44 protein-coding genes (1 of these 44 running past the window's edge) are annotated in these 57,671 nt (G+C 32.0%); 37 read left to right on the forward strand and 7 right to left on the reverse strand.

Annotation, left to right across the window (positions count from 1 at the left end; translation table 11 throughout):
- The first annotated feature begins 39 nt into the window (after positions 1-39).
- A complete protein-coding gene (locus QJ521_RS03650) occupies positions 40-1,590 on the forward strand; it encodes a CotH kinase family protein (RefSeq protein WP_282839070.1) in 1,551 nt (516 codons plus the stop codon).
- Between the two features lie 19 nt (positions 1,591-1,609).
- Here QJ521_RS03650 and QJ521_RS03655 read toward each other — a convergent pair whose 3' ends face one another.
- Both QJ521_RS03655 and QJ521_RS03660 read right to left on the reverse strand, forming a co-directional pair.
- The gene (locus QJ521_RS03655) at positions 1,610-2,215 is read right to left on the reverse strand and encodes an IMPACT family protein (RefSeq protein ID WP_282839071.1); all 606 of its coding nucleotides are present in this window, start codon (positions 2,213-2,215) and stop codon (positions 1,610-1,612) included.
- Between the two features lie 34 nt (positions 2,216-2,249).
- Positions 2,250-2,771, reverse strand: a complete 522-nt coding sequence (locus QJ521_RS03660; protein ID WP_282839072.1) for a dihydrofolate reductase family protein — start codon at positions 2,769-2,771, stop codon at positions 2,250-2,252.
- 109 nt (positions 2,772-2,880) lie between these two features.
- Here QJ521_RS03660 and QJ521_RS03665 point away from each other — a divergent pair, with 109 nt between their 5' ends.
- Together QJ521_RS03665 and QJ521_RS03670 are read left to right on the forward strand one after the other, a co-directional pair.
- Positions 2,881-4,029 (forward strand): CCA tRNA nucleotidyltransferase, encoded by a 1,149-nt coding sequence (locus QJ521_RS03665; protein WP_282839073.1) that lies wholly within the window; start codon positions 2,881-2,883, stop codon positions 4,027-4,029.
- A 9-nt stretch (positions 4,030-4,038) separates the two neighbouring features.
- Complete coding sequence (locus QJ521_RS03670) at positions 4,039-4,965, forward strand: metal-dependent phosphohydrolase (protein ID WP_282839074.1); 927 nt, start codon at positions 4,039-4,041, stop codon at positions 4,963-4,965.
- 61 nt (positions 4,966-5,026) lie between these two features.
- Here QJ521_RS03670 and QJ521_RS03675 read toward each other — a convergent pair whose 3' ends face one another.
- The gene (locus tag QJ521_RS03675) at positions 5,027-7,969 is read right to left on the reverse strand and encodes a hypothetical protein (protein ID WP_282839075.1); all 2,943 of its coding nucleotides are present in this window, start codon (positions 7,967-7,969) and stop codon (positions 5,027-5,029) included.
- Between the two features lie 132 nt (positions 7,970-8,101).
- Between QJ521_RS03675 and QJ521_RS03680 the strand changes: the two genes are divergently transcribed.
- The 5 genes from QJ521_RS03680 (at position 8,102) to mscL (ending at position 11,411) form a co-directional block, all read left to right on the forward strand.
- Positions 8,102-8,872, forward strand: coding sequence for an MBL fold metallo-hydrolase (locus tag QJ521_RS03680; protein WP_282839076.1), 771 nt, complete (start codon positions 8,102-8,104; stop codon positions 8,870-8,872).
- Entirely contained in the window at positions 8,869-9,312 is a 444-nt protein-coding gene (rlmH, locus tag QJ521_RS03685) for a 23S rRNA (pseudouridine(1915)-N(3))-methyltransferase RlmH (protein ID WP_282839077.1), read from the forward strand. Before QJ521_RS03680 ends, rlmH begins: the two co-directional genes overlap by 4 nt.
- 7 nt (positions 9,313-9,319) lie before the next feature.
- Positions 9,320-9,940 (forward strand): HAD family hydrolase, encoded by a 621-nt coding sequence (locus QJ521_RS03690; protein ID WP_282839078.1) that lies wholly within the window; start codon positions 9,320-9,322, stop codon positions 9,938-9,940.
- A 39-nt stretch (positions 9,941-9,979) separates the two neighbouring features.
- Positions 9,980-10,831 (forward strand): DegV family protein, encoded by an 852-nt coding sequence (locus QJ521_RS03695; protein ID WP_282839079.1) that lies wholly within the window; start codon positions 9,980-9,982, stop codon positions 10,829-10,831.
- 94 nt (positions 10,832-10,925) lie between these two features.
- Positions 10,926-11,411 carry a large conductance mechanosensitive channel protein MscL gene (mscL, locus tag QJ521_RS03700; RefSeq protein ID WP_282839080.1) on the forward strand — a complete coding sequence of 162 codons (486 nt, stop codon included), beginning with the start codon at positions 10,926-10,928 and terminating at the stop codon, positions 11,409-11,411.
- An 86-nt stretch (positions 11,412-11,497) separates the two neighbouring features.
- On the opposite strand, the gene pdxT is transcribed toward mscL, so the two are convergent.
- On the reverse strand, positions 11,498-12,082 hold the full coding sequence (pdxT, locus tag QJ521_RS03705; protein ID WP_282839081.1) for a pyridoxal 5'-phosphate synthase glutaminase subunit PdxT: 585 nt from the start codon (positions 12,080-12,082) through the stop codon (positions 11,498-11,500).
- On the reverse strand, positions 12,082-12,957 hold the full coding sequence (gene pdxS / locus QJ521_RS03710) for a pyridoxal 5'-phosphate synthase lyase subunit PdxS (RefSeq protein ID WP_282839082.1): 876 nt from the start codon (positions 12,955-12,957) through the stop codon (positions 12,082-12,084). Before pdxS ends, pdxT begins: the two co-directional genes overlap by 1 nt.
- A gap of 111 nt (positions 12,958-13,068) precedes the next feature.
- Here pdxS and pdxR point away from each other — a divergent pair, with 111 nt between their 5' ends.
- The 6 genes from pdxR (at position 13,069) to QJ521_RS03740 (ending at position 21,857) form a co-directional block, all read left to right on the forward strand.
- Positions 13,069-14,451, forward strand: coding sequence for a MocR-like pyridoxine biosynthesis transcription factor PdxR (gene pdxR / locus QJ521_RS03715; protein WP_282839083.1), 1,383 nt, complete (start codon positions 13,069-13,071; stop codon positions 14,449-14,451).
- Positions 14,452-14,566: 115 nt separating this feature from the next.
- The gene (locus QJ521_RS03720; protein WP_282839084.1) at positions 14,567-16,741 is read left to right on the forward strand and encodes a hypothetical protein; all 2,175 of its coding nucleotides are present in this window, start codon (positions 14,567-14,569) and stop codon (positions 16,739-16,741) included.
- 1 nt (position 16,742) lies between these two features.
- Positions 16,743-17,495, forward strand: coding sequence for a sugar phosphate isomerase/epimerase family protein (locus tag QJ521_RS03725; protein WP_282839085.1), 753 nt, complete (start codon positions 16,743-16,745; stop codon positions 17,493-17,495).
- A 19-nt stretch (positions 17,496-17,514) separates the two neighbouring features.
- Positions 17,515-18,948, forward strand: coding sequence for an MFS transporter (locus QJ521_RS03730; RefSeq protein WP_282839086.1), 1,434 nt, complete (start codon positions 17,515-17,517; stop codon positions 18,946-18,948).
- A 10-nt stretch (positions 18,949-18,958) separates the two neighbouring features.
- Positions 18,959-20,812, forward strand: coding sequence for a hypothetical protein (locus QJ521_RS03735; protein ID WP_282839087.1), 1,854 nt, complete (start codon positions 18,959-18,961; stop codon positions 20,810-20,812).
- Positions 20,802-21,857 (forward strand): glycoside hydrolase family 88 protein, encoded by a 1,056-nt coding sequence (locus QJ521_RS03740; RefSeq protein ID WP_282839088.1) that lies wholly within the window; start codon positions 20,802-20,804, stop codon positions 21,855-21,857. The genes QJ521_RS03735 and QJ521_RS03740 overlap by 11 nt, the downstream gene beginning before the upstream one ends.
- A 25-nt stretch (positions 21,858-21,882) precedes the next feature.
- Here QJ521_RS03740 and QJ521_RS03745 read toward each other — a convergent pair whose 3' ends face one another.
- Positions 21,883-22,983, reverse strand: a complete 1,101-nt coding sequence (locus QJ521_RS03745) for an HAAS signaling domain-containing protein (protein WP_282839089.1) — start codon at positions 22,981-22,983, stop codon at positions 21,883-21,885.
- Positions 22,973-23,296 (reverse strand): PadR family transcriptional regulator, encoded by a 324-nt coding sequence (locus QJ521_RS03750; protein ID WP_282839090.1) that lies wholly within the window; start codon positions 23,294-23,296, stop codon positions 22,973-22,975. The genes QJ521_RS03745 and QJ521_RS03750 overlap by 11 nt, the downstream gene beginning before the upstream one ends.
- Before the next feature lie 340 nt (positions 23,297-23,636).
- Here QJ521_RS03750 and aroF point away from each other — a divergent pair, with 340 nt between their 5' ends.
- The 23 genes from aroF to QJ521_RS03865 all read left to right on the forward strand — a co-directional run.
- Complete coding sequence (gene aroF, locus QJ521_RS03755; RefSeq protein ID WP_282839091.1) at positions 23,637-24,656, forward strand: 3-deoxy-7-phosphoheptulonate synthase; 1,020 nt, start codon at positions 23,637-23,639, stop codon at positions 24,654-24,656.
- Positions 24,653-25,483, forward strand: coding sequence for a prephenate dehydrogenase (locus QJ521_RS03760; protein ID WP_282839092.1), 831 nt, complete (start codon positions 24,653-24,655; stop codon positions 25,481-25,483). The genes aroF and QJ521_RS03760 overlap by 4 nt, the downstream gene beginning before the upstream one ends.
- Positions 25,470-26,483, forward strand: a complete 1,014-nt coding sequence (gene aroB, locus QJ521_RS03765) for a 3-dehydroquinate synthase (RefSeq protein WP_282839093.1) — start codon at positions 25,470-25,472, stop codon at positions 26,481-26,483. Before QJ521_RS03760 ends, aroB begins: the two co-directional genes overlap by 14 nt.
- Positions 26,480-27,739, forward strand: coding sequence for a 3-phosphoshikimate 1-carboxyvinyltransferase (gene aroA / locus QJ521_RS03770; RefSeq protein ID WP_282839094.1), 1,260 nt, complete (start codon positions 26,480-26,482; stop codon positions 27,737-27,739). The genes aroB and aroA overlap by 4 nt, the downstream gene beginning before the upstream one ends.
- Positions 27,729-27,983 (forward strand): chorismate mutase, encoded by a 255-nt coding sequence (locus QJ521_RS03775; RefSeq protein ID WP_282839095.1) that lies wholly within the window; start codon positions 27,729-27,731, stop codon positions 27,981-27,983. Before aroA ends, QJ521_RS03775 begins: the two co-directional genes overlap by 11 nt.
- A gap of 2 nt (positions 27,984-27,985) precedes the next feature.
- Positions 27,986-28,768: a shikimate dehydrogenase family protein gene (locus QJ521_RS03780; protein WP_282839114.1), complete on the forward strand. Its 783-nt coding sequence runs from the start codon at positions 27,986-27,988 to the stop codon at positions 28,766-28,768.
- The gene (locus QJ521_RS03785) at positions 28,761-29,753 is read left to right on the forward strand and encodes a chorismate synthase (RefSeq protein WP_282839096.1); all 993 of its coding nucleotides are present in this window, start codon (positions 28,761-28,763) and stop codon (positions 29,751-29,753) included. The genes QJ521_RS03780 and QJ521_RS03785 overlap by 8 nt, the downstream gene beginning before the upstream one ends.
- Before the next feature lie 97 nt (positions 29,754-29,850).
- Complete coding sequence (locus tag QJ521_RS03790) at positions 29,851-30,210, forward strand: ArsR/SmtB family transcription factor (RefSeq protein ID WP_282839097.1); 360 nt, start codon at positions 29,851-29,853, stop codon at positions 30,208-30,210.
- 2 nt (positions 30,211-30,212) lie between these two features.
- A complete protein-coding gene (locus QJ521_RS03795) occupies positions 30,213-32,306 on the forward strand; it encodes a heavy metal translocating P-type ATPase (RefSeq protein ID WP_282839098.1) in 2,094 nt (697 codons plus the stop codon).
- Between the two features lie 74 nt (positions 32,307-32,380).
- Positions 32,381-34,345 carry an ATP-dependent DNA helicase RecG gene (locus tag QJ521_RS03800; protein WP_282839099.1) on the forward strand — a complete coding sequence of 655 codons (1,965 nt, stop codon included), beginning with the start codon at positions 32,381-32,383 and terminating at the stop codon, positions 34,343-34,345.
- Positions 34,346-34,376: 31 nt separating this feature from the next.
- Positions 34,377-35,384, forward strand: a complete 1,008-nt coding sequence (plsX, locus tag QJ521_RS03805; RefSeq protein ID WP_282839100.1) for a phosphate acyltransferase PlsX — start codon at positions 34,377-34,379, stop codon at positions 35,382-35,384.
- On the forward strand, positions 35,381-36,055 hold the full coding sequence (gene rnc, locus QJ521_RS03810) for a ribonuclease III (protein ID WP_282839101.1): 675 nt from the start codon (positions 35,381-35,383) through the stop codon (positions 36,053-36,055). The genes plsX and rnc overlap by 4 nt, the downstream gene beginning before the upstream one ends.
- On the forward strand, positions 36,033-36,647 hold the full coding sequence (locus tag QJ521_RS03815) for a DnaD domain protein (protein ID WP_282839102.1): 615 nt from the start codon (positions 36,033-36,035) through the stop codon (positions 36,645-36,647). The genes rnc and QJ521_RS03815 overlap by 23 nt, the downstream gene beginning before the upstream one ends.
- Complete coding sequence (nth, locus tag QJ521_RS03820; protein ID WP_282839103.1) at positions 36,644-37,285, forward strand: endonuclease III; 642 nt, start codon at positions 36,644-36,646, stop codon at positions 37,283-37,285. The genes QJ521_RS03815 and nth overlap by 4 nt, the downstream gene beginning before the upstream one ends.
- An 87-nt stretch (positions 37,286-37,372) precedes the next feature.
- Positions 37,373-38,635, forward strand: coding sequence for a helix-turn-helix domain-containing protein (locus QJ521_RS03825; protein ID WP_282839104.1), 1,263 nt, complete (start codon positions 37,373-37,375; stop codon positions 38,633-38,635).
- A 113-nt stretch (positions 38,636-38,748) separates the two neighbouring features.
- Positions 38,749-40,593: an ABC transporter ATP-binding protein gene (locus QJ521_RS03830; RefSeq protein ID WP_282839105.1), complete on the forward strand. Its 1,845-nt coding sequence runs from the start codon at positions 38,749-38,751 to the stop codon at positions 40,591-40,593.
- Complete coding sequence (locus QJ521_RS03835) at positions 40,583-42,412, forward strand: ABC transporter ATP-binding protein (protein ID WP_282839107.1); 1,830 nt, start codon at positions 40,583-40,585, stop codon at positions 42,410-42,412. Before QJ521_RS03830 ends, QJ521_RS03835 begins: the two co-directional genes overlap by 11 nt.
- Before the next feature lie 51 nt (positions 42,413-42,463).
- Positions 42,464-44,533, forward strand: a complete 2,070-nt coding sequence (locus QJ521_RS03840; RefSeq protein WP_282839108.1) for a DUF5011/hyalin repeat domain-containing protein — start codon at positions 42,464-42,466, stop codon at positions 44,531-44,533.
- Between the two features lie 87 nt (positions 44,534-44,620).
- Entirely contained in the window at positions 44,621-45,052 is a 432-nt protein-coding gene (locus tag QJ521_RS03845) for a flavodoxin (RefSeq protein ID WP_282839109.1), read from the forward strand.
- A gap of 84 nt (positions 45,053-45,136) precedes the next feature.
- Positions 45,137-48,100, forward strand: a complete 2,964-nt coding sequence (locus QJ521_RS03850; protein WP_282839110.1) for a DNA polymerase III subunit alpha — start codon at positions 45,137-45,139, stop codon at positions 48,098-48,100.
- Between the two features lie 19 nt (positions 48,101-48,119).
- Complete coding sequence (locus QJ521_RS03855) at positions 48,120-48,653, forward strand: hypothetical protein (RefSeq protein WP_282839111.1); 534 nt, start codon at positions 48,120-48,122, stop codon at positions 48,651-48,653.
- An 8-nt stretch (positions 48,654-48,661) separates the two neighbouring features.
- Entirely contained in the window at positions 48,662-49,546 is an 885-nt protein-coding gene (locus QJ521_RS03860; protein ID WP_282839112.1) for a cation diffusion facilitator family transporter, read from the forward strand.
- Between the two features lie 95 nt (positions 49,547-49,641).
- Positions 49,642-57,671 carry the 5' portion of a hypothetical protein gene (locus QJ521_RS03865; RefSeq protein ID WP_282839113.1) on the forward strand. Its footprint extends 739 nt past the window's final position, so the window shows 8,030 of its 8,769 coding nt (coding positions 1-8,030); its start codon is at positions 49,642-49,644; the stop codon falls past the right edge of the window.

Here is a 57,671-nt window from a genome sequence, read left to right on the forward strand (position 1 = left end):
TCCTAAATCTACACTACATATTATACGAGGAGAAGAAACATGAAAAAAATATCAATTATAATAACGCTTCTCATGGTTTCGATATTTCTAATTTCTTGTAATCAAGAGATGTTTCCTACGATTATAGACACAACAGATTACACAGAAGAAATAGAAAGCTTAGCTTTAGAAATCGAGCAATTGATTCCAAATACAATTAATGCTAATTTTGATCTACCAACATATGATCAGTATGATATTGTATATACACTAGGAGACCAATCATTTACCGATGAGTATGTATATAACTCACCGTTTTTTGACATTGATCAAGAGTTTAAATATCAAATCACACGTGGGCAAGCATCTCTTCAATTTTCTAAAGATGTTAGACATCTTTCTTATGAATCAGGGCAAAATTTTACAAAAATGTATATTGATTTAACAATACCTATCGGACATATATCAAAAGATCATTACACACCAGCTGATGTCACAGTCCGAACAACTAAAAATGGCGAAGAAGTTGTTGAACATTCTACAACAGAAGCACAACTTAGAGGTAGAGGAAATTCAACATGGTACTCATTCGATAAAAAACCTTATCGATTACGTTTTGATAAAAATACTTCTATTCTAGGAATGCCTGAAGCAAAAAGCTATGTTTTACTTACTGAGTATAGTGATAAATCATTAATGAGAAACGCGATTACACATAAAATGAGTACATTCTTTCAAAATATACCGTATCACCTTCAAATTAGATATGTAGAATTATACGTGAATCAAGAATATAGAGGTTTATACGTTTTGACAGAACAAGTTCAGGTACACCCAAATAAATATTTCATTGAGTCAGTGCCAGGAAGTTTTAACACAGGATATTTTCTTGAGATGGATTGGAGATTAATGGATTCTGGAACACAACCAGGTTTTGACTGGTTTAGAGTTAGCGGCATCCCTTATGAAATTAATGAACCTGATGCCAATGACCCCGCATATACAACTGCACACGTCACATACATATCACAATATATAGCTGATGTTGAAAATGCACTTATAGCAAAATCAGGATACGAAGCTTTAATTGATGTTGATAATTTTGTTGAACATTTCTTAATCCATGAATTTGTTAAAAATGTTGATGTTGGATGGAGTAGTGTCTTTATGGCTAAAGAAAGAGATGAGAAGTTATTATATCCAATGATTTGGGATTTTGATTTAGCAATTGGTAATGCAGATTATATCGATTATGGTCCTGAAAATTTTTATGGTTTCGCATCTAATAAGAATCGTTTGTTTCATCTCATGATGCAAGTACCTGAAATTCGCTTAAGATTTAGAGATCGCTTTAATGATTTCTATTTCGATGAGTTACCTATTTTATTGGAAATGATTCCTGTGTTATCAGCATCCTTAAATACACAGGTTCAAGCCAATTTTACTAAATGGAACATATTGAATCATTATGTATGGCCAAACCCACCAGAAATGCTTGTTGAAAATACTCATGATGGTCAAGTTCAATACGTGATTGGTTTCTTAAATGCTCGTGCAGCATGGATGTTGGAAGCCATGCTAACTGAGGATTATGAAAACGGAGTATTTTAAACAAAAAAAGCCTTTCGGCTTATTGATCAATATATAATATTTGTGGTTCTAATTTTTTATAACTAAGGAGCTGATATTCTATATCAGCGATTATATCAAATTGATTATCAAGATTTATAATCTTATAAGTGACATGTGTTAGAAATTCCTTTTCTAAGACTGTCGCTTTTTTTTCTAGATACGAGTCCATTTGATTAATAAGTGAGTAATCAAATGTAATCTCATATGAATCAACCATTTTCTTCTCATAGAATTTCGCTTTTTTTATAACATCAGCGGTTGCTTTTGTATATGCTCTCACTAATCCTCCAGATCCTAGCTTAACACCGCCAAAATAGCGTATAACAACACAGAGGATGTTTGTCACGTCATGATGCCTCAAAACCTCTAGAATAGGCACGCCAGCGGTTCTAGAAGGCTCACCATCATCACTAGCTGTTGCATGTTCAGCTGTTTGGCCAAAAAAAGACGCATTACAGTAATGATTGGCTTTTGGATATGCTTTTTTAGTTTCATCTAAATATAAAGGTATATCCTCTATATTTTGAAGTGGATATAAGATTGCAATAAATTTTGATTTGTTAATTTCAATTTGATGAGTAGTTTGATCTTTTAAATAGCGCATAGAATCACCAAGATTAGTATATCATAATTGATGTTTATTTTTTCGAGTAAGTTACCATTATAATCTCATCCATTTTTTCTATTTGCGTAAGTTTAAGTTTAGCTTTTATATCGGATAAAGTGAACAATCTTTTACCCCTACCGATAAGCTTTGGAATGATTGCGATTTGATATTCATCAATTAAGTCTTGTTTTAGAAATGATTCAATTAAGTTTCCACCTCCAACAAGCCAAATATCTTTCCCTTCTCTTTTTTTGAGATCTTCTACAAGAACATCAAGATGATCTCTAAAGATTACACGATGATCTGATGGTCTATCAGATTGTTTTGTCAGTACAAAACATTCATAACCTTCATATGGCCATACTGAATTTTTCTTGATGACCTCATAGGTCACCCTACCCATAATTAATGTGTCAACTCGAGTCATTAACTGCTGATAAGAGTTTTGAACTGATTTCAGATCATCATACTCATTTAAAAATGAGAAACCATCATTTTCGTCAGCAATAAAACCATCAAGTGTCACTGCAATGTATAATATAATTTTTCTCATAGGTTCACCTCATTTTTTATCTTATCACATAGCCACATTCTCATAAAGATTAACGCACAATCAGTTTTAAAAAAGACAATCTCTTGGTATAATGGTTATGGTGAATAAAATGAGTACACTTAATAGTGCAAAAAAAGTAATACATGAACTTAAAAAACAAGGATATGAAGCTTACATTGTTGGTGGTGCCGTTAGGGACCATCTTTTGAAGCAACCAACAACAGATATAGATATTACAACCAATGCAAAACCATATCAAGTATCAAAAATATTTAAAACAAAACCTACTGGTGTTAAATATGGTACCGTGACAGTCTTTATGGGTGAAGAAACTTTTGAAGTAACGACTTATCGCATAGATGGTGAGTATTTAGATGGTAGACATCCTGATATGGTAGTTTTTGCTGAATCGGTTGAAGAAGATGTTAAAAGAAGAGATTTTACAATTAATGGGTTATTAATGACTGAAGAGAATAAAATAATTGACTTTGTTAAGGGTCAAGAAGATCTTCGTATTAAACTTATTAGAACCATTGGAAATCCTGAAGATCGGTTTAATGAAGATGCTTTAAGAATGATGCGTGCTTTTTATTTTCAAGCAAAGCTTGGGTTTCAAATAGATCGTAGCACGAGAGAAGCGATTTCTTTGCTAAAAGATAAGTTAAAAGATATTGCTATGGAAAGAGTGCTACAAGAGCTTATTAAACTATTAAAAGGAAAACATGCTCAAAAAGCTATTCAATCCATGGTGACAACAGGTGTTCATGAAGTCTTACCAGGGTTGGAAAAAGGTATATTGCATATTCAGAACATGGAAGATATTCCATTTGTTGATGCGTTTTTCACGCTATGTTTTACGCTTCATGGATCGATTCCAAGTGAATGGTCATTTTCAAATAAACATAGACATCGATATGAAATAGCAAGTATGCTAGCAAATACATATAATGAATTTGATGCACATACCCTTTATACTTATGGATTAGATCTTTGTTTACTCGCTAACAAAGTAAATTATATGCTGAATCGTTCTAGAAATCTGAAATCAAAGATTGAAGAAGATTATAAAAATTTACCTATTCAAAGCGATCTAGATTTAAAACTAAGAGCATCAGACATGATTAAGCTTGTAAATAAAAAAGCTGGATCATGGGTAAAAACACTTCAAACTCAAATGGTTGAAGAAGTATTGAAAAATAAGCTAAAAAATGAAAAAAGTGCGCTAGAAGCTTATGTTCTAGAACACGTTAAAGAATAGGAGTATATAATGGAATTAAATGTAAATGAAAAATACACTGTTGTTGCAAAAGTTGAAAGCATTAATCATGGTGTCCACTTTTGTAACACAACGGTATTAACTCAAGAAGGAGAACATATTAATCTCAAACTTGAGTTTGAACAACTTGATCAATTAGCTATGGGTAAGGTCTATCAATTTGAAGCACAAGCGATCGTAAAGATTGAGGATGAATTAGTTTTAAAATGTACATCGATCAAACCTGTAGAAGATGCATTATCTAATGAAGAACTAGCACAAGTTTTAGAGTATTTTTATGTTTATGCACCAATACCTATGATGACAATCAAGAATGGTATTGAAGGATATCTTAATAAAATAGAAAATAAAATCCTAAAAGAGGTAACAAAAAAGATTTATAAACAAAATGAGAAATCATTTTACATGCATCCCGCAGCAACCAAATTCCATCATGCATATGTTGGAGGATTAAGTCACCACACATACACAATGTTAAATATGATCGATCCTTTTATAAAAATATACCCATATTTAAATGCTGATCTATTATATGCAGGAACGATTTTGCATGATATGTCAAAAATCGACGAAATTAGTGGAGTAGATGGAGAATATACAAAAGAAGGTTTGTTGGTTGGACATTTAGTCATGCAAACTGTTGATATTGATCATGTAGCCCATCAGTTAGGATATGAAGATTCAGAAGAGGTTCTTATGTTAAAACATATGATTATATCCCATCATGGACTTTTCAACTTTGGATCTCCTAAGAAACCTCAAACAGGTGAAGCTCTCTTACTATGGTATATCGATACTATTGATTCAAAGCTTACTGTTTTAGGGGAAACATTAAAAGATACAGCAGATGGATCTTTTACAACGATGATATCTGTACTTGACAAGATGCGTTTCTATAAGCATTCAATAAAAAAATAAATAGATATAATAAAAAAAGAGGTTACTCAATCGAGTAGCCTCTTTTATCGTTATTTATGAATTATAATCCACTTTCTAATATAGCAAACCATGTACCAAATAGGTCATCATAGTTTTGATCATAAACACCAATTGATGATAATAAATATTCATTCATTTGACGTCTATTGATTTCTCTTACAACTTCATATCTTGCTTCGCCTTGAGCACTTCCCCAAGTTGCATCTTCTAATAATTTGAAGATTAGTTCGCGTTGCATATATGTATTATTGTAACGGTTAAGAACTGGTGTTAAGTAACTGTTAACTGCTGTTTGAACGACTGTAGGTAAAACTACACCTTCGTCAGTTTTTTGTTCTTTTAAGAAGAACTCAATTTGTGAAGCAGTCAATGTTTCTGAATCTTCATTGTATACATTAAGAGTTCCATCAGCAGAAACGTACTTGCCATCTTCGTCTTCATCAGCACTAAAGATTGCGCTTGTTGTCATTCTTACATTAGTAGCAAGAATTAAATGCCAACCGAATGATGATTTAACTTCATCTAATGCACTTTCAGTTATTACTGTTCCATATAAATCTAAGTGTGGGAATTTAGATGCATCATCTTCAATTTCAGCAAGTTGTGCATGAAGTTCCATTGCACGGTTGTAGAAGACAGGATCTAATACTGATTGACCAGTAATTTTGTTAGATGTGTTTGTAATAGCAGAAGAAATGTTTTCAAACTTCAAGTAGAATCCTAATTGACGGTATTCTGCCCATAACAATTCGATTTGATAATCAAATGGAGGTGTTACACTTCCACGAAGAATACGACCTGAATTGTTAAATTCTGTTGCCATTGCTGTTAGACCTTCAGTAAAGCCTCTATAATCGCCAACTTTGTTATAAATTAGTTCAACTAAATTAACGAGTCCATCAAGAACTTGTTGAGCACCTGCTTCACCTAAACTTTCAAGATATTCAGTAGGATTATCAGGTGTGCCGTCGCCATTCTTATCAAAGTAAACAAGTAAGTGACTAACGGTTATTGATTTAAAGTTTTCATGATGTAATGCAGCTAAATCAGCTAATTTTTCATAAATTGAATAATCTTCAGAACCGAAATGCCCTTCCATATCTTGGAGATATTGTTCTCTTAGTGATGGGTAAACATAAAGTTGATTTACAGCTTCAGTGTTTGTTCTTGCTCCAAATGCCGTTAATAAGAACTTTTCTCTACCCATGCTAGCTGGGAATCCAGAAGTTGCAAAATTATTTGCAGAGAATTGGCTAATAATATCTTCGAATTGACTCTTATAGTCTTCGTATTCAGCATCAGTGATTGAATATTTTTCATCCGCCATCAAGATTTTGTTTGATGCGATATCTAATGCTAAGTTAATACCATAAGATTTTTCAAGACGTTGATAGAACTCATCAACTGTAATTTCAATATCTGAGATATCAGCTACTACATCGCCACTCTTCGTATTTTTAGTCCCATCATATCCGAATGATTGTTCGTAGAATGTGCGAAGTACTGAATCATAAATATTTAAGTTTAGATCTTCATATAATGCATTGACTTTTGATGAAATATAACTATTGTTTAATTTGCCGTTGAATATTCTTTCGTAAATTTCAGCTTTAATGTCTAATGCTTCTTGAGAATCCCCGAAAATCATAACATTTTCATTTTGTGTATCATCAATAAGGATATCATCTTCAGAATCACTATCATCATCAAGTTTAAATACTAAATAACGAGATGAACCAAATGTTTGTACACGTGCTGAGTAAGGTTTACCAGCTGATACATCTTCAGGGTCGTCCATTTTTGCTTCAGCAGTTAATGTTGTGTATACATGTATTCTTAAACTTGAATTTTGAACGTTTAAGTCATCATATGTAATGGTTGAGTCGAAAGTAGAACCACCGACACCAACAATATCACCATCAACATTTACTTCAACTTGTGAAGCTGGATTTAACATATTATAGATATTAACAAATTCTGCTTTAACTTGTGCTGTTGTTAAAGCTTCATCAGCTAAACCTGTATCTCTACTCGTACTGATTGAATATTGTTTGTAGTAATTTTCAAAATCAGCTACAGTAATTTGATCGCGATCTTCAAAATTAGCACCTAGTTTACCCAAGATATTTAAATTTTCTAATATAGATTTAACATGTCCAAAGCCAGTTTGACTTAAATCATTTAAATCAATATAACCAGGATCACCAGGTAAAATTCTAATATCAGGGATTTTATACCAAAGACCTCTAGAGTCTGATTTTATGCTTGCTTGATATAATGCTGCATTTGCTTCGTTTAAGTTAATGAAACGAACAACTAATGCGTTAACATCATAACGACCTTGCATCGAGTTTTTATAAGAGTTGACAAGATCAGCTTCTTTAATGTAATTTGTATGATCTGCATCAATAACTTCTTCCTCAAGGATTTGTTGTGCATAGTATCTTTGAGTTACTCTTAAACCATAACGTTCCACTAATACTGGAATACTTGAGTATCCTTCATATTTACCAGACAAACCTTGAATACTACTAATCACAGATGTAATATCAATGCTGTTATCCAATAGATATAATGAATCTGCAAATTGCTCGATATTTCTAACCCATCTTTCAGGATTTTCATTGTACATTTTTTCGAGAGACTCTAAATTTGTACCTCCATGAATGGCGTTATTAATCGTTTCATCTAAATATTTGTTTAGATTTTCATCTCCACTTGCTAGTAAACCTTTAACAGTTACTAACTCTTCAGCAAAGATTTTTTCATCTACCATAGTTGCTAAAACAGAAGCACCTTGCAAACGTAATTGATCATATAATTCTTTTTCCGTTACTACGATATCTCCGATGGTTAAATATGGGTCATCAGAAATACTTCCGTAAGGGGTTTTTTCACCGCTTTTGCAAGCAGCAAGTGTAAGTAAACCTGTCAATATTAGCACAATTATGGCAAGTTTTCTTATATTTCTTAGTTGATTCATAGTGTGTTCACTCCTTCAATGTATTTCATACAAGCAAATATAATATAGCATTTTTTAGGGGGTATTGCAACCACTTTCATTTTATTTGTTAATCTCACATATTTTTATGTTATCATGAAAGAAGGTGATACAGTGGAAATATTCGTTTTAGCCAGTGGCTCAAAAGGGAATATGACCTACTTAAAAGTAGGTGATATTAAACTCTTTATTGATGCAGGAATTAGCTATAAAAAAATCAAGGATAAAATGACAGTTTATCAAGAAAATATGTATGATGTTAAGTCGTTGTTAATTACGCATGAACATCATGATCATACAAATGGTTTGAAGATGTTGTTGAAACAAAGTTTCATTGAAGATGTTTATCTTACAAAGGGAACTTATGATGCACTTTCTGTTGATGTTGTCTGCTTGTTTCAAAACACACATATTATTACGGTTGATATTCCGTTTTCTATAAGTGATATTTTGGTCACGCCTTTTATGCTATCTCATGATGCTGCTGAACCAGTTGGTTTTGTAGTTCAACACGATGACAAAAAGGTTGTTGTTTTAACGGATTCTGGATATGTTGATCAATCGTATTATCAGCTATTGAGCAATGCTAGTTTATATATTTTGGAAGCAAATCACCATCCTACAAAATTAATGCATTCACCAAGACCATTTCTATTAAAAAAGAGGATCCTTAGCGAACTTGGACATTTGTCGAACGATGATGCTGCTTGGTTAATGAACCTTTTTGTTAAAGATGGTGTTAGTAAATGGGTTGTTGCGCATATATCAGAGGATTGTAATACGATTTTTGATATAGAAGAGTCGATTATTAAAGCTTTTGATGATCCGACAAAAATCGAAGTTTTTTATGCAACACAAGAAGGATTACCTGGTATAAAGATATGATAAAAATTATAGCCGTAGGAAAATTGAATCAAAAATATTTGAATCAGGGGATAGATTACTACGAAAAGCAAATACCATCAAAGGTTGAGTTTATCGAAGTGAGTGATGAGTCAACTGAACAAGGTATTGTTCTTGAAGGCGAACGCATTTTATCTAAGATAAAAGATTCAGATTTTGTAGTTGCTTTAGCCATCAAAGGTAAGATTATAGATAGTTATGATTTTTCAAAATTGTTAGACCAAAACTTAACCTATCATCAAGGTGATTTAGTCTTTATCATTGGTGGATCTTATGGGTTGAGTGAAGATGTTTTGAAACGAGCAAACCAGAAAATTTCATTTTCACAAATGACTTTTCCGCACCAGTTAATGAGATTAATTTTAATAGAGCAAATCTATAGGGGATTTATGATTTTAAAAAACCATCCCTACCATAAATGAGGTTTTTATGAAATATATATTCTGGGACTTTAATGGAACAATTTTAGACGATGCACGTCTTTGTTTTGACATTTTAAACGAAATGTTGAAAGAAGAAAAAAGACCATCAGTAACTTTTGAAGAATATTTAATGATTTTCACGTTTCCTGTAGAAGATTATTACGCAAAAGTATATGACTTCAGTCAAACTAGCTTTAAAATACTAGCCCACAGGTTTATTGAAAGATATCAACCAAGAAGTCTAGATTTATCGCTACATCAAGGTGCAATCGAAACAATCAAACATTTTGAAAAAGAAGGCAAAATCAATATTTTACTGTCTGCATCTGAAGAAAAAAACCTTTTAGAACAACTCAAGCATTTTAAGATTGATCATCTATTTACTCATATTTTAGGAACCTCGAATGTATATGCAAAGAGTAAAGTAGAAGTTGCGAAACAATTTATAAAAGAACACAATATAAATCCAAAAGAAGGCATCATGATTGGTGACACACTACATGATGTTGAAGTAGCTAAAACACTAGGGCTTGATATCATATTATTCACAAAAGGGCATCAACACCCCAATCGACTAAGAAAATATAAAAATATTGATACGTTTAGCGAATTAATTGGTAAAATATAGATACTAAATATATTTTTAATAAATATAAGGAGAAAATATATGAAAAAAACAGCGATTCTAACATGTAGTAATGCAGGACTTGACTATTTGGATTATCCAAAAGATATTCGTATCTTAAGATCAGTTATTCACTTTGGAACTGACGAGTCTTATGATGATTTTGTGCAAATGGATGCTAAAACATTTTATGAAAGAATTACAAAAAATCCAAATGATATTCCTAAAACATCTTATGTATCACCAGGTCGTATGATCGAGATATTTGAAGAGCTTGAAAAAGAAGGTTATGAAGAAGCTCTTGTAATTACAATATCATCACAACTCAGCGGTTTGTATGAGGCAGTAAAGAGGATTGCTAAAGATGTTAACATAAAAGTTACTGTTTTTGATTCTCTTACTTTAGCTTATGCTGAAGCATATATGGTGCTTGAAGCACATCGTCTAGTCGAAGAAGAAAAAACGGTAGAAGAGATCATTAAATACCTAGAAAAGATTAGAGATAATGATCGTATATATGTTGCAGTAGATACTTTATTGTATCTTGTAAAAAACGGTAGACTCTCTAAGTTACAAGGAACATTAGGCACAATGCTACAGTTAAAACCATTGCTCGTATTAGGTGATGATGGCAAAGTTGCTTCACTTGAAAAAATAAGAACAACTCATAAGGCACAACAACGTGTTTTAGAAAAATATATTGAAGACACAAAAGATTTAAATGTCCTAACATTTATTTCGCATGCTCATAACGAGGAAGCTGTACAATGGTTCAAAAATGAGCTAAAAAAAGTATTTCCAGAAAGAGAAGTTGTTAGTGCGTATTTAACCCCAGTTGTTGGTGCACATACAGGTCCTAAAGGTATTGGTCTTGGATATATCAAACTGGATTAGATCCAATAAACACAAAAGCTAAAGATGACCTCTTTAGCTTTTTTTAAAAGCATAACATAAGCGCTATAATAATAGTATAAAAGGAGATGTTAATTTGAAAAAATTCTTTAAAGACTTTAAGTCATTTATGATGAAAGGAAATGTTTTAAATTTAGCTGTCGCAGTGATCATTGGTGGAGCATTTGGAAAAATAATCGCGAGTATGGTCAAAGACATTTTAATGCCAGTTATCAGCATACTTATTGGAAAAAATGGATTTGAAAACTATAAATATATAATAACAGAAGCAAATCCTGATTTAGGTATTGTTGAAAATGCTATTAATTACGGACTATTTTTTCAAAATGTAATTGACTTTATTATTGTTGCGTTTGTCATTTATATTATTGTTCGACTTGTTACCAAAGCAACTATCTTAGCAAACCAAAAGCAACTTGAGGAAGAGAAAGCTAAAAAGGCTGAAGAAGAAAGAATTAAAAAAGAAAAAGATGCGCTAGAAGCAAAACAACCCAAGGTTCAAGATTTATTAATGGATATTAAAATATTACTAGAAAAAAATCTCAAAGCACAAAAAGAATAAGAAGCAAAAAACAAGGGCTGATCCCAATTGGAATCAGCCCTTTTACATACGTGAATACTAGATGACTTTTCACGTATTATGGATATTTATTGATTTTTACTTTTATGCGTTTTTACGATATCAAGAAAATATTCATGAACATATGTACTATCAGTCAACTCAGGATGAAATGCTGTAGAAATTTGATTACCCTGTTTAGCAGCAACCACATGATTATCAACTATAGAAAGAACTTCAACATTTGGACCATATGAAGGAATATATGGTGCACGAATAAAAGTCATTGGGATTTCTCTTCCACCAAACTTAGCATGAGTAAAGAAACTTCCTAATTGTCTTCCATAAGCATTTCTTTCAACAGCTATATCCATCGTTTTAAAATGCTCTTTTTCATCATTTGTTAACTGATTAGCAAGTAAAATCATACCAGCGCAAGTTCCCAGTACGGGAAGTCCTTTTTTTATTTGATCTTGTATGACATCAAAGATATCAAGATCTTTTAAGAGTTTCCCCATGGTTGTACTTTCACCACCTGGAAGTATCAAACCATCCATAGGTGTTTGCAGATCTCTTTTTTGTCTTATTTCAAATGACTTAACATTGAGTTTATCTAAAGCATGTTTATGTTCAATGAAAGCACCTTGAACCGCAAGGATGCCAATTTGGATCATTACTTACCTCGTTCTGCCATTAACAATTCAATTTCTTGCTCGTTGATGCCTACCATGGCTTCACCAAGATTCTCAGAAATTTCAGCTAAAATTTTTGGATCATTAAAATTAGTTACAGCCTTAACAATAGCCTCAGCTCGTTTTTTAGGATCACCAGATTTAAATATACCTGAACCAACAAATACACCTTCAGCACCAAGTTGCATCATCAATGCAGCATCTGCAGGCGTAGCTATACCACCAGCTGCAAAGTTAACAACTGGAAGTTTTCCATTGTCATGAACAAACTTAATCAAATCATAAGAGACACCCATTTGTTTTTGCAAAACGTATAGTTCGTCATCCCTTAAAGATTGAATACTTCGAATTTCTTTTTGAATTGCTCTCATATGTCTAACTGCTTGGATAATATCACCAGTACCAGGCTCACCCTTAGTACGAATCATTGCAGCACCTTCAGAAATTCTTCTAAGTGCTTCACCTAAATCTTTCGCGCCACAAACAAAAGGCACTTTGAAATCTTGTTTGTTAATATGATAAATATCATCAGCAGGTGATAGAACTTCGCTTTCATCGATATAATCGATTTCAATTGCTTCAAGAATTTGTGCTTCTGCAAAATGGCCGATGCGCACTTTAGCCATTACTGGAATTGAAACAGCCTTTTGAATTTCCTTAATCATTTTCGGATCACTCATACGTGAAACACCACCTATGGCTCTAATATCTGCTGGAATTCTTTCTAATGCCATAACAGCTACCGCTCCAGCAGCTTCAGCTATTTTCGCTTGCTCAGCATTTGAAACGTCCATAATAACGCCACCTTTAAGCATTTGCGCTAATTCTTTGTTTAATTTATATCTTTCATTGTTCATCGTTTTCATCCCTTTCTTGTTTTTTCTTCACTAATATTATAAAATAATAACTGGTATAGTTAAATACTCAGATTAAGAAAAACTAAACATACCAGATAGGTTGAGCAGAAAATGAACAAAAATAAGCGTGAAACGCCAATCTATGTGAATCTTTACGAACAAATTAAAAAGATGATTCAAGAAGGTAAATATAGCGAAAATGAAAAATTACCATCCAAAAGAAAACTTGCAGCATCTTTAAAAATTAGCCCATTAACTGTTGATGCAGCTTATCAACAGTTGATTGCTGAAGGATATGTGTATTCCATTGAAAAAAGTGGGTATTATGTCGCTAAACAAGTAGAGGTATTGGAAAACACTACTAAGCAGAAATATAAAATTGAATATGAAAATCAAATAGAAACTATAGATTATAAATTTGCATTTAGAACTAATGTTGTTGATACATCTTTATTTCCAAATGCAACTTGGGCAAAACTATCTAGAGAAGTTTTATCAGAAAACCATCATGAAATGCTTAATATAACGAATCCTAAAGGCATGGAACCTTTAAGGAAAGAAATAGCAAAATACCTAGAGTTATATAGAGGTATGAAAGTTCATGAGGAACAAATTATTATTGGTTCAGGGACCACCTCATTAATTAGTATTTTGATCGAAATATTTGGTAGAGATAAACACTATGCAATAGAAGATCCGGGATATTCCAAAATATATCATCTTTATAAAGGCAATGATGTTAAATTATCACTAATTAATGTTGATGACAATGGTTTAAGTTTAGAACATCTTATCAACGCACAAGCAAACATTGTCCATATTACCCCATCACACCAATTCCCAACAGGCATCGTTATGCCAATTCAAAGAAGAAATGAATTATTGAATTGGGCAATCGCTTCTACCGATCGCTACATTATTGAAGACGATTATGATTCAGAATTTCGTTTTCAAGGGAAACCTATACCAGCACTACAAGGACTCGATAATCATCAAAAAGTCATCTATATGAATACATTTACGAAAACATTAGCACCTTCATTTAGAATGAGTTATATGGTATTACCTTTAAAACTATTAACGAAATACAAGGAAATATCAGCACATCATAGTTGTACAGTACCAAACTTCGAACAGTATATTATGTACAAATTTATGAATGGTGGATATTTTGAACGCCATATTAACCGCATGAAAAATCAATATCGTCAGAAATTAGACATTATTTTAAAGATGATTCAAAAATATCCGAATATCGAAATTAAAGGTCATGAAACAGGACTTCATTTTTTGCTAGTCATTGACACCGGTGCATCTGAGCAAACCATTATTCAAAAAGCAAAAAAACAGAGAATAGAAATATCTGGCCTTAGTTCTTACTATAAAATACAGGGACATAAAAACAGCAAACCAACACTTGTCATAGGATATTCAGGTATAAAAACAGAAGAGATTGAAACCTATATGAACGCACTCATAAACATCATTTCATAAAATCTAATTTTGAAAGAAAATTTCATATTATTTTCATGTTCAAAGTATTTATTTTTTATAGTATAATAAAAACAATAGTAAACGTTTAGCCAACTTAAAAAAATTGAGGTATAACATGAAAAAAGTGGTCTTAGGTATTATAGTTTTCTTCGTCTTATTTCTTGCTAGTGTTGGTATCCAATTTGCCATCAATATGCAAATTAAACCTATTCCAATGAGGCCATTGGAATCTTTTAATGCTGGAGGAAGTGATCGCTTAATCTATTATTTTGATAAGCATCTTAAAAATGAAGATTTGCCAGAAGGTATTGAACTAACTGATGATTTTATTAATGAAGAATTAGAAGGTACTTTTAGATATATTAATGGACGTTATGATGTTGCTGATTTTAGAGTTAACTCATTAGTACGTCTATATTTAGGGTTTAAAGACCATCTACACCCAGACACTCAAGAAGATATAAAAACAGTTTTATTAAATTTTAAGTATTGGATGGATCAAGGTGGAGAAGACAGTATGTGTTATTGGTCTGAAAACCATCAGATTTTATTTGCAGTAGAAGAATATTTAGTAGGACAAGCTTTTCCTGATGATATTTTTACTGTAGATGGCAAAACAGGATTAGAACATATGGAAATGGCAAAAAACAGAATCAATATCTGGATGGAGCAACGTTTCCTATATGGATTCACCGAATGGTATTCAAACAATTATTACCCAGAAGATATATCACCGATGTCTAATTTTATCCAATATGCTAATGACCCTGTCATGGTTAACCGTATGAAAATGATTATGGATTTATTATGGTTTGATATGGCAAGTCAAAGTTTTAAATATGAAGGTATTGATTCTACAAGCGAACAACCAAGAACATATTATATTTTCAATTCTTCAATGGGCAGAGCATACTCAGATAATAGAGTAAGTGATGATACAGGGAATCGGATGAGAAATTATATTGATTTTGTCATGCAACCAGAAGAAACTAAAGGTTTTGAAAATAGTTGGTTTACTTCTAGTAACGGTTTTTTCAATTGCTTTAAGCAAATGATGGAAGCACTTGATGAGCATGATGAACCTTATTATAGAGTTCCAGATGTAATTAAAGAAATCTTTAATGACTCATCGGAAGAAAAGGTTATTAAATCAAGTCAATCTTTAAATGTTGAAGAGTTAGAAGGCGAAGGACTGCTAGGTCTTGAAGATCATCAAATTATGATGCAATGGAATATGGAAGCTTTTAGTAATCCAGAAGTCGTTGATAATACAATAAAGTATATGAGTAAACATAATATGTTTAGAAATGAATTTTTAAATGATTTTAAAATGGTAAATTTGTGGCCACTTAGAGCATTTAACCTTTTACATATGGTGAGCAATCAACTTAATCCATCAACGAATGGTGTCGCGATTGAAAGAGCGAATGTCTACACATACAAAACACCACATTATTCTATGCACACTGCACAAGCATACCAACCAGGAGAATATGCAGATCAACATGCTGTTTCTTCAATCAATTTAAGTAACACTGTGTCAGTGTTTTCAACACAACCCGCTAAAATACCTAGAAGAAGTGGGACGCCAACATACTGGACAGGTAACGGAAGACAACCTTATAGTGTACAGGAAAAGAATGTAAATATCAGCATATATCAACCACCTACTAAAGTAGGATTTATGGAACCAATGATACTTAAAGAAACAACACATGTATTTTTTCCTTATCAACTATTTGATGAAGTAGATGAAACGTATCTAAATCAAGGTTATATCTTTGGTCGTGTTGGCACAAGTATGATTGGTATTAAAGCAAGACATACTCTAGAGTTTGTACCATTTAGTGTGAGTAGTAACCCAGATGATATGGATGATATGCTCAAACGCGGAAGTGTAGGTAATGTTTTAACTGAGAAATATGATTTAGTTCAAAAGGGTAGTGGAGATCATTATTTTGTTACAGAACTATCTACTACAGATGATGAAAGTTTTTCAGCATTTATGAGTAGAATGATGAGTCAAACACTTACATATGATCAAACAACCCATACATTGTCCTATTCAACTATTCTAAACAATGAATCTACATTAACAGAACTAATTGCTATTTTTGACACAAGTTTTAGCGTTAATGGACATATTAGAAATTTAGAATATCAACGTTATGAAAGCAATTATGTAAACGATGGCATCATTAATCGAAAACCTGATGAAATTGAGTTTTTATTTAACGGGAAGTCATTATTTCTCGATTATTCAAATCATATACGAACCGTAGGTGACTAATATGAAGTTAGGTGTCCAAACATATACGATCAGAAAAATCTTTAAAAAAGATCTATTATTTGCATTTGACGAACTTGTTAAATTAGGCATTCATGATGTTGAACTAGCTAGAGTTGATTTGAACAATGATTTGATTGCAACGATGAACAAGAAGAAAATGAGCGTGCTATCCATTCAACTTAAATTAAAAGAAATTAATAAAAACTATGAAAAACTTGTTCATTTTTGTAAACAAGTCAACTGTAATATTGTTGTTGTATCTGTTTTATCATTAGATGCTATATTGTTTGGTAAAAAAGCGGTTATTAGATTTTGTAATAGGCTTAATGAACTTTCCAAAAAATATGAGAAACATGGCATTACCATTGCTTTTCATCATCATAATTTTGAATTTAAAATGATTACAAAGAAAACAAAACTTGATATCATTATGGCTCACACAAATGAACAAGTTAAACTTGTAACAGATACTTATTGGACAAAAAAAAGCGGAATTGAACCCCATGAGTTACTCCTTCAATATAAAGAACGAATTATAGGCATCCATTTAAGAGATTATATGAAAAATAGTTTTAGGTTTTCAACAGATTGTGAAGTTGGTTATGGTTTAATTGATTTTAATCTAGTATTTGAAAACATCCCAGAGTCACTTCGTTATATGGTTATTGAGCAAAACTCAAATTATCCGATACATAGTCTAACCAAGAGCATAAAGTATTTAAAAGAACATCATAGAGAAAAAATAAATTTATAATAAATAAAGGGAGAAGTACATGGAAAAGTTGCAAATGAAAAAAAGAGAAAAATTAATATTTGCTTGGGGAGACGTTTTTGGCGGTGGTGCACAAGCGATGATTGCAGTGCTTTACCTCATATTTTTAACTGACGTTATTGGATTAAATCCGGCAATTGCAGCAACCGCTATTTTAATTTCTAAAATATGGGATGCTGTAAGTGATCCTTTGATGGGAATAGCTAGTGATAATACTAGAACTAAAATGGGTAGAAGAAGACCGTATATTTTAGGTGGTGGATTTTTAGTTGTTATCGCTTTTGCTTTAATGTGGTTACCGATTGGTGGATGGCAATCAGAAACGGCTAAAGTTATTTTTGCAGTTTCGACATTCTTGTTTTATAGTACAATATCAACTGTTATTGCCGTTCCTTATAGTTCCTTATCAGCTGAAATTACGACCAATGTAAAAGAAAGAAACAACGTTAATGTCATTAGACTTGTTGTTTCTACAGTAGCATCTGCAGTTTGTACACTAGTACCAACAATGATTCTAGAGTCTTTTAAAGCAGGTAATATAGGTATTGAAACTTTTTACATAGTCGTTGCTTTAGGATTTGGCTTATTCTTTGCTCTACCTTTGATATTGATTGGTTTTTTCACAAAAGAACGCGTCCCTATGCCAGAAACTAAATCAATATTTGAAGTGAAATCATTCGTTAAGCCACTAAAGGTTAAAGCTTTTAGAGGATTAGTTTATATGTATTTATGTCAAAGTATTTCAATGGATATATTATCTGCGGGTATCATTTATTATTCACTATATGTTGTTAGTGGAAGTGCAACAGTATTTTTAGGGATATTTATTGGTGTACAACTTTTAATGTTCCCGGTGATTAATAAACTAGTTAATATTGTAGATAAAAAGAAAATATATTATTTTGGATTACCTATTGCGATTATTGGATTTATTTTTGTAGGACTTTATCCATCTGATTGGCCAATCATTGGTGCGTATGCTCTAACAGGTGTTACAGCTTTTGGATTTGCTGGAGCACAGTTTATGAGTTGGATCATATTCCCAGATGCCGTAGATGCTGGAGAATTAAAGTTAAGAGAAAGACCTACTGGAAGTTTTAGTGGTATTATGACATTTATTCGAAAAGCAAGTTCAGCAATCGCTATCCAGATTTTTGGGATTATGCTTTTTGTCTCTGGATATGTGAAGCCAACAAATGGAGAAGTATTACCTATACAACCTCCAAATGCACTGCTAGGCATTAGACTAGCAATGTCATTAAGTTTTGTTATATTAATGAGTGTCGGTTATATAGTGGCTAGAAGATTTGTGTTAACCAATGAAAGAAGTTTACTGGTAAGAAAATATTTGCATATATATCAAACTGAGAGTCTTGATCATTTATCTGAACAAGATCAAGTAGAATTAGATAAGCTACAATCAGAAATTTTTTAAGGAGAAAATGATGGCAGTCAAAGAAGATGTAGGTATGGACATCAAGATGAATATCAAGTGTTTTAAAGACATTGTACTTTTGGATCAAGGTCAGTCTATTGATGAATCACAGATTCTAGATCTAGTAGACTTTGTAAACAATCGATATGATTGTGCAGACTTTAGACTCATTTGCTTGATTCGTGCATACTTAGGTTATAAAGATTTATTATCAAATGAAACAATACATCAAATTGAACAGTCTATATTTAACTTCAAGTATTGGATGGATGAACCTGGTGAAGATGGAATGTGTTTTTGGTCTGAAAATCACCAACTACTTTTTCATGCATGTGAATATTTAGCAGGCATTACTTTTCCGAATCAGGTTTTTTTAAATGATGGAGAAACTGGAAAAGAACATGCTGATAAAGCAAGACCTAAAATTATGAGATGGCTAAAATATAAATTTCAATTTGGATTTATAGAGTGGCACTCCAACACGTATTATGAAGAAGACATTGCACCATTATCAGTGCTTGTTGATTTTGCAAAAGATGAAGAAATTATTGAGAAATCAAAAATCATTTTAGATCTTTTACTTCTTGACATGGCAATGCATAGTTATGAAGGGTACTTTGTTGCAACCAGTGGTCGCTGTTATGAAAATCAAAAAATGAACAGAGAGCTTGCTGATGTCAACGATATCCTAGCATATGCTTTTGGTCTTCAAAAAAGAGATTATGATTACCAAAGAATTTCAGCAATGTTTTTGCTATGTAAAAATTATAAAGTTCCCAAGATCATTAAGGAGATAGCCAAAACTAAGGGCACTCAGATTATAAAAGACTCGATGGGACTCAACTTAAAAGAAGTAAAAAAAGAAATACCAAATGATGAGATTGATGATCGAGGTATGTTCTTGTGGCAAATGGAAGCTTTCACAAATAAAGAGTCAATCAATATGACGATGGATATTTTTAATGCTTGGAAGTTACACGATAATAATTTCTTAAAAGATTTACAAAGCGTCAACATCCCAATATTAAGAAAACTAGGTTTATTACCATTAGTTGTTAAACTCCTAAACCCAGCAACTCAAGGTGTTGCCATTGAAAGAGCGAATACATATACATATAAAACAGATTATTACATGCTTTCAACCGCTCAAAAGTATCATCCAAAATCTTTTGGAGATCAACAACATATTTGGCAAGCAACGTTGCCAAATAATATTAGCGTTTTTTCTACACATCCAGGTAGTCCAATGTTTGATGATGCAGCAAGAAATTTCTCTCCATCTTTTTGGGTCGGAAATGGTATCAATCCACATGCTGTCCAAGATAAGAATTTCTTATTTTTAATGTATGACCTAACAGCAAGAAAAGGCTATTTAGAGCGATTTAGACAAACTCATATTCATTTCCATTTTCCGACCGATAAATTTGATAAAGTTATTGAAAAAGAAAAAAAAGTGTATGCAAAATCAGACAAATCGTACATTGGAATTGTATCCTCAAGTGGACACAAAATAATGAATAAAAATGAACTAGTTGTCGAAGGTAAAAAGAGTCAATTTGTGGTTGTTTTAGGTGATGAATATTCAGATGAATCATTCGATAAGTTCATTGAAAAAATAGAAAATTATGATTTTAAATTCACGAGTAAAAAAATAGTATTAAAAGCGGATCAACATTATCAACTGAGATTTAAAAAAGCATTTAAAATTAACGGAGTTGTTCAAAACACAGAGTATCAAAGATTTGAAACACCATATGTTGAGGCGAAAAGAAAACCGGAAGAGTTAACGATTAATTATCATAATAAAACACTCTATATTGATTTTGATCGGATGATAAGAAAGGAGATTTCTCATGTTGGATAAAATATATTTTGATAAGGTTGTAGAACTAGCAGACCATATAAAAAGCACGTGGAACCCTAAAATGAAATGGATGTGGGGTGAAGCGCTTTTCGGATATTCTTTAAGTTTGCTAGACACTCATTTGAAAGAAGATCGATACACTGAATTCTTAACGAAGTATTGTGACTACTATGTCCAAATTCCTCCACGTGTTGATCAAAGTGATACATCAGCTCCTGCATTAATCACATATGCAATGTATAAGAAAACAAAGAATGAAGATTATAAGAAATTGACTGATCGTGTTTTATACTATATAAAAAATGAACCACGTTTAATTGAAGATTCAGTTAATCATTTAGGCAACAGTTTAGAAGGAAAGTTTTATCCTAAATCGATTTGGGTCGATAGTTTAATGATGTTTTCTGTGTTTCCTTCTTTATATGCAAAAGAAAATAACGACCAAGCAATGATGGACATTGCTAGTCGTCAACCTAGAGTGATGGCAAAGTATATGCAAGACCCTGTTGATAAACTTTGGTATCATAGTTATTGGACCAAACAAAAAACCCATTACCCAAGAAGAAAACTTTATTGGGGTAGAGGTAATGGATGGGTAATTGCATCGTTACCGATGATTTTAGAAAACATAGGAAATCACGAAGAAAGAGAAAACATTATTCAAATCTTTAAAGAAACTGCTTATGCACTTCTACCTTATCAAAGAGCGGATGGAGCATTTGAAACTGTCTTTAATAAAGTTGGTAAAACTTATAGAGAATTATCGTTTACAGCATTGGTTGCTGCTGGATTTATGCATGGATATAATTTAGGGTTACTAAGTGAAGTTTATTTAGAAGCAGGTCTAAAAGCTTATCAATGTGTAGTTGATGCATTGATATATGAGAAAGATGATATCTATATGCCTGAGGTAAGTGGACCAACGATACCATTACCATTATTCCCATATATTGGATATAAGATTATACCAAGAGGAAAGAACTGGTCATTTGGTTTAGCAGCATTAATATTTGCAGCCATTCAGTTTGACAAAATTAAAAAATAAAAGCAGATTTCTCTGCTTTTTTTGTTTAAGCATTTTCAATAATGCCTGCCATTGGAATAATTAAGAATGCTAACCATGATATATGGAACAAATTAAAGAAGTATCCTAGTGAGAAAAACAGAATAACTGCAATAAATGGTGTAATTGCGACAAAATGGAACTTCTTTTCAAACAAAACAATAGCAGCAACCGGTACTAATAAGAAGACTTGCCATGCGTACGCCCAACCATTTAATAAAATACCTAGTAATAAGAAAGTCACAATACTAAGGATGATAATGGAAATAAATTTTAGCGATTTAGCACGATTTGCCTTGCTTAGTTTACTATCATAGAAGAAATGAATGTCACTAAAGATAATACCCATAATAACTGGTAGAGCAAACCCTAATGCACCCATTGACCACATATCATGAACATATCCCATGTATAAATAAAATCCTATAGCTAATAAGAATGACAACTCATAAGCTAATACAATCCACTTGTTTGGTTTATATAAAATACCAATCATTGGAACGATCAAGAAGACCAACCAACCAGGATTCCATAAGTCATAATATGTACCTAGAATCATAAATACAATAAGTGCAATAAATGGTGAGATAGCAACAAATGTATCTTTTTTCTTTGTTGTTAAAACGATTGAAGCTATAGGGATTAATAAAAATACTAACCAACCAGGGTGCCATAAATTATATTCAAATCCGATAAACAAAAATGTTAGCACACTTATAAAAGGTGAAAGTCCGATTAAGCCTTCTTTAATACTTGAATGAAATGCAATGGCAACCACAGGTGTTAGCAAGAATACAAGCCAACCCGGATGCCATAATTCAAAGGCGAAACCTAAAACCATATAAACAATTAAACTAATAAATGGAGATAAGGCAATTAACTTATTTCTAATATTTTTATGCTTTTTAATTCTTAGTGTATCTATTAAATCATAACTAACCTCTTTAGGATCCCCTAACATAGACCAAACTTCTTCATCAGATTTACCAGTACTTAATGCATCATCGTATAATTGGCCATAATCCATAAGAATCTCATGAATATCATCTTTACTTGCTTGAAATTTCATTAATTCAGCTTTTAACTTTTCTAAATATTTACTTTTCATTTTCCATACCTCCTAGTAATTTGAAGACACCTTTTAAGAATGTTCTCCATTCTGTTTCGTAGTCGTTTAATTTTTTAATACCTTCATTGGTGATTTTATAATATTTTCTTGGTGCACCAATATTGGTTTGTTCCATATAGGTGCTAAATAATCCTTGCCCTGTTAATCTTCTTAAAATAGGATAAACAGTATTTTCATTAACTTCAATTTCATTTGAAAGTTTTTCTATAACTTCAAAACCATACATATCTCTTTGGTTTATGATGCTTAGAATACACATTTCAAGAATACCTTTTTTAAATTGAGTATTCATCATGAACCTCCTTACTGTGTTTTGCACACTACTATAATATCACCTTACTGTGCAAAACACAATACCCAAAATAAAAAAAGTGAATTTTGTTGTTTTGATATTTGATTCTTGTCTTTTTAAAATTATTATGATACCATAACTACAAACAAAGAATAAAGGTTTAACAGGTGATTTCTATGTTTAATATCCAAAAAGCTGTTTATTATTACGCATATTGTTAAAAAAAGGATTGCAAGGCATTCCTTTTTAAGCGATTAAAGGAACAGCCAACACATGACAAACGTTCATCCTTGGGGTTCCTCAGGGATTTTTTTATACCCAAATCAAAGGAGAAGAAATTATGATTATTCAAATGAAGAAAAACTCTACACAAAAAGAGTACCAAAAGATTGTTGATTACTTAAAAGCAAAGAATCTTGAAATTATAGATGCAAGTAGCGATGAGGTTCGTGTTTTTGGTGTTATCGGAGATACGACAACAATTGAACCAAATGACTTGTATGCATTTGAAGGTGTTAGAGAAGTTACAAGAGTATCAACACCATTTAAGAAAGCCAGTCGGAGTTTTAAACGAAAAGATACTGTTGTTAAGATTAAAGAAGGTTTAGAGATTGGTGGCAATCATATTATTATGATGGCAGGACCTTGTTCAGTTGAATCGGAACAACAATTAAGAACTATTGCAAAAAGCGTTAAAAAATCTGGTGCTCATGTCTTAAGAGGTGGAGCATATAAACCAAGAACATCTCCATATGCTTTTCAAGGTTTAGAAATTGAAGGATTAAAGCTATTAAAACAAATTGGTGATGAGACAGGGTTAGCAATTGTTTCTGAAATTCCAAGTGCTGATTTATTACCAGAATTTGAAGCTTATGTTGATATAATCCAAGTTGGCGCAAGAAACATGCAAAACTTCCATCTTTTAAAAGCGTTAGGTAAAAGTACAAAACCAATTTTATTAAAAAGAGGGTTGGCATCTACGATTGAAGAATGGTTGATGTCAGCAGAATATATTATGGCTGGAGGAAATCCGAATGTGATTTTGTGCGAACGCGGCATTCGTACATTTGAAAAATATACAAGAAACACTTTAGACATTAGTGCAGTACTAGCTGTTAAAGAATTATCTCACTTACCAGTGATTATCGATCCATCACATGCAGCAGGTCGTTGGGATATGATTGAAAAATTATCTTTAGCTAGCGTAGCAGTTGGGGCACACGGTCTTATTGTTGAAGTTCATAATGATCCAGAACATGCTTTAAGCGATGGAGCACAATCGTTAAAACTAAATAAATTTAGTCAAATGATGGATGAACTCGATAAAATGGCAGTTGTCTTAGGACATAAATTAAAATGAAAATCTTTATTGTAGGACTAGGATTGATTGGTGCATCCTATGCCGAAGGATTGCATAAAAATGGTCATGTCGTCTATGGCTATGATCAAAAAATAGAAAATATTAAACAAGCGATTGAAATTGGATTTATTGAAAAGGAAAATCATATCGAACAAATAACCAAAGTTGATTTAATCATACTTGCTTTATATCCAAAAGATAATGTTATATTTATTAAAAATCACGTCAATCTTCTTAGACCAGGTCAAATGGTTACAGATGTTAGTGGAACTAAAGCATGGATGATGAACGAAATAGAACAAATCCTTCCAGAAAAAATATCTTATACTTCACATCATCCAATGGCTGGAAAAGAAACCAATGGTTTTGAATCAAGAGATTATCGAATGTTTCGTCAAGCAAACTTTTTAATCGTTACAGGAAAAAGAAGTGTTAAAAAAGATCAAGATATATTAAGACTTATCGCAAACAACCTAAAATTTGGTAAAATAACAGTAGTGGATGCGAAAACACACGATGAATTGATTGCTTTTACAAGTCAACTAACACATGTGTTGGCTATTTCACTTGTACAAAGTGATCATTTAGATGAAACCAAGCACGCAACAGGAGATTCATATCGTGATTTAACTAGAATTGCTAAAATCAATGAAACGATGTGGACAGAACTATTTTTCGAAAACAAAGATGCACTATTATTAAAAATAAACGATTTTATGAAAGAATTAAAACATGTTAAGGAATTATTATTAGTCGAGGATACAGAGAGTTTAACAACCTATTTAAAAGAAGCTAAAGAAAAGAGGAAATCTTTTGACATTCATTAAAATGCCTGATTATTCCATTTACATCGAAAATAACGGATTAAATAATCTATTTAAGTACATTGAAGAGATATACCCATATAAAGATGTGTTTGTTGTTACCGATCAAACGGTATTCAAACTATACCATCAAAGACTTTTAGATGTACTACCCGATTATAGAATCTCTTTTGTTATTGTCTCAGATGGAGAAAAATCAAAATCAATTGAAGTTTATCAATATGTTATTGAACAATTGATTGAACAAGGTATGAAAAGAACCCATTTATTGATATCACTTGGTGGAGGTGTTGTCGGAGATCTTGCTGGATTTGTTTCTGCCACATTATATCGTGGTGTATCTTATATTCAAATACCAACAACCTTACTTGCTCAAGTTGATAGTAGTATCGGCGGAAAAGTAGCAATCGACTTAAAAGAGGGAAAAAATTTGATAGGTGCTTTTTATAATCCTAAGCTTGTACTCATTGATCCTGTTTTCCTAAGAACTCTTTCAAAACGTGAGTACGCAAATGGACTAGCCGAAATGATTAAAGCAGGATTAATTGGTGATAAAAAACTCTATCATTTTTTACTAGAGAATGAAGAAGTTGGAGAACATGAAATCGCGATGGCGATTCATGTCAAAAGAGAAGTTGTTTTAACAGATCCTTACGACCATAAAGAAAGAATGTATTTAAACTTTGGCCATACATTTGGACACGCGATTGAGAAAAAGCATGGTTATGAACTATATAAACATGGTGAAGCTATTAGTTATGGTATGCTAATCGCGTTAGAAATTGGCGTTCATATGAATGAGACAAAGCCTGAGTTATACGATGAAGTTAAAGACCAATTGATTAAAAGAGGATTAGTTAAAGAACCTCTATTGTTATTAGAGAATTATAAAGATGAAATTTTAACTGACAAGAAAAATCTAGCTGATGGTTTAAGGTTTATTATTGTACCAAAGGTTGGTGAGGTTAAAATCGTTAAAGTGAAAGCAAGTGATTTAACATGAATATAACGATTACACCAAAAAAACTTTCTGGAGAAGTATCGGTTGTTTCATCTAAGTCATTATCACATAGATATTTAATTGCAGCAGGGTTATCAAAGGGAACAAGTGTGATTGAAAACATTCTTGACTCTGATGATTTGGATGCGACTAAAGAAGCATTGAAATCTTTAGGTGTAATAATAGATGGTAACCAAATTACTGGTGGTAACCTTAAAACTGTCAAAGATACGATTGATGCAAAAGAGTCTGGTTCTACATTAAGATTCATGATTCCAATCGCTATGCTTTTAAGAGATAAAATAACTTTTACTGGACAAGGAAGATTACCCAAAAGACCATTAGATGTCTATTTTGATATTTTTAAACAAAAACATTGTTACTATAATCAATTGACTACAGACTATCTACCATTAGAAGTCAAAGGTCAATTGAAGCCAGGATTCTATCAAGTGCAAGGAGATATAAGTTCTCAGTTTTTAACAGGACTTTTATTCGCATTACCACTATTAAAAAAAGATTCCGTTATAGAACTTATTACACCATTAGAATCTAAAGGTTATATTGATTTAACAATGGACGTTTTAAAATCTTTTGGTATTCAAATTGTACATATTGATGAGTTTATTTACATTAAAGGTAGCCAATCATACTTGCCACAAAGTGTAACCGTTGAAGGTGATTATTCTCAAGCTGCTTTTTGGATGGTTGCTGGATTAATTGGAAACCATATTGAACTATTTAATTTAGCACTTGACAGTAAACAAGGGGATAAAAAAATAATTGATATCATCAAAGAAATGAATGGGAATATTACCTATAAAAGTCTATCTAAATCTTATGTAGTAGAACCAAGCCTAACCAAAGGTGCAACAATTGATTTAATGCATGTCCCTGATCTTGGACCTATACTGATGGTGCTCGCTGCGCTTAGCGAAGGAACAACAAAATTCATTAATACTAGTCGTCTTAGAATTAAAGAATCTGATCGCCTACAAGCAATGTATGAAGTTTTAATTAAGTTTGATGTAGATATGGAGATATTGGGTGATGAAGCGATAATCCATGGTAAAAAAATTCTAAAAGGTCATCAAAGCTTTGATTCTTATGGAGATCATAGAATTACAATGGCAATCGCAATTGCGGCAATCAAAGCAGATGGACCTGTTACTATATTAAACGCTGGTGTAGTTAATAAATCATATCCAGAGTTTTTCAAAGTATATCAATCTTTAGGAGGTGCTATTCATGAGTCTTGAGAAATATAGAAAAATGATTGAAGATATCGATATTAAAATGATGGACTTATTCGAAAAAAGAATGCAAGTCTCTTTATTGATTGGTAAATATAAGAAAGATCATCAACTACCTATATTAGATAATAGTAGGGAAATAGAAATCCTAAACAAGAGAAAACAACAACTAAATAATGATGAACTTTGGCCACACTATGAATCATTTATAAAAGAAATTATGCGTCTATCTAAGGAGTATCAAAAGTGAAGATGCGTTATGGTTTAATAGGCAAAAATATTCAATACAGCAAATCTCCTACAATTCATGAGTTCATGGCTAAAAAACTAAACATTGATTTACGCTATGATTTGTTTGATATTGAGGAATCTGACATTCCGCATTTGTTTAAACACTTAAGAAATTACGTTTTCAAAGGTTTCAATGTAACCATACCATTTAAACAGATTGTGATGAAACATGTTGATGTTCTTACTTCCAAAGCAAAACGAATTAAGGCAGTAAATACCATCTATATTAAAGATGGAAAAATAGTTGGAGATAATACTGATTATGACGGTTTCTTAGGTTTACTTAAGATGAGTAAAATTAATGTTGAAAATCAAAGGATCTTTATTTTAGGAACTGGTGGTGCAGCAAAAGCTGCATATGTAGTTTTAACTGATCTTGGAGCAGATGTTACTGTTGTGACTAGGAATACAAACAATATAGATCCTATGTTTCAAAAGGTTATTACTTATAGTAAGTTATCATCTGATCAAGTTGATATTTATGTTCAAGCAACACCAATTGGAACGTATCCAAAAGTAACAGAGTCTGTTTTAAATCAATCATTGGTTGCAGGTAAAACAGTTATTGAATTGATTTATAATCCACCAATTACTCAAATGATGAAGTATGCTAGTAAAAGTTATGGTGGTGCAAACATGTTAATTTTACAAGCTTTAAGAAGTGAAGAGATATGGTTCAATCAAAAAATCAGTATAAACAATCAGTTAATAGAAGAATTAAAGGAAGTGATTTATAGTGAATAGTTATGGTCGTTTTTTTCAAGTAACATTATATGGCGAATCACACCAAGATGCTATTGGTGTTGTTATTGATGGAATGCCTTCAGGTATATTGATTGATGAATCAAAAATAAAAGCTGATTTAGTAAAAAGACAACCTGGAGCAATAGGAACTACACCTAGAAAAGAAGCTGATGAGTTTAGAATTACATCAGGTGTCTTTAATGGATATTCAACAGGATCACCCATTCATCTGATGATTGAAAATAAAAATATTCAATCTAAAGATTATGAGCATTTAAAAAAACATCCTAGACCAGGACATGCTGATTTTGCAGCAAATGTTAAGTATCGTGGATTCCAAGATTATCGAGGCGGGGGAAGGTTTTCAGGTAGACTTACAGCAGCATTGGTTGCTGCTGGAGCAATTGCTAAAATGATTATCCCTTTCGAATTATCTCACAAATTATTACAAGTTGGGAATTTAACTGATTTGACTTTGATTGATGAATATTTGGAAGAAGTTAGTAAATTAGGCGATTCAGTTGGAGGTTTGATCGAAGTAAAAGCAACCAACATGATTGTTGGATTAGGAGAACCTTTTTTCAACAAACTAGATTCTGAAATTGGAAAAATGATGTTTTCAATACCAGCTGTAAAAGGTGTTGAAATCGGAGTTGGCTTTGATTGTTTACTAATGAAGGGTAGCACTTATAATGATGAGATTATAGATGTACAAGGAAAAACAAAAACCAACCATAGTGGTGGGGTTACCGGTGGTTTAAGTAACGGTAACGATTTAGTTGTTAAAGTAGTAATTAAACCTACATCTAGTATTCAAAAAGAACAAGAAACATTTAATTTTGATACAGGTAAAATTGAATCTCTTGAAATAGGTGGACGTCACGATGTCTGTATTGCTAGAAGAGTTGGAATCGTTTTAGAAAATGCTTTAGCGATTGTTCTTGCAGATTTATACTTAATCCAAAAATCGTATATCACTAAATAGGAACTATGATTATAGTTCTTTTTTATTGAAGGTTGTATGATATTGTGATATTATATATATGAACATATGAGCAATCACTCATATGATGGAGATTAAAATGAAAGATTATTTGTGTGATGCAATATTCATTCACAAGAATGCAATCAAAGAAGTACAACAACATATATTAAAAGATAAAGAATTAGATACTGTTAGTCGTTTTTTTAAAGCTTTATCTGATCCGACCAGAATTAAAATCCTTTTCGCATTAGAAAAAAGAGAGTTATGTGTTTGTGATATTGCTGTTGTTCTTAAAATGACACAAAGTGCAATTTCTCATCAATTGAAAATTCTTAAAGATATTGATTTGGTAAGATCAAAAAGATCTGGGAAATCAATATTTTATACATTAGCTGATGAACATGTGCATGTAATATTCAATCAAGCAATAACCCATATCAAGGAAAGCATAAAATAATTATGAGAAAAAAGTATAACATCAAAAATATGGATTGTGCGAATTGTGCATTGAAAATAGAAAAAAAATATAGTGAACTTGATGGTGTCAAAACTGCTAGAGTCGATTTTGGACGTGAAAAAGTCTTTATTGAAGGTGATATTGAACAATATGATTCAAAATCATTGCAAAAAATAGCGCGAAAAATTGAGTCAAATATCATCGTCAAAGATGAAAATGAAAAGTTAAATGAAAAAACGACATGGATAAATAAAATAGAATTGCCAATAAACATCATGGGTGTTGTTTTAGTCGTTATTGCTTTAATTTTTAATTTTATTGATTCATTGGTTATTAGTCAAACATTGCTAGTGATAATTTACATTACCTCATATTTTTTTATAGGTGGCAAAGTCATCATCAGAGCTTTGACCAATCTGTTGAGAGGTAAAATTTTTGACGAAAACTTTTTAATGACGTTAGCAACCATTGGTGCATTAGCTATTAATGATTATTTAGAAGCAGTAGCAGTTATGTTGTTTTATAGAGTTGGTGAATATTTGCAAGACCGATCAATTGATAAATCTAGAAAAAATATTAAAGACTTAATGGATATAAAGCCATTAATTGCGCATTTACAAAAAGGTATGTATTTAACTGAAGTTCGTCCCGAAGATTTAGAGATTAATCAGATTATTATTGTTAAACCGGGAGAAAAAATCCCTGTCGATGGGATAGTTATTGAGGGCAATTCATCAGTTGATGCAAGCAGTTTAACGGGCGAATCGATGCCTAAGGATATTACTAAAGGACAAGAAGTGATTTCGGGCTCTCTAAATATCAATGCTCCATTAACTGTCAAAGTGTTGAAAAAATATCAAGATTCTACAGTTGCAAGAATTCTAGATTTTGTTGAAAACAATGCAAATAAAAAAGCGAAAACTGAAAAATTCATAACAAGATTTGCAAAATATTACACACCTATTGTTGTAGGCTTTGCGATAATATTAGCATTTGCTGTTCCTTTCATAATATCTAATATTACGGGGTCTACTTATCAAGATGAATTCGCTATTTATTTTAGAAGAGCATTAATATTTCTTGTAATTAGTTGTCCATGTGCACTTGTTTTATCAATTCCATTATCATTTTTCGCAGGTATTGGCGCATCCTCGAAGCAAGGCATATTATTTAAAAGCGGTAGTGATCTAGAGATGATGACTGAAATTAATCATTTTATCTTTGATAAAACAGGAACATTAACTAAGGGTAGATTTGAAGTATCCAAAATTGTATCAAATGATAAAGATAAATTATTGGAATACGCAGCTCATGTAGAGTCGCAATCAAATCATCCAATATCACAATCAATCCTATCTGCATATAATCAACAAATCAAAAATAAAGTTGACGATATCAAAGAAATATTTGGCAAAGGAATCCAAGCAATATATAATAACAAACAAATTTTTGTGGGAAACGCTATTTTTATGCAAGAAAATGGTCTTAATTATCAAAATCCAACTGATGTAGGAACGATCATTCATGTAGCAACACATCAGGAATATTTAGGATACTTAGTGATTAAAGATCAGATCAAAGAGTATTCAAAATCATTGGTAGAACAGTTGAATAAACAAGGCAAGAGTATATCAATGGTTACAGGTGATCAAGAATCATCAGCAAAAGATATAGGGAAACAATTAGGTATTGATTCCATCTATTTTAATTGTTTACCAGAGGATAAAGTTAGAATCGTTAGTGAACTTGTAAAAAAGGATAAAGTTGCATTCATTGGAGATGGAATTAACGATGCACCTGTGCTAACTGTGGCAAACCTAGGTATTGCCATGGGAGTTATAGGCAGTGATGCAGCTATTGAAGCATCAGATGCAGTTATCATGAATGATAATCCATCACAGATTCTGGTAGCTCAAAAAATAGCACAGAAAACAATGAAAATTGTTGTGCAGAATATTATTATGGCATTGGGAGTAAAAACGATAGTCCTAATATTAGGTGCATTGGGATTTGCTAATCTATGGTTAGCGATATTTGCTGATGTTGGTGTTTCTATTTTAGCGGTTTTTAATGCGATGAGAATTTTTAGGAAATAGAAAATGAAGCCAATAGATATGTTGGTTTCTTTATTTATATAGTGAATGAAGTATAATAGTTATAGGTGATTAAATTGGAAATAAAGCTTGATCAAATTAAAGGTGTAGGGCCAAGTTTATTACACGCATTTAGAAATCAAGGTATATGGTCAACATATGACCTTATTTTAAATTACCCCAAATCCTATGAAGATTTTTCAATTACGTCACTTGAACATGTAAAACATAAAGATATTATCACTGTACAAGGTATCATCACAACAGAACTTAAAATGTCTAGATATGCCAAATCTTCACCAGTTTCGTTTAAAGCCAAAGTTTTAAATGAAACGATTGATGTCATTGCATTTGGTCGTGGATATCTATTAAAAGCACTACAAAAAAATGATGAGGTAGTCATTAAAGGCACATATGATTTATTCAAAAATCAAATCAATGCATCTTCGGTTATAAAAGTCGATAAAAAAGTACCTATTAAACCACTATATAAAATAGAAGGTGTCCATGATAAAACGATATCAAATATCGTATCGACTATTTTTAATGAGAAACAAGTCAATATTTTCGAAACAATTCCACAGACTTTAATCAACCAATATAAGTTACTGCCAAGACTTGAAGCTTATCAAAAACTACATCTCCCGAACTCTTTTGATGATGTAGAAAAAGCAAGAAGAAGATTCAAATATGAAGAAGCATTCTATTTGCAACTAAAACTAGTATCCAATCAGCCTTCTAGTCACCAAAGACCTCCTAAATCATATGATATTCACAAGGTAAAAGATTTAATTCATCACCTGCCATATGAGTTAACTCAAGACCAAAAAGAGGCTGTAAACGATATATTTAGAGATTTTAAAAAGGATGTAGCGAGTTATCGTTTAATACAAGGTGATGTTGGTTCAGGTAAGACATTAGTTTCGTTATTAGCAATTTATGCAACGATTACTGCAGGTGAACAAGTATCTTTTATGGCACCTACAGAATTGCTTGCTAATCAGCACTTTCAATATTTTAGTAACTATTTAAAAGATGTAAAGATTGCGTTGTTAACAGGAAAAACTAAGAATAAAGATATTTTAAAAGAAAAAATCAAAAATCATGAATATGATCTTGTTATTGGAACACATGCATTAATAGAAAAAGATGTTGTTTTTGCTAACCTAGGATTAGTTGTTATTGATGAACAACATAAATTTGGTGTTCAAACACGAGAAGAACTTATAGAAAAATCAAATTCAAAAGATATTATTTATTTATCAGCAACACCAATTCCTAGAACTTTAGCAATGATTGCTTTTGGAAATTCTCATGTTAGTATTATTAAAGAGAAACCTAAACATCGAATCGCTATTGACACTAGATGTATAACTAAAAATCAAATTCAAAGAATGTATGATGATATGCATTCAGCTGTTATTCGAAAAGAACATATCTTTTTAGTTGTTCCAGCAATTACCTCAACGAAAGTTGATGATAATATCGAAACTGTATATGATGAAATTAGAAATGAGTTTACTGCACCAATCTTTGTCTTACATGGACGTCTTTCTTCAGATGAAAAAGAAAACATCATGGAGCAATTTATTTATACTCCTGGTAGTATTTTAATAGCAACAACAATGATTGAAGTTGGTATTGATATACCTACAGCTACTTTAATTGGCATTTATTCTGCAGAAAACTTTGGGCTCAGTCAACTCCATCAGTTAAGAGGTAGAGTTGGAAGAGGAACATTAGCTAGCGTTTGTTATCTAATATCAGAAAAAGATGATTTAGAAAGACTTACCTTGTTATCAAATACAAATGATGGATTCAGATTATCAGAATACGATCTAGTTTCAAGAGGTCCTGGTGATTTTCTTGGTGTTGAACAAAGTGGATATTTAAAATTTAATTTTTTAGAATTGTTAAAAGATTATCCGATCTTAATAGAAGCTCAAAAAAATGTAAGAGAACTGATTTCAAAACCAGACTTTAAAACAAATCCAGCATATAAATATTTGAACAAGTACATAACAGAGTCTTTGAAGATATGATATAATAAATTCAAATGAAAGAAGGTATTTTATGATACGTATTGCAGTAGATGGAATGGGCGGAGATTACGCTCCAGAACCAATCGTTAAGGGAACCTTAATGGCTTTAGAAAAATTTGATAATATTGAAATCACACTTTTTGGTGATGAAACTAAAATGGCTCCTTATTTAAAACAACATCCAAGACTACAAGTGATTCATACAACTCATTTTTTAGAAATGGGTGAAAAAGATCCTATTCGAGCTTATAGAAAAAATAAAGAGTTATCAATGTTTATGGCAATGCAACATGTTAAAGATGGACTATCTGATGCTGTTGTAAGTGCTGGTCCTACACAAGCTTTAGTTGTTGGTGGACATTTTATTATTAGAAGAATGGCGAGTATGCCACGTGTAGCAATCGCACCGATTGTTCCATCTTTAGACGGAAGAGGCAGAATTTTACTTGATTCTGGAGCAAACGTTGATTTTAAACCAGAACATTTATTATCATTTGCTATTTATGCTTCTATCGTTGCCAATAAAGTCTTGAAAAGAGAAAAACCTCAAGTTGCATTAATCAATATTGGAACTGAAGATAGTAAAGGTAGAGACTTTGATAAAGAAACATTTGCATTGCTTGAAGCGAGTAAAGATATTAATTTTTATGGGAATTTAGAACCTAAAGAAATATTGACTTCTGAAGCGGATATCTTTTTAAGCGATGGTTTTACATCAAATATCGTTATGAAGACTATGGAAGGCACTGCCAAAGGTATGGGAATGATTTTAAAAAGAGAAATTAAATCTTCAATTTTCGCAACCATTGGAGCTCTTTTTATGAGAAAAGCCTTGAAACGATTTAAAAAGTCACTAGATGCATCTGAAATAGGTGGAGCATTATTAATGGGTTTTGATGGTATCGTTATCAAAGCACAAGGTGCTTCTCAATCATATGGTTTTATGAATGGCATTCGACAAGCTAAAGAAATGGTTGACGCAAATGTTATTCAATTAGTATCAGAAGTATTAACAAAGAAAGAAGCGGTAGGAGAATGAAAGCATTATTAAAAATGCTGAATCTCCCTTATAAGGATGAATCTTTATATGAAATGGCACTTACACACAGTTCCTATGCTTATGAAAATCAAACTGAAAAGAATGAGAAGCTAGAGTTTTTAGGAGATGCAGTAATTGAACTTTTAATGAGTGATTATCTTTATAATGAAGATTTAGCTGATGAAGGCGCAATGACAAAAAAAAGAGCACAAGCAGTTTGTGAGGAAGCTCTTGTTAAATATGCGACACAAATTAAATTAAAAAAATATTTAAAATTAGGAAAAGGTGAAGAAGCTAAAGGTGCGAATAACTCAATGATTGCTGATGCATTTGAGGCATTATTTGGTGCTATTTATCTAGATTTAGGATTTGAAGCTGTTGTTCAAACATTTAATAAAGTAGTTGTTCCTAATTTGAACTTAGTTTGGAATATCAAAGACTATAAATCGACATTACAAGAACTTATTCAAAGTGGCGATAAAAGAAACATTAGTTATCATATAGTTAAAGAAACAGGACCATCACATGATAAAGAATTTGAGGCGGCTGTAAAACTAGATAATCATATTATCCTAGGTTTAGGTAAAGGTAAAACAAAAAAAGAAGCTGAACAAAATGCAGCGCATGATGCATTGAAGAAGGGGAATTATGATACTCAAGAGATTATATGAAGATTTCGATCTTTCGATTGAACGCATTTTAATCAAAGAATATAAACGTCTTAATTTAACAATGCAAGAGATGACAGTTTTGCTTGCATTGTTTTCGATATATAAAAAGAGAAAAACCTTTTCAATTGCATCTATTTCTAGACGTGTTGAATTAAGTAAAGATGAGATAGGAAGTGCTGTTGAATCGTTATTGAATAAGAATTTTGTAAACATTACACTAGAGGAAAAAGACGATAAAGAAAGAGAAGTTTTCGACCTTGATCGTACATTCAAGTTGATAGAAGAACTTTATCGCCAGGATGAAATTGAAAAAATAAAACAAGAAGAAGAATCTTCAGTCTATGAAACGATACGTTTATTTGAACAGGGGCTAGGCAGATCTTTACGTCCTTTTGAATTAGAAAATATTCGAAGATGGTATGAAGAAAGAAGTTATTCACACGAAACAATTAAACAAGCTATAGAAGCATCTGAAGATAGAATTAGTATTAAATATGTGGAAAAGATATTAAACCAAAATATTCCAGAACCAATTGAAATTGATCAAGATGTCGAAAGGGCACTTGATGAGATTTTCAAAAATATTAAATGACAAAAGCTGAACATATTTTATCAGTTCTTGACCACATGTTTCCGGATGCGCATGTTGAATTAAATCATCGAAATCATTTTGAATTACTGGTTGCTGTTGTTTTAAGTGCACAAACAACAGATGTTGGTGTCAATAAAGCAACACCGCTATTATTTATGAAATATCCTAGACCTAAGGATCTTGCTGAAGCTGATGTGCTAGACATAGAAAAACTTATTAAGACAATTGGCTTATATCGCAATAAAGCAAAAAATATAAAATTGCTTGCTCAAAATTTGGTCGATAAGCATCAAGGTGAAGTTCCAAATAGTCGTGAAGCTTTAGAAGCTCTTCCAGGTGTAGGTAGAAAAACTGCCAATGTTGTTTTAAGCAATGCATTTGGTATACCTGCACTTGCAGTCGACACTCATGTAGCTAGAGTCTCAGTTCGCCTAGGATTAGCAAAAGAGGGAGATTCCGTTTTCCAGATTGAGAAAAAGTTAATGAAAAAATTACCGAAAGATAAATGGCAGAAAGCACATCATCAACTCATTTTCTTTGGAAGATACCATTGTTTAGCGAAAAAACCTAAGTGCTATGCATGCCCAATTGTTAAAATATGTCAATATAAAAACAAAAATTTTGAAAAGGCTGAATAATCCGGTCTTTTCTTTTTCTAATTTTTTTGGATTTTTAAAAAACAAAATTTTATAATTAAACATAAAAAAACATTTCTGGGAGGGAATATGAACGCTAACATTTTACAAATCCACAAACAAATTAACAAAAGAAAGGAGCAGAAACTATATGAGATAAAACCAGTAGGATCCGCAATCAAGTTTAAAAGAAAGGAAATGAACATGACATTAGAAGAGGGTGCTGAAGGTATATGTAGTGTATCTTACTTATCAAAACTAGAGAATAATCTAATTCACCCGGGTATTCAATTTATTGATTTATTAATGGATCGATTTAATTTAACTGATACTTTCAACAACGATTATAATCTTTATGTATCACATATTGATCTAATTATTGATTCCATGATTTCCGTAACAGACTCATTAGATAACATCATTTTAGAATATGGTACAAGAAAAGATTATCAAGCATTCCTCATACGTTTAGGTGTATACACGATTAATATGGAATTTGAAAAAGCCGGTTTGCAATATAACGAACTAAGGACATCAATTCCAAATCTTAATGACAATGAATTATCGCTTTTACTCATATGCTTAAGCGAAATGCTATATCATCAGAATCAGTATAGTGATGCATACAAAGTTTTATTATGTGCACCACCAGCAGCAAAAATTGATTCAAGATTAGTCTTACTATTAATGAAGAATAGATTATTGAATGCTTTCCGCATGCATAAGGTTGCTGATATCTTGAGTTTATATTCGGAATACGTGAATCAATTGATTGATTATCAGTATTACCATTTTCTTCAAGACATAAAAAATAAATATGTGTTATTTCAATCCATATATCAAGAGCCTTATGAAATCAAACGAAAATTATCAAAAATGAAACAAATATCAAAATATGATAAATCTTATACTTTGGCACAAGCACATTTTAATCATCAACAATATGATGAAGTCATCAAGTATACAACTCAACATTACAAAAAGTGTTCTAGGTTTCTAATCTTGCATCTCATCTCTCTTGATTATTTGAGTCAAGAGAATCAAATTAATCAAGTGCTTGAAGAGACCAATCAAATGACAAATCTATGCCAAACCGTAAAACTTATTATTACTCATCTTAGGCATAAATATAGTAGGGATAAAACAAAGTTGCTTAATTACTTAAGGAGAGAGATCTTAGGTATCAAAGCATTAACAGATGATTATCAAGTTCTAGACTATCTAATGTTTGATACTCAACACTTGTTTTCAGAGTATCAACACTACAAAGAGGCAGTTCAAGTCACCAAAAAGTTTCTCCCAAAATTGAAGATGTTGAAGAGAACAGAACAAGGACGAAATAGTGAAGATTAAGGCATTTCTTAATCTTTTTTTCTTTTTACCCCCTTTTTTGTGCATTATACCTAAAAAAAATTGACTAAAATTGACAATTCTTATATACTTATATAGGCTAAGGAGGGAACATCATGCGAATCATAAAATTATTCGGCTTAGCAAAGGGCTTTTTAGTACTATTCATGGTAGCTGCATTCTTAACAGCCTTTCACCAATGGACTTACTCGAACGTTCCCTTGTTTACACAATACTTAATCAAGGCACTTTTAGCGCAACCAGGAATCGCGCCAGGAAGTGTATCTGTAGGTGAAGTCAACTTACCTTCTTTTCTAATTGCATATTTTGAAAAGAGTAGTGTTTTCATAGAAGTTGTCTTCAGAATTGCATTATCTTTAATGGTACTTCAAATATTTAGATTTACGCTTAGATTTTTTGAAATGTGGCTTAAAGGATCAATCCAAGAGCGCATGGCAGAAAAAATGAGAATTAATTTATATGGACACATTCAAGATTTAAATTACGAGTTTCATAATAATGCAGATAGTGGAGATTTAATCCAACGCGTAACAACCGATGTTGAAGCAACCACAGGTTTCTTAACTGGCAGAATGTTAGATGTTGTTCATTTATCAGCTACCTTGTTTTTTGGTGCTTATCAACTGATTCGTATCAATCCAACAATGGTTTGGATAACACTTGCGATTGTTCCGTTGGTTGCAGTATCATCCACGATTTATTTCGTTAAAATTGACAAAATATTTAAAAACATTGAAGAAACCGAATCTAAAATGATGACTGTGGTCCAAGAGAATTTATCAGGAGCTCGCGTTGTTAGAGCGTTTGCAAATGAAGTATTCGAGATTGAAAAAATGGATACTAAAAATAGAGAATATGCAGATGCACTTAAAAAGGCAAATAAAATTGTTGCCGTATATTGGGGAGCAATGGACTTTGTTGGTATCAGCCAGTATTTAGTTATTATCGCAATCGGTGTATATGCTGTACAAAGAGGTACAATGGATGCTTCTGGTGTCGTGGCATCGTTATCGCTGGTTGGTATGTTAATTTGGCCAGTTAGAGGTCTAGGTAGAATCATTAATGACTTTGGAAAAGCATTGGTTGCATCAGATCGTATTAATGAAATCTTGGATAAACCAAGTGAATACGAAAACGATGGAACACAAAAGCCAGAAGTTCAAGGTTCAATAGAATTTAGGGATGTATCCTTCAAATTTTCTGATACCAATGATCATTTACTTAAAAAAGTTAGTTTTAATATTAAAGCAGGACAAACAGTTGCTATCATAGGACGTACAGGTAGTGGTAAATCAACAATTATTAATCTACTTTTAAGAATGTACGAATATGATCAAGGCGATATCTTAATTGATGGTATTTCATTAAAAGACATTAGTAAAAAACACATTCGCAACCAAATTGGTGTCGTTTTACAAGACCCATTCCTATACTCTAAAACAGTATTTGAAAATATTGCGATTGCACAAAAGAACGCGCAAAGAGAACGTGTTTACCGCGCTGCAGAAACAGCAGCACTTGCGAAGGACATTAGAACGTTCAAACAAGGTTATGAAACCATTGTTGGTGAAAAAGGAACAACTTTATCTGGTGGACAAAAACAAAGAGTTGCGATTGCTCGCGTCTTAGTTTCTGACAAACCGATATTGATATTTGACGATGCACTTAGTGCAGTTGACAATAAAACGGATATGATGATACGAGAAGCTTTATTAAACAAAGATTACAAGCATACAACAGTCATTATTACTCACCGTATTACAACTGCTAAAGAAGCAGATCAAATTATTGTCCTTGACCAAGGACATATTGAAGCAATCGGTACTCATGAAGCCTTATCTAAACAAGAAGGTTTATACAAGAAACTTTGGGATATCCAAGGTAAGCTTGAAAAAGAGTTCCAAGCTTTGTTAAAGGCAGGTGAAGACGATGCAACGTGAAGATGAACATGATGTTCAGTATAAAATCCAGTTAAGTACATGGAAAAAGATTTTAAGCATCGTATTTAAATCGAAAAAAAATCTTATATTATTAGCCCTGTTTTCAGGGATGTTAGCCATATTAGATGGAGCATTTCCTTTGATTAACCGTTATGCAATAGACGTGTTTTTCGTTGAAGGAGATTATTCTACATGGCCGTATTTTGTTGCTGCCAATTTATTAGTTGCAGCTGGGTTTGGGTTATGTGTATGGGGATTTATTCATCAAGCTGGTGTTATTGAAGCAGATACAAGTTATGAACTACGCAGACAAGCATTTAAAAACTTACAAACGTTATCGTACTCATATTTTGATCAAACCCCACAAGGTTGGGTTATGGCACGTATGACTTCAGATGCAAGAAGACTTTCACTTATTATTTCATGGGGTTTAGTCGATTTTGTGTGGGCAGGGTTATCCATGATTATCATTATGATTATTTTATATGCAACTTTTGCTAAACTTGCATTAATTATTACAATCATTTTACCAATCATGCTCGCAGTTGCTTATGTATTTAGAAAACTCATTTTAAAACAACATAGAAAAGCAAGAAAATACAACTCACAACTTACTGCACAATATAGCGAAGGTTTCCTAGGAGCAAAAACAACAAAGAGTTTAAGTATTGAAGAAAGCAACTATGACGAATTTGCATATACAGCACAGTTATTAAAAAAATCAAGTATTAAAGCGGTTATTTCATCAGCTGTATTCTCATCTATTATCTTAGTTTTAGCATATATTGCTGTAGCAACCACCATGATTCAAGGATCAGTTTATGTACTAGAAGTTGTCATTACAGTAGGTACATTATCAATGTTTATTGCTTATACAGTCAATTTCTTTGAACCAGTTATGGCAATTTCAAGAATTTTATCGGATTTTCAAAATGCACAAGCATCAGCTGAACGCATTGTTGGATTAATTGAAATCAAATCAGATTTAGTTGACACAAAAGAAGTTGAAGAAAAATATGGTTCATTATTTAATGACAAAAAAGAAAACTGGGAAGATCTTAAAGGTGATGTTGAATTTAAAGATTTAACATTTTACTACAATGAGAATGAAGTCATTTTAGACCATTTCAATTTAAAAGTAAAAGCAGGACAAAGTGTTGCGTTAGTTGGACACACTGGATCTGGTAAAACAACCTTGATCAACCTATTATCGAGATTTTATGAACCAAAAGAAGGATTGATTCTAATCGATGGTAAAGATTATCGCGAAAGAAGTATCCATTGGCTACATAGTCGCCTAGGTTATGTTCTTCAAAGTCCACATCTATTTAGTACAACCGTGATGGAAAACATTCGTTATGGTAAATTGGATGCTACAGACGAAGAAGTTATTTATGCAGCTAAAATGGTTGGTGTTGATAGTTTTGTTTCAAAACTAGACTTAGGATATCAAACATTCGTTGGTGAAGGTGGTAACTTATTATCTGTAGGTCAAAAACAATTAATATCATTTGCTAGAGCAGTATTAGCGAACCCTAGAATACTTATTCTAGATGAAGCAACCTCTTCAATCGATTCAGAATCTGAAGTGGTCATCCAAAATGCTACTGAAAAATTGTTAAGCGATCGTACAAGTTTTATAGTTGCTCACCGCTTATCAACAATTGTGAATTCAGATTTAATTGTTATGTTAGATATGGGGCAAATTGTTGAAATGGGTACCCATGAAGAGCTTCTACAAAAAAGAGGGGCATACTTCGAGTTATACAAAAACCAATTTTTTAAAGAAAAAGGTCAAGAGCTCGAAGCGGTATTATAATATTAAAGTAAAAGGATATGATAACTACTATCATAAGATAGAGGTGAAATCATGTCCTTTTTATTATCCCTTTTTAGTTTTTTTACGGTCTTAAGTTATCGAATCGATTGGATTAATGATTTTTTAACTTTGCAGTTGCATGAAAATGTTGATGACTACGTAGAATTACCGGAAGCAAGACTATACATCAATGAAAAACGTGTCTATGATCCAGATATGTATTATATTAGAAATGGTGTTGAGTGGACATTTATTTCAACTGTCAACACAAATGTGGTGAAAACTTATTCAATCAAGTATCGTGTCTATTTCCCAACTTACTCAATCACTCAAGTCAAAACAATAACATTTGATGTTGTTGATTCAATATCACCAACATTTCATCATATCCCACAATATAAAATACCTTTAAATCAAAAATTACCTGATCTAAAAGCAAATTTGATCTATAGCGACAATTATTATTCAGTAGAACAACTAAACTTGAATATTGATTCAACCAAAGTTGTTTTAAATCGTATTGGTAGCTATCCCATTGTATATCAAATTTCTGACCCATCAGGAAATGTAACGATTCAGACGGGATATCTTGAGGTTTATGATCACTTACCACCAGAGATTACACTTAAAAAAGAGTTGATACTACCCTACAATGCTCTTTTCGTTTGGCAAGACTATTTTACGATTAAAGATAATTATGATTTAGTTTTAAATATTAATATAGATGATTCACATGTTGATTATACGAAATTAGGTGTATATCCAATTTCTATTACTGCATCCGATCAAAGTGGCCTAAGTACAACCATTATTCAAGATATAACAATTGTTGACCTTGTAAAACCAGTAATCATTTTAAAAAGTCAACCACCACCTATAGAAGTCTTTTCAAATTTAAATGAAAATGAATTGAAATCATATATTATCGATGTTTATGATAATTATGACCAATTGTCAATCGATGATGTTATAGTGACGCACGATATAGAATATGATGTATTGGGTTATTACTATATCTATTATCGTATATCTGATTACTCCAACAACACACTAGATGTCAAAGTAAAAGTTCAAGTCGTTGATCAAACAAAACCTGAAATATGGGTGCTTGAACCTCTTGTTTTTAACGTTTTTGATCCTATTCCTTTTTTAGATACTTATATTGATTATTCGGATAACTATACACATAAAGATCAGTTAACTTTAAAAATAACATCTTCATTCAAGATGAATACTATTGGTAAATCAGCAGTTTCCTTTGAAGTTACAGACGGTTCCAAAAATAAAACAACGCTTCAAACATATATTGAAATCATAGATAGCATACCACCAGTAATCAATCAAATGAATGATATTATTATTACAGATTTTCAAAAGAAGTTACTCAACCATTTTTTTGAATATGAAGATAATTACGATATAAAATCTAACTTAAAACTTGAAATTGATGATCAATTTGTGGACTATGAAAAAATAGGAAGTTACCCGCTTTATGCTTATGTAACTGATACATCAGGCAATACAACGCAGCTAGATTCAGAAGTTATCGTTCTTGATATTGTTGAACCTGTTTTATTGCTAAAACATAGTATTGCTCATATTCAAATAGGAAGTGAGCCACTTAACTTAAAGTCATTTATTTATGAAGCGTATGATAATTATGATGAGTTGACGATTGATGATGTTATTATTTATCATCAAATTGATTACGAAGAAATTGGTGTTTATGATGTCCTATACGTTTTAGTTGATCAGTCACAAAACATGAGTCAACAGATTCTATATGTCTCAATAGATGATTGGATTCCTCCTTGGATATCCGGGAAACCATTATCGATAGCAACAAACGATTTTTTTGATCCCCTAGAGGGTATTGAAGCAGGGGATAATCTGAACGACTATGAAATCACCTATTTCCCAAAAATGATTGATACATCGACACCAGGAGATAAAACAATAACATATATCATTACAGATTCAAGGGGCAACTATACTACATTTGATCGCATAATTACTGTGTATCCAATAAAGGGAAAAAGAGAGATTACGGCATATGTTCCCGTTATGATTGTTACAGTTCTAGGGATAGCGTCTTGTTTATACATTTGGAAAAAAATGTAACAGTATACTTTTTGACAAACCCAAACAATTACACTATAATGATTGAGTAGATAACTTTATAAAAATGAGTAAAAGGAGAATATAAACATGGCAAATGTATTATTAGTATATTGGAGTGGAACAGGCAACACAGAAATTATGGCCGAAAAAATAAAAGAAGGTCTAGAAAACGCTGGTGAGACTGTTGATTTTCGAACAGTAGATGCAGTTGAGCCAAGTGAAGTTGCTGATTTTGATAAACTTATATTTGGATGCCCATCAATGGGTGTTGAAGTATTAGAAGAAGACGAGTTTGAACCATTTTTCGAAGAAGTAGAAAGCAGTCTTTCAGGTAAAAAAGTTGCACTATTCGGATCTTATGGATGGGGCGAAGGAGAATGGATGGATGCTTGGCAAGAGCGTGTTGTTGGAGCTGGAGCTACACTATTCAAAGATGAGGGATTAAAAATCAATTCAACACCAAGTAGTGAAGAAGAAGAAACATGTGTTGAATTTGGAGCAGAATTTGCTAAGTTCTAAAACATAGAAAAAAATGCTGACCCAAAAGCATTTTTTTTTAATTATATAACCATTAACTTGTTATAATAAGACTAGGTGATGAATGTGTTCGGTGTATTATACTTACAAAGTTCATACAGTATGCTTAAAAATGCAATTCCACTTCCTTCTTTAGTTAAAGAAGCGAAACGCAAGGGATATGACTTCATTGCTTTAAGCGATGAAAACTTGCATGGCATGCTTACGCTTTTTAAAGAAGCGAAACAAGAGCAAATAAAACCGGTGTTGGGTTTAAAGATCAATGTATCTATAGAACTCGAAGAAACGGGTTTTTTAGTGTATGTTAAAACCAATGAAGGTTTCCAAAACCTATTAAAAATATTACTATTAAAAAGCGAAACCGAATTAACTATTGAGCATTTAGTTCAACATCAAAAAGGACTTATTTTTGTTACATCTGGTCCAGATTCTATCATTGATAAATCTATTATGAATGGTAATGAAGATATTGCATTTAGATATATTCAAGATTTTAAGCAAGTCTTTAATCATTTCTATTTAGGTATGTCTTTAGATACCTTTGATCATGAGATGAAAATTGCTCCTACTTTATATGAGTTATCTGAAAAGACTAAAGTAAAATTATTACCGATACATCAAACATCATATTTAACGAAAGATGATCGTGAAGCATATGAAGCATTAGTGAAAATCGATGATGAAAAGAATGAAATGCCTAAAGAAGCAAACTATGCTTTCTTGAATAAAAAAGAACTCATCAAATTATACTCCGATTATCCGTTTATTTTTGACACACTAGAAAAAGTTATTCAATCAATTAGCTATCAGTGGGAACAACCAAAGTTTGAAATGCCGATATACAAAGTAGATAACGGAACACCTTATGAATACCTAAAATCTTTAGCTACAGTCGGACTAAAAAAGCGTTTAAAAAAAATAATAAATGCAAATTTAAAAGAGTATCAAGAACGCTTATATTATGAGCTATCTATTATTCATAAAATGGGTTTTGATAACTATTTTTTAATCGTATATGATTTTGTAAAATATGCAAAAACCCATGATATATTGGTTGGTCCAGGACGCGGATCTTCAGCTGGATCACTTGTTGCTTATTGCTTAGGAATTACAGATGTAGATCCAATTACTTATGATCTATTATTCGAAAGATTTTTAAATCCTGAGCGAATATCAATGCCAGATATTGATATGGATTTTCCCGATAATAAAAGAGATGAAGTCTTACAATATGTTAAAGAAAAATATGGCGATAAACATATCATTTCGATTGTAACATTTGGAACCTTTGCACTACGCTCATCCATTCGTGATATTGCACGTGTCATGAAAATCGATACTTCAAGAGTTACAGGGATTATACAAAGTGTTATCAATGATAAAATTGATACTACAGATGAAGAAATGACACGTCTTCTAAAGGTTGCAAAATCAATTGAAGGACTGCCCAGACACACAGGAACACATGCTGCTGGCATGATTATGGCAGAGCAAGATCTTTCTCAATATATTCCTTTACAAAAAGGATTATATGACTTTTATCAAAGTCAGTTAGAGGCATCAGATTTAGAGTCATTGGGATTACTTAAAGTTGATTTTTTAGGCATTAGAAACCTTACAATCATTGATGATGTCATCAAAACGATACATCGCCTTGGAAAGCCTTTTTCACTTGTTGATATCCCTTTAGATGATTCGAAAACATATGAGTTATTATCACGTGCTGAGACAAGTGGGATATTTCAACTTGAATCAAATGGAATGCGTGCTGTTTTAAGAAAGTTGAAGCCAAATACATTTGAAGATATTATTGCTATCTTAGCACTATTTAGACCAGGCCCTATGGACCATATTGATGAGTACATAGATCGAAGAAATGGAAAGAAGTTTTCATATATCCATCCTAAACTTGAAACCATACTTAATCAAACTTATGGAATCATTGTTTATCAAGAACAAATTATGAGAATTGCTAACGAATTCGCAGGATATACTTTAGCTGAAGCTGATCTTTTAAGACGAGGTATTTCAAAAAAAGATTTAACCATTTTGGAAGAAGAACGCAAACGGTTTGTTGATAAATGTCAATCACAAAATTATAGTAAAGAAATCGCAGAACAAATTTATGATTTAATTGTAAAATTCGCTGATTATGGATTTAATCGAAGTCATAGTGTGGCATATTCTATGATCGCTTATCAGATGGCATATTTGAAAGCTAATTATTATCCTGAGTTTATGACAATTTTACTTTCAAGTATTACAGGCAATGAAGGATTAACAAATGATTATCTTAATGAAATCAGAAAACATCAGATTCAAATTCTACCACCTGATATCAACACAAGCACTGATCAATATATCCATACTGATCAATCCATATTTTTACCATTACTTTCAGTTAAAAGTATTGGTCGTTTAACGGTCCAAAAAATTCTTGAAGAAAGAAGTTTAGGAAATTTTAAAGATTATCAAGATTTCAAATTAAGAATGAAAAAAGATTTAAATGAAAAGAATGTTGAAATGTTGATACATAGTGGAGCACTAGATGCTTTTAAACTTAACCATAAAACTATGAATTATCATAAACAAATTGATGATGCAGGATATGAACAATATATTACAGATTTCAAATTAATGACTACAGATGAGTACAGTTTTGCCGAAAAAGCACAATTTGAGAAAGAAGCACTCGGTTTCAATGTATTATATAGCCCAATTATGGCACATCGTGATATCATAAAGAAATACAAGCTAAATACGCTTGATGATTTAAATCATCAGCAACAAGTTGAAGTATTGGCTTATATTAAAAAAACAAAAGCGATTAAAACAAAACAAGGAAAACCGATGGCTTTTATCGAACTTGATGATGGAATGACACAACTAGAAGCAACACTATTTACAGAAACGTTTATCAAATATGAAAATCTACTCAATAAAGATGTTCAGATTTTTAAGATTAAAGAAAACCAATTCCGAAACAAAAAAACATATGTCGTCGAGCATATACAACCGATTGACAAATAATATATGAAAAGGAGACCACATGATATCTGATTCCTGGAGCAAAGAAAAAAGACAACAATTTGATATTGAGTACTCTAAACTTTTTGGTGGACAAGTACGTGCAATGAAATCTTTATATAAAAACAAGAAAGATTTGATCTTTCTAGAGGATTTATTAAATAATATCAGCAATAATATATATCAAACACTGATGCAAAATCAACTAGAAATGGCAGAAGCTTTTCTAGAAAGAATGTTTTTAAGTTCACTTGACTATGAAGTTGTTGTTATGAACAGTCATATCGAAGATGAATTTTCAATTTACGTCTATTTTTATAATGATTTCCATACAATAGAATATGATGAAATTCGTATTAAGAATGTTGAAGATGTTAAAATGTTGATTGAACTCATTATGTATGTCGGAAATGTTTATCATAACCTAGCTAGATATGATGAAGAGATTGACATAAACCTACCCGAATATCAATTTCACTCAGGATTTAAGGCAGATGTTTCAATTAACATGGAACGATCAGAAGAAATAGAAGAACCTAAAAGATTTTATAGTTAGGGGAAAAAATGACACAAGAACAAAGAAAAAGGTTACTGCACGCAATAACTATTGGATTAATTGCTAATGTTATATTAGCAGTTTTAAAACTTACATTTGGAATATGGGGGAACGCTCAAGCATTAATTAGTGATGGGCTTAACTCATTTTCAGATGTTTTTATTAGTATACTTCTTTTGGTTGTTATGAAGGTTGCGACAAAAAAGCCAGATCATGATCATCCATATGGTCATGAAAAATTTGAAGGTTTAGCATACTTTGTTTTAGGTATTATCTTTTTTATAACTTCCATTTATATTGGCATAACTTCTATCACATCGATTTTTAATTACATTAAAGACCCTACAGAAGCAATCAAACCACATCTTTATACTGTCATTATTTCTATATTTTCATTAATCATTAAATTTATACTATTCAAATATTTCTTAATCATCAGTAAGAAATATAACAATCCAACCTTGAGAGCAGATTCAAAAAATCATTTACTTGATGCTTGGGCAACATTGTTTTCAGTCGTAGGTTTGTCTTTAGCCCAAATAAATCTGATTGTTTTTGATTATATAGCAGCATTGATTATAGGTTTATTTATCTTTAGATTAGCATATCAAGTCATCAAAGATTCAATTTCATATCTTGTTGATCAAGCACCTACAAAAGAAGAAGTTGAGCAAATCCACAAAATTATCCTTGAAGTAAAAGGTGTTATTAAGGTTGATGATTTAAAAGTAAGAAGACATATGACTCGAAAGTATGTCGATGTTGAAATTGGTGTAGAATCTTCATTATCATTAAAAGAAGCACATAGAATTGCTGAGAAAGTTCATCATCAAGTTGAAGATGAGTTTCCAGACGTTATTCACTGTATGGTTCATGTTAATCCAGCAACTTAGTTTTATCAAAATATAAACGAAGTTATATTTTATTGTGTTTAAACTCCTTTTTTGCTAAAATAGATGTAAGTAATCAATAGAAAGGCGGAATACATATGATGCCATCGTTATTGTTGATTCAATGGGGTGTTGTTGGCTTTTTCATAGTCATGCACTTTTTAATAGGGTTTATAAGAGGAACGAGTAAATCAACCTACTTCACAATTGTCAACATATTGATGACAATTGTTACTTTATTATTGATTTCTCTCATATCGCTTAATCTCATTTTATCACCATCATTTACATTTCAAGATTTGGTAATCCGAATTCAAAATATGTCTGGGAATATTATCCCAGAAGATGTTGTTACATATATTACAGACCCAGCACTTACGGGGTTTATTGTAGCGATCATTGATTTGGTGCTGAGAATCGTAGGATTCTTCACTTTATATCCAATCATTAAAGGATTTTTTACTTTGATTATTTTTAGACCTATATGGAGTTTTGGTATAAAAAAATCACTTCTTAGAAAACAAAATGAAAAATTACAAATAGAATTTAATGAAAAGCAAACCGGGAAAAAGAAATTTGTACCCACTAAACGACTCAAGAAAAACATTTCAAGTCGCTTTTTCGGTGGGACAATTGGTGCTGTCAATGGCCTCGTAGTTGCTTTTATTTTTCTATTACCTGTACTTGTTATGGCAAGTTTTATTTCGGGATTTAATGATACGGTAACAGTTGCAAATCATCATTCAATTACTGAACTTAGCACAACCAATGAGGAGTTAATCACTATACCAAATGAGATACAACAATATTTAAACGAAGTTGCAGAAATGAATGAAAAAGGGTTTTCATCAATAACAAGACAAATTGTTGTTCAAGGAAAACCTATAGATCGTTTAATATTTGATATGATTTTTACAACCTATGTTGTCGAAGATGAGGAAAAAACACCAATTAACTTTATTGGGGAACTAGAAGGACTTGTTGGTATCGCTGAAGTTATTTATACTGGAGGTTATTTAGAAGACGATTTTGATTACCGTGATATATCTAGTGACAACTTGGGAGATATTGAAAAAATATTTGGACATATAGGAAATTCTAATCTAATCGGGTATATGATTCCATTTGCGACTAAATATGGAGTGGAAAAATTTCTACCGGACTATATTGATGGTGTTAATTTATATGACAGACAAGGTAGTGCTGCAGCGCTTGATGAGTTTACAAGCATAGACTGGTCAGATGAATTCAGTAATATTTATGGAATTGTCGAAGCTATACTTGAATTTGGTTCTGTTGCAGAAATATTAAACTATGCTAATAACCCAGAATTAATGCTTGAATTATCTCCTGATGAAGGTGTTCGTTTAGCGAATATCATTAGAGCGGTCGGAGAAATGGAAACATTCTCACTGTTAAGTGCAGCTGCAGACTATGCAACAACACTTACTGAAATTCAACAAGAGATATCGTGGATGGATCCAGCTGAAGTAGAAGGTTATTTGCAATATAAATTATCATTTATCATCGATAATCCTAAATTCTTTACAGGAGAAAATGGTGAGATATCTAGAATTGCTAACTTGATTGAAGCCATATACTCAGATGAGTTTGGTGATGTCAATCTCGTAGAACTTGTTAACAGCATAAATGATCCAGAAACATTTTTGGAAAATCAAAATGCCGATTGGACAGGATCATTATTAGAAAAAATAGTTGAAATTCAATTATTAATTGAATCAATCCCAATAGGTGTAGATTATGGTGTCTATAATACATTAGGAGACCAAATTGAAAGAGAATTAGCTGATCAAATCTCTGAAAGTTTAAATGAGGTTGGTTGGGATGATGAGATATTAAATGTTGGAGAAATATATAAAGAAGTTTTGAAATTAGGATTAGCTAGAGCATTTGGTGTTGAGCCAGATTATTTTGGTATTGTTGATGACATAGCAATTAACCACATGGGTTCTGTTAGAACTATTGTTGAAAAAATATTTGAGGAAAGCCAAGTTGTTAATACTGCTATAGAACTTGCAAGTCCAATTATCGTTGATACAGTCATCCAAGATCAAGAATTAAAAGAACTCGTTAACGAAGCATTGATTAGCGATCCAGATTCAGGGGTAGTTGATTTTAGATTTGGGCAAGAAGTTAATAATTTATTAACGTTAGCTGAGTCAATTTATTTGTTTACAACAGCAACACAACTTGTTAATATATCATCTATGACACAAGATGCTCAAATTGAATTATTTGCTGGTTTCGGATCACTTACTCAAACACAATATGGAAAATTAACCTCAGCAATCGAAGAACTTCAAATATTTGAACGTACTGGTGCAAGTGGTTTAGAATATGCAAAAAATAGATTTGAAATAGAACAGTTATATATTCCTGAGGAAGTACAATTAGGACAAGAATTATCATCAATCGTAGGTTTCATATACTATGCAGCCTCATATACTTATGATAATAGGCTGAATTACTATAGTTATGAAGAAATTGATTTTGCTCCTTTACTAGCAGATGAAATCTTTAGATCACATCTTCTAGCGACTGAATTAGAAAATCATTCACACTTATTATTAAGTAATATTGCCCATAATTTAATGATATACGCAGGAGATCAAGCGATTAGTCAATATCTTGCTATTCCTGAAAATTTAAGTATTGCTTCCCCAGAGAGTGAAGACTGGATGGATGAGTTAAATGCATTATTAGGTGCAGTCTTTGATTTAGGGGCTTCATTCCAAGGTTCAGAAGCTATCACATTATCATTTAGAGATGTTGTGACATTAGCTGAAGACCCTATGTCCGCTCCAATCTCATTAATTACACAATTTCAAGATATCGTTAGAGCTAACGATGCATTTGGAAGTTTGGATGCATCTCAAATATTAAGAACCTCAATTGTCAATGCAATCGATAATTTAGGGCCAACATTAACTGCGAATTTAAATGGATATGAACTAAAAACACCAGAAGTAGCACGTGATGGCAATATGATTAAGATTGGTATGATTGTTGAGTTAATTCACGGTTTAGCGACCGTAATTGATGATGCAAACAACACTTTAAATTATCAGACATTTGCTGATATCTCGAGTACAACATATATGTACGATTACGTGAAGGCATATAATAATCTAGCTGATGCATCACTAGAAACATTGGCTGATATTACTTTATTAAGAGGTTTTATCAGTGATGCATTGCTAAGTCCTGATTTACAAGCATATGCTAGAGATATTGTTAACAATTCGGGAAACATAACCGTCAGTGATGGTTTCTTAGCATTTGAAAGAGAAGATAATGTCTTATCAACATCAGACTTATCTGAACTATTTATCTCGGTTAAATCAATGCAAGTTACGGAACCATTTTATGCAAATCCTGGTGCTGGAATTTATGCATTCCTTCAAACCTTTGATGATGAAAAATTAGACAAAGTTTTTGATGCTACAATATTGAAAGAAATATTTACATTCGCACTTACCGATCCAGAAGCATTACAATCACTTGCTGGAATCGTAGAGACCGCATATTCAGGTGCACAATCAACAACGACATTCTTAGGCGCTATTAACCCAAGATTTTTACCGATTGTGAGTGCTTTAGGCACATATAAAGATGAAGATGATCTATTTGACGTCAATGAAATTAAAGCATTAATTAGAGCGTTTAATAATTTAAATATCGATTCATCGGCAGATTTAAGTGCTCTATCTGATTTAAACACAATTCACCGTAAGGTAAGAAATACAACTGTAATAGAAAACTTATTTGATTCAAATTGGTTGTATGATCAAGTTAATTATGTTTTCACAAATGATTTATTCTTAGAAGAATTGGCAGAAATTGCTTCACAACAAGTCTTCAATCAAACTGGTTTAGATAAAGAATTTACAAAAGAAGATGTCAGTTTTGCTCTAGACAAATACGATATGATTGAAGTTGGTGGTCGTAGAGAAGGTGGCGTCAAAGTTGTTGAAATCAAGAAATTCATATTGTCAGGAACAAGATTAGATTGGGGAGCATTAGAACTTGGAACAGGTGCGGGTATTGCATCTAATCTATCAGCAATTTTAATGCAAGATGGAACAGATGGAGAACGCCACATTGACGTTATCCTTGAGTCCAATTTATTGGTTGCTATCTTTGATAAACTACTAAACTTTGAGTATAATGGCATCGGCATGGATGAAGTTGCTATTGCATTCTTGAATACTAAACTTGAAGGTGTCGAAGCACTTGAAGGATTACAATTACAAAAAGAGTTTTTACATTACGACACACGTGCCTATGATGAAAACGAAGTCTTAAGAAGAGAAGAAATCATTGAAATGATTGAAGCCGTATCTTTTGTAGACTTGACGCAAACCATAGGTATTCCTACATTCTATCAAATGATTGAAGATGATACATTTGATGAAATATTTGACTCATATATCCTTCATAGTCTTATTTCAAATGCTTTAACAAATGAAGATGTCCAACAATTAGGTATTACTAAAGCGAATAATGCACAAGAAATCGTAGAATTAGCAAATGATTTCTTAGCTGTTGATCCTATATTAATGGATGGCGATTTATTTAAATCTGAAGAGATTAAAAATATCTTAATTGCATTAAATACAATGGGATTAACGGATTCAGCAGGATTTAATAGCATCGGTCTAGCTACATTCTCAGAACTTAACGGAAGAAATGTTGATATAGATACAGGAGAAGATGATTTTGATCGTGTCTTTAGTGCTGGATATATATATATTATTTTAGACCGTGCACTAAAACTTGAAAGTTTAGGTGATTATGTCGGAACGATGTTAGGTAATGCATTAGACACAACCATTGAAGATCTAGATACAACACCTTCAGATGCAATGCTTGGTACGATACTAGATTCTGAAATTGAAGCAGATAGAGTAACAAAAGCTGAGTTTAGAAGAATGTTTACTTCATTTGGATTACTTGGTGATATTGGTGGCATCGGATTAGGAACGTTTACGAACATGGTTGATACAGCAGCACCTTCAGATGACTTTACAACATTTATTGCATCAGATTATATCTACACCATTTTAGCTAGATTATTTGATCATCCTGCGTTTGGAGATTATGTTGGGGATATGTTGTCAGGTGCATTTGGCGATGATGATGTTGATTTAGACATGACACCACCAAGCGACAGTAAAGGAACAGTTGTCGGAGATGTTGAAGAAGGTTTAATCACGAAATACGAACTTAGACAAATGATGATTTCATTTAAATTCTTAGGTTTAGACGATGGAACAGATATAACTGTTGAAACTATTATGAACTTAGTTGGTGAAGATAGTGATGAAAATGGCGAAGACGATTTTGATCAGTTCTTAGAGTCTATCTATATTAGAGATAAAGTATCTATTTTACTGATGTCTGATTCAGTCATCGAAAAACTTGCTGATGGTAGATTTACACCTGAAGCTTTTAGATTACTCATTCCAGAAACAGCAACAGAAAATGTTGATGATCGTGATCGATTAACTAAGATTGAAATTTACGACTTATTTAATGGATTAAAGATTTTAGGTGTTACGGATCTTGAAGGTTCTAATATTGGACTAGATACGATTACCGATTTAGAAGATGCAGAAGTGCTACAAGTATTAGAGTCATCATATCTATATGTAACCATTCATTTAATGTTGGATACTGAAGAAAACTTGAATGTTCCACTTGATGCATATGAAGAAGATGGAGATTATGAAGGTTTAGTTAAGAAGAATGAGATTGTTAATTTACTTAATGCATTTGATGTTTTAGGAACAAGCAATCCTGACGAGATTGATGCAAATACAATTTCGATAGCTGAACTAAAAGATTTACTTGATCTCAATTCAGTTATTATTGATCAAATTATTTCTGACGCAGTTGTTGACGCATTAGATTCAGTACCAACAAGTTCATATAACGATGATCAAACAAGATTATTGAAGTCTGAATTATATAATTTAGTTGAAGTGTTATTAATACTTGCTGATGGTGATGATACACAAACATTAGCAAGCTTAACACCAATCGATACAGATGCTATAACAAGAGCTAAGCTAAGAGAACTTTACGACCTAGATTCTAGATTGGTAGACCGCATCTTATCACAATCCATTATTGATAGTGGTATTAGTATTCACTCATTAAGTTATGATGAAGATAGCGAAGTCGACGAGTTTGATAATAAGCTTGATTTGAAGAGAAGTGAACTACTAGCTATGATTGATGCACTAGACATACTAGAAATCGAAATTGCTGATGCTGATGTTATAGATACAACAAAATTAACTCCAGATAACATTGATGCATTATTAGATCTTGAATCACCTATTATTTACCGTTTAGTTGGAGAAAATATTATTGATCAAGATTTACATACAGATGAATCAATTGCAGAAGCTGGAGACAATAACTATGACCCTGAACTACCAGGATCAGATGTAAAGATTTCTGAAATGTATGCATTAGTTGAAGCAATGCGTGTATTAGGTATAGCTAACTTAAGCGAAGAAATAGATGTAGACAATACGACAATCGCTCAACTACAATTGCTACATTATATTGGTTTAGGTATAGATCCAGTTGAAGATTTACATCAATCACTTATTGTTCATAGATTACTCTCAGAATCTATAATCGGGGCACTTGAAATACCTACTGATGCATATATGGTTGGTTCATTATTAGATTTAGTACCAGATGAAATTCAAGGAGTTATTGGTTCATTACTTGTGTTAAGTGGTGGTGATGACACAGAAACATTAGCCGGATTAACTCCAATTGACACATCATTGTTAACTCCTGATGATATTGAAAGTTTACTAGACTTAGAATCACTTATTATTTATAGAACTGTAGCTAGTGGTATTATTGATCAAAACTTACAAACTGATGAATCACTTGCAGAAGATGGTGATATTAACTATGATGAAAATGCAATTGGCTCAGATATAAAAGTCCCAGAAATGTATGCATTAGTTGAAGCAATGCGCGTGATGAATATCGTTAATTTAGGAACAACTATTGATATTGATACAACAACCATAGCTCAATTACAACAACTACATTATCTAGGTTTGGGTATAGATCCAATTGAGGATAAATATGAATCTGTTATTGTTCACAGATTGTTATCAGAAGCTATTATAGACGCATTAGTTATACCAACAGATGCTTACATGACTGGAACTATATTAGACTTAGTACCTGATGAAATACAGGGTGTTATAACATCGTTACTCGTATTAAGTAATGGCGATGACACAGAAACGTTGTTAGGATTAACACCGGTAGATACAACAGTGTTAACACCAGATGCGATTGAAGAAATTTTAGATACAAACACACTAATCAATTATAGAATGGTTGCAGATGGTATTATCGATATGAATTTACAAACCGATGAATCACTTGCTGAGGTTGGAGATTTCAACTATGATGAAAATGCAATTGGTTCAGATATTAAGATTTCTGAGATGTATGCATTAGTAGAAGCAATGCGTGTTATGGGTATTATTAATCTTGGAACTCCAATTAATACCGAAGATGCAACAATTGCAAACTTACAACAATTACATTATCTTGGTTTAGGTACTGACCCAATTCAAGATGTCTATAATTCTGTTATCGTTCATAGATTATTATCAGAAGGAATTATTGAATCACTTAACATTCCAACAGATGCATTTATGGATGCTATGCAACTTGATTTAGTTCCTGATGAAATACAAGGTGTTATTGATGCGCTTCTATTGATAAGTGATGGAGACGATACACAAACATTGAATGACTTGACACCGGTAGCAAATAGTACATTAACACCAGATTTAATCGAAGGCTTGCTTGATTTAGATAAACTTATTATTTATAGATTGATAGCAGAAGGCATTATTGATGCAGAGCTTGATACACTTGAATCACATGCTGAACTAGGTGATGCAAACTATGATGAAAATGCGATTGGTTTAGATATTAAGGTTATAGAAATGTATGCTCTCGTAGAAGCAATGAGAATAATGGATATTATCGACTTATCTGTTACAATCGATGCGACTGGAGTAGAAATTGCACAACTTCAGGCATTACACTATGT

The sequence above is a fragment of the Peloplasma aerotolerans genome, assembly GCF_030012175.1.
GTDB classification, from domain to species: domain Bacteria; phylum Bacillota_I; class Bacilli_A; order Acholeplasmatales; family Acholeplasmataceae; genus Peloplasma; species Peloplasma aerotolerans.

Bases quoted from the DNA above. Each gene is read 5' to 3' on its own strand.
- QJ521_RS03725 (WP_282839085.1), top strand. From the start codon at position 16,743: ATGAAGTTAGGTGTCCAAACATATACGATCAGAAAAATCTTTAAAAAA.
- pdxR (WP_282839083.1), top strand. From the start codon at position 13,069: ATGAACAAAAATAAGCGTGAAACGCCAATCTATGTGAATCTTTACGAA.
- QJ521_RS03690 (WP_282839078.1), top strand. From the start codon at position 9,320: ATGAAATATATATTCTGGGACTTTAATGGAACAATTTTAGACGATGCA.
- nth (WP_282839103.1), top strand. From the start codon at position 36,644: ATGACAAAAGCTGAACATATTTTATCAGTTCTTGACCACATGTTTCCG.
- QJ521_RS03825 (WP_282839104.1), top strand. From the start codon at position 37,373: ATGAACGCTAACATTTTACAAATCCACAAACAAATTAACAAAAGAAAG.
- QJ521_RS03750 (WP_282839090.1), bottom strand. From the start codon at position 23,296: ATGAATACTCAATTTAAAAAAGGTATTCTTGAAATGTGTATTCTAAGC.
- QJ521_RS03745 (WP_282839089.1), bottom strand. From the start codon at position 22,983: ATGAAAAGTAAATATTTAGAAAAGTTAAAAGCTGAATTAATGAAATTT.
- aroA (WP_282839094.1), top strand. From the start codon at position 26,480: ATGAATATAACGATTACACCAAAAAAACTTTCTGGAGAAGTATCGGTT.
- rnc (WP_282839101.1), top strand. From the start codon at position 35,381: ATGAAAGCATTATTAAAAATGCTGAATCTCCCTTATAAGGATGAATCT.
- QJ521_RS03675 (WP_282839075.1), bottom strand. From the start codon at position 7,969: ATGAATCAACTAAGAAATATAAGAAAACTTGCCATAATTGTGCTAATA.
- plsX (WP_282839100.1), top strand. From the start codon at position 34,377: ATGATACGTATTGCAGTAGATGGAATGGGCGGAGATTACGCTCCAGAA.
- QJ521_RS03735 (WP_282839087.1), top strand. From the start codon at position 18,959: ATGGCAGTCAAAGAAGATGTAGGTATGGACATCAAGATGAATATCAAG.
- QJ521_RS03860 (WP_282839112.1), top strand. From the start codon at position 48,662: ATGACACAAGAACAAAGAAAAAGGTTACTGCACGCAATAACTATTGGA.
- pdxS (WP_282839082.1), bottom strand. From the start codon at position 12,957: ATGAACAATGAAAGATATAAATTAAACAAAGAATTAGCGCAAATGCTT.
- QJ521_RS03790 (WP_282839097.1), top strand. From the start codon at position 29,851: ATGAAAGATTATTTGTGTGATGCAATATTCATTCACAAGAATGCAATC.
- QJ521_RS03665 (WP_282839073.1), top strand. From the start codon at position 2,881: ATGAGTACACTTAATAGTGCAAAAAAAGTAATACATGAACTTAAAAAA.
- pdxT (WP_282839081.1), bottom strand. From the start codon at position 12,082: ATGATCCAAATTGGCATCCTTGCGGTTCAAGGTGCTTTCATTGAACAT.
- QJ521_RS03730 (WP_282839086.1), top strand. From the start codon at position 17,515: ATGGAAAAGTTGCAAATGAAAAAAAGAGAAAAATTAATATTTGCTTGG.
- QJ521_RS03795 (WP_282839098.1), top strand. From the start codon at position 30,213: ATGAGAAAAAAGTATAACATCAAAAATATGGATTGTGCGAATTGTGCA.
- QJ521_RS03720 (WP_282839084.1), top strand. From the start codon at position 14,567: ATGAAAAAAGTGGTCTTAGGTATTATAGTTTTCTTCGTCTTATTTCTT.
- QJ521_RS03760 (WP_282839092.1), top strand. From the start codon at position 24,653: ATGAAAATCTTTATTGTAGGACTAGGATTGATTGGTGCATCCTATGCC.
- QJ521_RS03660 (WP_282839072.1), bottom strand. From the start codon at position 2,771: ATGAGAAAAATTATATTATACATTGCAGTGACACTTGATGGTTTTATT.
- aroF (WP_282839091.1), top strand. From the start codon at position 23,637: ATGATTATTCAAATGAAGAAAAACTCTACACAAAAAGAGTACCAAAAG.
- QJ521_RS03780 (WP_282839114.1), top strand. From the start codon at position 27,986: ATGCGTTATGGTTTAATAGGCAAAAATATTCAATACAGCAAATCTCCT.
- QJ521_RS03655 (WP_282839071.1), bottom strand. From the start codon at position 2,215: ATGCGCTATTTAAAAGATCAAACTACTCATCAAATTGAAATTAACAAA.
- rlmH (WP_282839077.1), top strand. From the start codon at position 8,869: ATGATAAAAATTATAGCCGTAGGAAAATTGAATCAAAAATATTTGAAT.
- QJ521_RS03845 (WP_282839109.1), top strand. From the start codon at position 44,621: ATGGCAAATGTATTATTAGTATATTGGAGTGGAACAGGCAACACAGAA.
- QJ521_RS03815 (WP_282839102.1), top strand. From the start codon at position 36,033: ATGATACTCAAGAGATTATATGAAGATTTCGATCTTTCGATTGAACGC.
- QJ521_RS03830 (WP_282839105.1), top strand. From the start codon at position 38,749: ATGCGAATCATAAAATTATTCGGCTTAGCAAAGGGCTTTTTAGTACTA.
- QJ521_RS03840 (WP_282839108.1), top strand. From the start codon at position 42,464: ATGTCCTTTTTATTATCCCTTTTTAGTTTTTTTACGGTCTTAAGTTAT.
- QJ521_RS03740 (WP_282839088.1), top strand. From the start codon at position 20,802: ATGTTGGATAAAATATATTTTGATAAGGTTGTAGAACTAGCAGACCAT.
- QJ521_RS03835 (WP_282839107.1), top strand. From the start codon at position 40,583: ATGCAACGTGAAGATGAACATGATGTTCAGTATAAAATCCAGTTAAGT.
- QJ521_RS03855 (WP_282839111.1), top strand. From the start codon at position 48,120: ATGATATCTGATTCCTGGAGCAAAGAAAAAAGACAACAATTTGATATT.
- QJ521_RS03650 (WP_282839070.1), top strand. From the start codon at position 40: ATGAAAAAAATATCAATTATAATAACGCTTCTCATGGTTTCGATATTT.
- QJ521_RS03670 (WP_282839074.1), top strand. From the start codon at position 4,039: ATGGAATTAAATGTAAATGAAAAATACACTGTTGTTGCAAAAGTTGAA.
- QJ521_RS03695 (WP_282839079.1), top strand. From the start codon at position 9,980: ATGAAAAAAACAGCGATTCTAACATGTAGTAATGCAGGACTTGACTAT.
- QJ521_RS03775 (WP_282839095.1), top strand. From the start codon at position 27,729: ATGAGTCTTGAGAAATATAGAAAAATGATTGAAGATATCGATATTAAA.